The organism is Enterobacter cloacae complex sp. P43RS, assembly GCF_014930585.1.
GTDB classification, from domain to species: domain Bacteria; phylum Pseudomonadota; class Gammaproteobacteria; order Enterobacterales; family Enterobacteriaceae; genus Enterobacter; species Enterobacter bugandensis.
Window position 1 is genome coordinate 742,308 of sequence record NZ_JADBRJ010000001.1, and the last position, 57,671, is coordinate 799,978.

The window sequence follows — 57,671 nt, forward strand, 5'->3', positions numbered from 1 at the left end:
AACCACTTTGCTTCTGAGTATATCTACAACGCCTATAAAGATGAGAAAACCTGTGGCGTTCTGTCTGAAGACGACACCTTCGGGACGATCACCATCGCCGAACCTATCGGCATCATTTGCGGTATTGTTCCAACGACTAACCCTACTTCAACAGCTATCTTCAAATCGCTGATCAGCCTGAAGACCCGTAACGCAATCATCTTCTCTCCACATCCACGTGCGAAGGACGCAACAAATAAAGCAGCAGACATCGTTCTGCAGGCAGCAATTGCTGCAGGCGCACCAAAAGATCTGATTGGCTGGATCGACCAACCTTCTGTTGAACTGTCTAACGCGCTGATGCATCACCCGGACATTAACCTGATTCTGGCGACCGGTGGTCCTGGTATGGTTAAAGCAGCATACAGCTCCGGTAAACCAGCAATCGGTGTAGGCGCAGGTAACACCCCCGTTGTTATCGATGAAACCGCTGACATCAAACGTGCTGTTGCGTCTGTGCTGATGTCTAAAACCTTCGATAACGGCGTTATCTGTGCATCTGAACAGTCTGTAGTTGTTGTTGATTCCGTGTACGACGCAGTACGCGAGCGTTTCGCCAGCCACGGCGGCTACCTGCTGCAGGGCAAAGAGCTGAAAGCGGTTCAGGACATTATCCTGAAAAATGGCGCGCTGAACGCTGCTATCGTAGGTCAGCCAGCCTATAAAATCGCTGAACTCGCAGGCTTTACCGTTCCGGCGACCACCAAGATCCTGATCGGTGAAGTTAAAGTTGTCGACGAAAGCGAGCCGTTTGCTCACGAAAAACTGTCTCCTACGCTTGCTATGTACCGTGCGAAAGATTTCGAAGACGCGGTAGAAAAAGCCGAGAAGCTGGTTGCTATGGGCGGTATCGGTCATACCTCATGTCTGTACACCGACCAGGATAACCAGCCAGAGCGTGTTGCCCACTTTGGTCAGATGATGAAAACTGCCCGTATCCTGATTAACACCCCTGCTTCTCAGGGTGGTATCGGTGACCTGTATAACTTCAAACTCGCACCTTCCCTGACTCTGGGTTGTGGTTCCTGGGGTGGTAACTCCATCTCTGAAAACGTTGGTCCAAAACACCTGATCAACAAGAAAACCGTTGCTAAGCGAGCTGAAAACATGTTGTGGCACAAACTTCCGAAATCTATCTACTTCCGCCGTGGCTCTCTGCCAATCGCGCTGGATGAAGTGATTACTGATGGCCACAAACGTGCGCTCATCGTGACTGACCGTTTCCTGTTCAACAACGGCTACGCTGACCAGATCACCTCTGTGCTGAAAGCGGCTGGCGTCGAAACTGAAGTGTTCTTCGAAGTTGAAGCTGACCCAACCCTGAGCGTTGTACGCAAAGGTGCTGAACTGGCGAACTCCTTCAAACCAGATGTGATTATCGCACTGGGTGGTGGTTCCCCAATGGACGCCGCGAAAATCATGTGGGTTATGTACGAACATCCGGAAACCCACTTCGAAGAACTGGCGCTGCGCTTTATGGACATCCGTAAACGTATCTACAAGTTCCCGAAAATGGGCGTGAAAGCGAAAATGATCGCCGTCACCACCACTTCCGGTACCGGCTCAGAAGTGACGCCATTCGCGGTAGTAACAGATGACGCAACAGGTCAGAAATATCCGCTGGCTGACTACGCGCTGACGCCAGATATGGCTATCGTTGATGCCAACCTGGTAATGGAAATGCCGAAGTCTCTGTGTGCGTTCGGTGGTCTGGATGCCGTGACTCACGCGCTGGAAGCCTACGTTTCTGTACTGGCGTCTGAGTTCTCTGACGGTCAGGCTCTGCAGGCTCTGAAACTGCTGAAAGAAAACCTGCCAGCGTCCTACAACGAAGGTTCTAAAAACCCTGTAGCACGTGAACGTGTCCACAGTGCAGCAACCATCGCCGGTATCGCGTTTGCGAACGCCTTCCTGGGTGTTTGCCACTCTATGGCGCACAAGCTGGGTTCACAGTTCCACATTCCTCACGGTCTGGCGAACGCCCTGTTGATCAGCAACGTTATCCGCTATAACGCCAACGACAACCCAACCAAGCAGACTGCGTTCAGCCAGTATGACCGTCCGCAAGCGCGCCGTCGTTATGCTGAAATCGCTGACCACCTTGGTCTGAGCGCACCGGGCGACCGTACTGCTGCGAAGATTGAGAAACTGCTGGCATGGCTGGAAAGCCTGAAAGCTGAACTGGGTATTCCTAAATCTATCCGTGAAGCAGGCGTTCAGGAAGCTGACTTCCTCGCTCACGTAGACAAGCTGTCTGAAGATGCCTTCGATGACCAGTGTACTGGTGCTAACCCGCGCTACCCACTGATCTCCGAGCTGAAACAGATTCTGCTGGATACCTACTACGGTCGTGAGTTCAAAGAAGGTGACGTTGCAGCTGTGAAAACAGAAGCTCCGGTTATTAAAGCTGACAAGAAAGCGAAGAAAAGCGCTTAACTGACAGCCTGAGGAAAAAACCCGCCTGTATGGCGGGTTTTTTTATGTCTGAATAGCGGCGGATATTATTTTCTGTTGTCGTGCTGGATCGCCGTCAGCGAGCCTACGGACAACGCTTCCTTATAATGCTTACGACAGACCGACACATAGCGTTCATTGCCACCAATCACCACCTGCTCACCGTCCGCATAAGGTTTTCCAGCCTGGTCGAGACGAAGCACCATACTGGCCTTGCGTCCGCAGAAACAGATAGTTTTTAGTTCAACCAGCTTATCTGACCAGGCAAGCAAATACTGGCTTCCGGCAAACAGCTCCCCGCGGAAGTCCGTACGCAGACCGTAGCACAGAACGGGGATATCGAGCTCATCAACCACTTCAGAGAGCGCGTGCACCTGTTCACGCGTCAGGAACTGGCTCTCATCAACCAGCACGCAGTGAATGGGCTCTGACGCATGCGCAGCGCGGATATCCTCCAGCAGGTCAGTTTGCGGGTTAAACAGCCTGGCTGGTGAAGAGAGGCCTATTCTGGAACTCACCTTCCCTGCACCGAAGCGATCGTCGATTTCAGCGGTATAAACAACGGTACGCATTCCTCGCTCCTGGTAATTGTATGAGGATTGCAGCAGTGCGGTGGATTTCCCGGCATTCATTGCCGAATAGTAGAAATAAAGTTGTGCCATTGGCCGTAAAACCCTAATCAATGTGTAATATTCCCGATGATTCATTGTACCATATTTTGTCTGGTCATCAGCGACACGCCGCACAAACGATGCCGTGCTGAAAGGTGTAAAACGCCCTCTTTTCGCAAAAATAATCCGCTAAAACAGAGAGTAATGACGGTCATGCTGGTGAATAGGTTATATGGTTAACCAAACATAACACTTCTTTTTATAGTGGAATCTGCGTTCATTAAAATTCACTATTTATTAACTATTCCTGCCTTAACACCGTCGCCTGGAACTAATACAAAAGGCTGATATTTATCCGCCGCAACTATAATTCCTGCGGCAAATGTCACAAAAAAAAGATGCAAGCGGCGGGGTTAAGCAGGTTATCGTGATAACAAGCGAGACTGCCAAAGAGGAAATTTAAGTTAGCGTAATTAATAATAGCGGCTTTATTTAGTATTTTTTGAATTCCTTACATTCCTGGCTATTGCACATCTGAATTTATGGCTCTATTATTAGGTCAACAAACCACCCCCCATTATAAGTTTGAGATTACTACAATGAGCGAAGCACTTAAAATTCTGAACAACATCCGTACTCTTCGTGCGCAGGCAAGAGAATGTACCCTTGAAACGCTCGAAGAAATGCTGGAAAAATTAGAAGTTGTAGTTAATGAACGTCGCGAAGAAGAAAGCGCTGCTGCAGCTGAAATCGAAGAGCGTACGCGTAAACTGCAGCAATATCGTGAAATGCTGATTGCTGATGGTATCGATCCAAATGAATTGCTGAACAGCATTGCTGCTGCAAAAACCGGTACCAAAGCAAAACGCGCTGCCCGTCCTGCTAAATATAGCTATGTAGATGAGAACGGCGAAACTAAAACCTGGACCGGCCAGGGCCGTACTCCTGCTGTAATCAAGAAAGCTATGGATGAGCAAGGTAAACAGCTGGATGACTTCCTGATCAAGGATTAATCAAGCCGAATTCAGAAAAATCCCGCCTCTGGTGGGATTTTTTTTGCCCGCAATTTATCACTAACATCCTCTTACACTCCGTCATAAAGCGTTATTCGGCTATTTAGTTTCGCTTACAAACAGGCTGATCATGGCGTTTTATGGGCATAAAAAAACCGGTGGGCAGCGCCACACCGGTTTCATAGATTTACGCCTGGATTATTTCTTAATACCCATACTCTCTTTGAGCCAGCCTTTAAATTCTTCACCCAGCGTATTATGGCGAATGCCGTATTCAACGAACGCCTGCATATAACCGAGCTTATTACCGCAGTCATGGCTCTTACCTTTCATGTGGTAAGCCTCAACGGTCTCTTTCTCGATCAGCATATCAATGGCATCCGTCAGTTGGATTTCATCCCCTGCTCCTGGAGGCGTTTTCGCCAGCAGAGGCCAGATTTCAGCACTCAGGACATAGCGACCCACCACTGCAAGATTAGACGGCGCTACGTCGGCTTTAGGCTTCTCTACGACACCAACCATTGGCACGCTTTCGCCTGGCTCAAGGTTCACGCCCTTGCAGTCAACCACACCGTAAGCGGTCACGTCTTCAACTGGCTCAACCATAATCTGGCTGCAGCCCGTTTCGTCAAAGCGGTGGATCATCTCAGCCAGGTTGTCCTGGGAAAGATCGGATTCGTATTCATCCAGAATCACGTCAGGCAGAATAACCGCGACGGGCTCATCACCCACAACCGGGTGTGCACACATAACCGCGTGGCCCAGACCTTTAGCCAGCCCCTGACGAACCTGCATAATGGTGACGTGCGGAGGGCAAATAGACTGAACTTCTTCTAACAGCTGACGCTTAACGCGTTTTTCCAGCATGGCTTCGAGTTCAAAACTTGTATCGAAGTGGTTTTCGATAGAGTTTTTAGATGAATGCGTAACCAGCACAATTTCAGTAATGCCGGCCGCGATACACTCATTAACGACATACTGGATTAATGGCTTATCAACCAGAGGCAGCATCTCTTTAGGAATCGCCTTAGTTGCTGGTAACATCCTGGTCCCCAATCCCGCTACCGGGATGACGGCCTTTCTGACTTTCGAATTTAGGGCAGCCATTCAAATTCTCCTGAGCTGTTCAAGTTTTGAACTTTTATGCAATAAATAACGCGTTGAGTATATCAGCCTCGCCCCGCAGTCCGGGTCTGAAAAGAACGCGTTGCCGATGAATTAGGACAAATACGCATGAATCTGGGCAGCGATAGTAGCACTCCCGAGAAAACACAGGTAAAGCAATCTTAAAATTAAGATCCAATTGCTTATTCCGTGGACAACATTAAGCGAAGCCTTCCCCCGGCACCCCAAATTTGGCACTGCCAGGAAGAACAGCGATGGCTAATTTGATTTAGATACGCCGTTCCCAGTGTTCCAAGCGGCACCCCGTTACTCACCTGAATATGGTGTTCCCCGGTATTCAGTGACGCGTTGAGACCTGCAGAAACGAGGATAAGATTCTTTAAACCGCTATGGTAATAACCAACCAGCAGCGGGAACTGTCCGGGTAAATTGGCCTGACGAAAAAGCTGGTTTACCTGTTTGAGTAAACTGCCTAACTCAGGGAGCCGTTGTCCCTGATGTGATAACTGTTCCTGCAATAATCCATTAAAGAGCGCGCGAAGTAACAATGCAGCTAATACGCCATTATCCCCTGCACGGGTTACGTCCAGAGAATAAAATGCGAGGTCGGAATCAGACAGAGGTGCAATATCCAGCACCAGCCCAGGCTGATCGGCCGCCACCAGCTGGCGATAGTTTACGCGGCAGTGGGAAATAGTTTGCTGAACGGGAGGCTGAAGTTCTTGCAACAATTTCGCCGCCGCTGGCGGATTACTCACCAGCGCGTCCCAGTCCTGAAAAAGGCGTTCCTCTTCCTCAACGCGGGAATTAAACATATTTGGATAAAGGCACGCTAATACCGTTTCACGTAACCGGTTCAGATCTTTGACGGGTTTCAGCAAAATATCCTGAACGCCAAGACGTAATGCTTTGGCAATATCCGCCATATTTTCTGTCGCGGAGATCACCAGAATGGGCATCTGGTCCCCCTCGTTGCGCAGATGTTCAACCAGTTTCAGCCCATTCATTCGCGGCATCGCGATGTCGCAAATCATCAGATCGGGCGTAATACCGGTCATTTTTTCCAGCGCGTCGACACCATCTTCAGCCAGTAAAGTGTTTGCTCCCAGCGAGGATAACCACGAATCCAGTAGCGATCGGAAAACGGGCTCGTCTTCAACAATCAAAATGTGTTTTCCGGCCAATGGCTGCGTCATGGTTCCTCCCCTGGCTGACAGTTACTAAATAGTGGCATGCTATCGGCACTATCGCCTGTCAGATTTTGCTGAAGTAGTCAAAAAAAGGTGCTTAACGTGCTGTTCGCACAAACGGCAGCAACTCGTCTATTTTCTTTTCGACGGCTAGCGAGCCCGCTGCGATGGCGGCCTCAGCCCGATGGAAATCAAGGGTAGAGATTTGCGGACAGTAAGGCTGAATAAGAATATCCGGAGGATCGCCAGCCATACGGTTACGTTTAAGGCGATTCTCAAGAACCTGAATTGAGGTGGTCATGATCTCCATGGCCGTCGGTGCGGCAACCGAGCGTCGTGCGGCCAGGCGACCAATTCTTCCGCGCAGGCGTTCATGCCAGGCAAGCTTTTCGACGTCGGCATCTTCGCTCTGCAGATTGACCGGCATAAGATCTTGCTGCATCAGATGAGCGTCGTGCTGCAAATCAACGGCGATGACGATGTCCGCCCCCATGGCGCGCGTCAGAGAGATGGGAACCGGGTTCACGACACCACCATCGACAAGCCAGTAACCGTTATGGGGCACGGGCGCCATAAGCCCAGGAATACTGCATGAAGCACGCACCGCAAGGTGAATATCCCCTTCGGTCAGCCAGAGTTCACGGCCTGTGCTGAGATTAGTTGCGACGGCACCGAAAGGCATCCGGCAGTCAGTAAAGTCTTCGAGAGGCATCACCCGGCGGAACTGGTTAAAGACGCGTTCACCGCGCAACAGCCCACCGCGCTGCCAGGAGAGATCCATCAGACGCAGCACGTCCCAATAGCTGAAGGAGCGCACCCAGGTTTCGAGATCCGGAAGCTTGCCGCACGCGTAGGCGGAGCCGACAAGCGATCCGATTGAACATCCTGCTACGATATCAACGTCAACGCCCATCTTGTTTAAGGCATTAATCACGCCGATATGAGACCATCCCCGGGCTGCACCTGATCCCAGCGCCAGTCCAATTTTAACCTTTCTCATTAGCCCTGTTTTACTTCCCCTGGATTCCTGACATAGCGTCAACGCAACTGCTCAGTTAACATAGTGCTACCCGAGGCGTTTTACGCCCTTATTTTTTGTTCCAGGAAGAGAATCGTGTCTCAACTCTGCCCCTGTGGTAGCGCTCTGGAGTATAGCCTATGTTGCCAGCGATATCTTTCTGGCAATCAGGTTGCACCGGATCCGTCACACCTCATGCGTTCACGGTATACTGCTTTTGTGATCAAAGACGCAGACTACCTGATAAAAACCTGGCACCCGTCCTGCCACGCCGCCGATTTCCGACAGGAGATCGAAGCCGGGTTCGCCAACACCCACTGGCTTGGGCTTACCGTGTTTGAATCTTCACCCGGTAGCCACCACGACGAAGGCTTTGTCAGCTTTGTTGCCCGTTTTACCGAGAACGCCAGGCCTGGCGCCATTATCGAGCGTTCCCGGTTCTTAAAGGAAAGCGGGCAGTGGTATTATATTGACGGTACGCGCCCACAGTTTGGTCGTAACGATACCTGCCCTTGTGGTTCAGGAAAAAAATTCAAAAAGTGTTGCGGGCAGTAACGCCTGACAACCCAGACTTCGCAAATACAAACAGGATTTCCCGGCGATGCAATCATTACAACGTAAAGTTCTGCGCACTATCTGTCCCGATCAAAAAGGGCTGATCGCACGAATCACCAATATTTGCTACAAGCATGAACTGAATATCGTGCAGAACAACGAGTTCGTTGACCACCGTACCGGTCGCTTCTTCATGCGTACCGAACTGGAAGGCATTTTCAACGACACCACCCTGCTGGCCGATCTGGACAGCGCGCTGCCGGACGGTTCCGTGCGTGAGCTGAATCCTGCGGGCCGTCGTCGCATTGTGATTCTGGTGACGAAAGAAGCTCACTGCCTGGGCGATCTGTTGATGAAGGCCAATTACGGCGGCCTGGACGTAGAAATTGCCGCTGTTATTGGCAACCACGAAACCCTGCGCACGCTGGTTGAACGTTTTGATATTCCGTTTGAGCTGGTAAGCCATGAAGGCCATACCCGTGAAGAGCACGACAACCTGATGGCTGCTGCCATTGAAGCGCATAACCCGGACTACGTGGTGCTGGCGAAATATATGCGCGTGCTGACGCCTTCCTTCGTCGCCCGCTTCCCGAACAAGATTATCAACATTCACCACTCGTTCCTGCCGGCCTTTATTGGCGCGCGGCCTTATCACCAGGCGTACGAGCGCGGCGTGAAGATCATCGGCGCAACCGCGCACTACGTGAATGACAATCTGGACGAAGGTCCCATCATCATGCAGGACGTGATTCACGTGGATCACACCTACACCGCAGAAGATATGATGCGCGCCGGACGTGACGTTGAGAAGAACGTGTTGAGTCGTGCCCTGTATCAGGTGCTGGCGCAGCGTGTCTTTGTCTACGGTAACAGAACCATCATTCTTTAATCTTTCGGAAAATGAATTGATTAGCTTTGCGCCTTTACGGATAAAAAGCAGGCAAACAGCTTCTTTTCCCTAAAGGAATGCTTTACAGGGGCGTATCATTTGATATGATGCGCCCCGCTTCCAGCAGGAAGCAGGCCAGTAAAAAAGCATTACCCCGTGGTGGGGTTCCCGAGCGGCCAAAGGGAGCAGACTGTAAATCTGCCGTCATCGACTTCGAAGGTTCGAATCCTTCCCCCACCACCATCACTTCCAGCAAAATCCCAAGTCATATTAAAACCAAACACTCAACCGAATCCGCCTCTGTAGGCCTGGTAAGGCGCATCCGCCACCCGGCGACAGACGACTACATTGGCGGCAAACGACGCTTCACCGGCGAACTTTTCACAATCGACGTATTACATTGTGCATGCTCCGCCAGCCCGTCCAGCAGCGCATCCAGTTGTTCTATCGATCGCACCACCAGCCTAATCACAAAGCAGTCTTCCCCGGTCACCTTGTCGCTCTCAATACACTCCGGCATCGCCTGAATGTACTTATCCACCTTATGCAACAGCCCCGGCAAAGGCCGCACGCGTACCAGCGCCTGCAGCGTATACCCCAGCGCCGCGAGATTCACACGTGCGCCATACCCCTGAATCACACCGCGCTCCTCCAGCCGCTTCAGACGCTCTGCCGTGCTGGGTGAGGTCAGGCCAATGCGGCCGCTCAGCACCTTCAACGACATGCGCGCATCCTCAACCAGGCAGGCTAAAATTTGCCGATCGATATCATCAATAAGGTATTCCACTCGTTTCACCTAATTTAAAAAAGCTGTTAATACCTTCAACCTTATCTCACCCCTGTAAAACCCAACAGCGATTTTCGACAATAGCGTTATTAATCAGGAGGTGAATGATGCGTGATTTACATAAAGGCGTCTGGCAGATGAGTCTGGCGATGTTAATTTCCGGCTCTATCGGCGCGTTTGTTTTGCTCAGCGGTCTGCCGGTGACGGAAGTGGTGTTCTGGCGCTGCCTTATTGGGGCAATAGCGCTTTTCATTTTTATCCGGGTAAGTCAAAAGCCCTTTAGCCCCCTCACCCGCACCACGCTGCTGCTGGCGATTCTCGGCGGTGTGGCATTAGTGGTGAACTGGCTGCTGCTCTTCGCAGCCTATGAGCGGATCTCTATTGGTCTTTCGACCGTGGTCTATAACACCCAGCCGTTTATGCTGGTCCTGATGGGGATGTTTTTAGGCGAGCGCGTCAGCGTGGTGAAATGGGGCTGGCTGTTCCTCGCCTTCGGCGGCGTGGTGATACTGCTCTCCAGCGAGCTGACCGGCACCCACGACACTGAATGGCTGGCGGGTATTGGTCTGGCAATGGCCGCGGCCTTCTTCTACGCGCTGACGGCAATCATTGCGCGCAAACTGAAAACAATCGCACCGCAGCATATTGCCTTTATTCAGGTGCTGACGGGCGTCGTGATGCTTCTGCCGTTTGCCAGCCGGCCGTCATTTTCCGGTGATTTTCCCTGGCCGATCCTGCTGACGCTCGGCATCGTCCATACCGGCATTATGTACCAGCTGCTCTACAGCGCGATTCAGAAGCTACCTACCCCCATTACCGGCTCCCTGTCGTTTATCTATCCGGTGGTGGCGATCGTTGTCGATAACCTGGTATTCGGACACTCGCTGAACCTGACGCAGCTGGCGGGCGGCGCGCTGATCCTGTTTGCTGCAGCGGGCAACAACCTGGGCTGGGGCGAAAAAAAACCCCGCGAATGCGGGGTTGGTATCAAGACGCTGAATTAGCGACGGGCACGCACAATCTGGTATTTGCGCGTCAGGTACTCAACCGGCGCGCTCCAGATGTGCACCAGACGGGAGAACGGGAACAGCACAAACAGCGTCATCCCCAGCACAAGGTGAACGCGGAAGATAAACGCCACGCCGTCCAGGTGCTCAGACGCTCCGCCGTGGAAGGTCACGACGGACTGCGCCCACCCCACCAGCTTCATCATTTCACTGCCGTCCATATGCTGCGCAGAGAATGGAATAGTCAGCAGACCCAGCGCGCACTGCACCATCAGCAGGGAGAGGATCAGGATGTCCGCTGTAGTGGTGGTTGCACGCACGCGCGGGCTGAACAGACGACGTTTCAGCAGCAGCAGGCCACCCACCAGGGTCATCACGCCGCAAGCACCGCCGGCGATCATCGCCATCTTCTGCTTCACTTCAATCGGCAGCCACGCTTCGTACATCCAGTGCGGCGTCAGCATCCCAAGGAAGTGACCGGCAAAAATCCCCAAAATACCGATGTGGAACAGGTTAGACGCGACGTGCATCCCTTTGCGATCCAGCATCTGGCTGGAGGCAGCACGCCAGGTGTACTGGCCGTAGTCATAGCGCAGCCAGCTTCCCACCAGGAACACGGTGCCCGCGATATACGGGTAAATGTCAAAGAAGAACATATTCAGGAAGTGCATTAGTGCCGTCCTCCGTTAGAGATATTCAAATATTGCGGGGCAACCGCGCCGGCAAAACGACGCTGGTGAGCGGAGATTTCAGACTCGCCGCAGTTCTGGTCAGCAAAGAATTTCACCTGCTCTTCTTCCCAGACCGCATCCAGCGCTTGCGGGGTATCGTCCCGGGCTTCATCCGCGATTTTCTCCGCCACTTTTTCACTGTCTACAGAGGCGTTCGCCAGCTTCACCAGCAGATCGAACAGCACCGCATAGCGGCTCTCGCGCTGCTGTAGACGCGCGCCGAGCAGCGCAAGAATCGGGGCGATATCCTGCAGACCGCCCAGCGCATCTTCTTTCGGCAGCTGCGCCAGATACTCCAGGTACAGCGGCAGATGATCCGGCAGCTCGCGGCTGTCGAGCTGCAGGCCGTGCTGCTCGTACTGGGCCATCAGGTCCACCATCGCCTGACCTCGGTCGCGGGATTCACCGTGAACGTGCTCAAACAGCAGCAGAGACGTCGCACGACCACGGTCAAACAGCTGGCTGTAGTCCGCCTGCGCGTCGAGCAGATCGCGCGCCAGCAGATCGCGGAGGAAAACGCCCAGCTTTTGGGCATCCTCTTTATCCAGGTTTTCAGATGACGCGAGTGCATCAAAGAGTTCCTGTTGATGCTGCGCAAGCGCAGCATCCGGGTACTCGAGCAGACGCGAAACAATGATGAGTTCAATCATTGGTGCGGCTCCGTTTTGCTGGTCACATCCATGGCGTCGATGCGGCGGCTGTTGAACAGGTTGAATTTACTGTCTGACCCGTGGCAACCGTCGCCAAAGGTAAAGCCACACCCGCTTTTCTCCGGGAAGGCCTCGCGGGCCAGCTCGCGGTGGCTGCTTGGCACCACGAAACGATCTTCGTAGTTAGCGATTGCCAGATAGCGGTACATCTCCTGCGCCTGCGCTTCGGTCAGGCCGACCTCTTCCAGCGCGCGGGTATCGTTCACGCCGTCAACGGTTTCCGCACGTTTGAAGTGGCGCATCGCCAGCATACGTTTCAGCGCCAGCAGTACCGGCTGGGTGTCCCCTGCGGTCAGCAGGTTTGCCAGGTACTGAACCGGGATACGCAGGCTTTCCACGTCCGGCAGAATGCCGTTGCTGCCCAGCTCGCCCGCGTCCGCCGCAGACTGAATCGGAGACAGCGGCGGCACGTACCAGACCATCGGCAGGGTGCGGTATTCCGGGTGCAGCGGCAGAGCCAGCTTCCAGTCCATCGCCATTTTGTACACCGGCGACTGCTGCGCGGCGTCAATCACGCTCTGTGGAATGCCGTCTTTCAGCGCCTGCTCAATCACCTTCGGATCGTTCGGATCGAGGAAGACGTCCAGTTGACGCTGATAGAGATCTTTCTCATTCTCGGTGCTTGCGGCATTCTCAATCGCGTCCGCGTCGTACAGCAGCACGCCGAGGTAACGAATACGACCTACGCAGCTCTCGGAGCAGACGGTCGGCATACCGGCTTCGATACGCGGGTAGCAGAAGATGCACTTCTCAGACTTACCGCTCTTCCAGTTGAAGTAGATTTTTTTGTACGGACAGCCGGTGATGCACATGCGCCAGCCGCGGCACTTGTCCTGGTCGATCAGCACGATGCCGTCTTCTTCACGCTTGTAGATAGCGCCGCTCGGGCAGGTCGCGACGCACGCCGGGTTCAGGCAGTGTTCGCACAGGCGCGGCAGATACATCATGAAGGTGTTTTCGAACTGGCCGTACATCGCCTTCTGCATGTTCTCGAAGTTCTGGTCTTTGGCGCGCTTTTCGAACTCGCCGCCCAGAATTTCTTCCCAGTTTGGACCGCTGGTAATTTTGTCCATGCGCTGACCAGTGATCAGCGAGCGAGGGCGGGCGATCGGCTGGTGTTTGCTTTCCGGCGCGTTGTGCAGGTTCTGGTAGTCGTAATCAAACGGCTCGTAATAATCCTCAATCCCCGGCAGGTGCGGGTTAGCGAAGATTTTACCCAGCAGCATTGCGCGGTTACCCATGCGCGGCTGCAGCTTGCCGTTGATTTTGCGGATCCAGCCGCCCTTCCACTTCTCCTGGTTTTCCCAGTCGGTCGGGAAGCCGGTGCCCGGCTTACTTTCCACGTTGTTGAACCAGGCGTACTCCATACCTTCGCGGCTGGTCCAGACGTTTTTACAGGTCACTGAACAGGTGTGGCAGCCGATGCACTTATCCAGATTCAGCACCATGCCGACTTGTGAACGAATTTTCATTTTACGCTCTCCTGTACCTGGTCATTACCTTCGCCGTCTAACCAGTTAATATTCTTCATCTTACGTACCACCACGAACTCATCGCGGTTCGATCCTACGGTGCCGTAGTAGTTAAAGCCGTAGGCCAGCTGCGCATAGCCACCGATCATGTGGGTCGGCTTCGGCGTAATACGGGTCACGGAGTTGTGAATACCGCCGCGCTGCTCGGTGATCTCTGAACCCGGCAGGTTCACGATACGTTCCTGCGCGTGGTACATCATGGTCATCCCGGCCGGCACGCGCTGGCTCACCACCGCACGCGCCGTCAGGGCGCCGTTGCTGTTGAACACTTCAATCCAGTCGTTATCTTCGATACCCAGATCTTTGGCGTCCGCTTCGCTCATCCAGACAATCGGACCACCGCGCGACAGGGTCAGCATCAGCAGGTTGTCGCTGTAGGTGGAGTGGATACCCCACTTCTGGTGCGGCGTCAGGAAGTTCAGCGCCTTCTCAGGGTTACCGTTCGATTTCGCGCCCATCACCGCTTTCACGGAGCGGGTGTCGATTGGCGGACGGTACACCAGCAGGCTTTCACCGAAGTCGCGCATCCACTGGTGGTCCTGATACAGTGACTGACGACCAGAAAGCGTGCGCCATGGGATCAGCTCGTGAACGTTGGTATAACCAGCGTTATAGGACACGTGCTCATCTTCAAGTCCTGACCAGGTCGGGCTGGAGATAATCTTGCGCGGCTGGGCCTGGATATCGCGGAAGCGGATTTTCTCTTCCTCTTTATTCTTCGCCAGATGCGTGTGGTCGCGACCGGTAAATTCACTCAGGGCCGCCCACGCTTTCACCGCCACGTGGCCGTTGGTTTCCGGTGCCAGGGTCAGGATCATCTCCGCCGCATCAATTGCCGTGTTGAGCATTGGCTGGCCTTTGGCCGGGCCGTCTGCTTTGGTGTAATTGAGCTTGCGCAGCAGGTCCATTTCGCTCTGGGTGTTCCAGGCGATGCCTTTGCCGCCGTTACCGATTTTCTCCATCAGCGGGCCGATGGAGGTAAAGCGCTCGTAGGTTGCCGGGTAATCACGTTCAACCGGAATGATGTGAGGCGCGGTCACGCCCGGGATCAGGTCGCATTCGCCTTTTTTCCAGTCCTTCACGTCAAGCGGCTGCGCCAGTTCGGCAGCGGAGTCGTGCTGGATTGGCAGCGTCACCACGTCGGTCTCTTTGCCCAGGTGACCTACGCAGACTTCGGAGAATTTCTTCGCGATGTCTTTGTAAATATCCCAGTCGCTTTTCGATTCCCACGCTGGGTCAACGGCGGCAGACAGAGGATGAATAAACGGATGCATATCCGAGGTATTCATGTCGTCTTTTTCGTACCAGGTGGCGGTTGGCAGCACGATATCGGAGTACAGGCAGGTGCTGGACAGACGGAAGTCCAGCGTCACCACCAGATCCAGCTTGCCGTCCAGACCATTGTCTTTCCATTCCACTTCTTCTGGCTTCACGCCGCCCTGCTTGCCGAGGTCTTTACCCTGAATACCGTTCTCGGTGCCCAGCAGGTATTTCAGCATGTACTCGTGGCCTTTACCGGACGAGCCCAGCAGGTTGGAGCGCCAGATGAACAGGTTGCGCGGATGGTTTTTGCCGTTCTCAGGCTGTTCTGCCGCGAAGCGGATGGAGCCTTCCTTGAGCGATTTCACGGTGTAATCCACCGGCGACATTCCCGCTTGCTTCGCCTCTTGTGCAATGCGCAGCGGGTTAGTGCCCAACTGCGGCGCAGACGGCAGCCAGCCCATGCGTTCAGCGCGCACGTTGAAATCAATCAGGTGGCCGCTGTAGCGGGATTTATCCGCCATCGGCGACAGCAGTTCCTGCGCGGTAACCGTCTCGTAGCGCCACTGGCTGGAGTGGTTATAGAAGTAGGAGGTGCTGTTCATGTGACGTGCCGGACGCTGCCAGTCAAGGGCAAACGCCAGCGGCTGCCAGCCGGTCTGCGGACGCAGTTTTTCCTGGCCCACGTAGTGCGCCCAGCCGCCGCCGCTCTGCCCGACGCAGCCGCAGAAGATCAGCATGTTGATCAGGCCGCGATAGTTCATATCGAGGTGATACCAGTGGTTCAGACCGGCACCCACGATGATCATCGAGCGACCGTGGGTCTTGTCGGCGTTTTCCGCAAACTCGCGGGCGATACGAACGATCTGCGCGCGCGGTACGCCGGTGATCTGCTCCGCCCAGGCCGGGGTGTAGGCCTTCACGTCGTCATAGCTGGTTGCGCAGTTTTCGTCGTTCAGACCGCGCTCCAGGCCGTAGTTCGCCATGGTCAGGTCATAGACGGTGGTAACCAGCGCGGTAGAACCGTCGGCCAGCTGCAGGCGCTTAACCGGCAGCTTGTGCATCAGCACGTTTTTCAGTTCAACCTTGTTGAAGTGCTCGGAACCTTCACCGCCAAAGTACGGGAAGCCAACCTCGGCGATCTCGTCCTGGCTGCCCAGCATGCTGAGGCGCAGCTCCGTCTCTTCACCGGTGGTGCTGTTGCGCTGCTCAAGGTTCCACTTGCCCTTCTCGCCCCAGCGGAAGCCGATAGAGCCGTTTGGCGCCACCAGCTCACCGTTGCTGTTATAGGCAACGGTTTTCCACTCAGGGTTGTTTTCCTGGCCCAGAGCGTCCACCAGATCGGCGGCGCGCAGCGTGCGGCCCGCGGCATAGTAGCCCTCACGCTCTTCCAGCATCACCAGCATCGGCATGTCGGTGTAGCGACGCACGTAGTCGGTGAAGTACTGGCTCGGTTTGTCGAGGTGGAATTCGCGCAGCATGACGTGGCCCATCGCCATCGCCATCGCGGCATCGGTACCCTGTTTCGGTGCCAGCCACAGGTCGCACAGCTTGGCGATTTCCGCGTAGTCCGGGGTGACCGCAACGGTTTTTGTCCCTTTGTAGCGGACTTCGGTAAAGAAGTGCGCGTCCGGGGTACGGGTCTGCGGCACGTTAGAGCCCCAGGCGATAATGTAGCTGGAGTTGTACCAGTCGGCGGATTCCGGCACGTCGGTCTGCTCACCCCAGGTCTGCGGTGACGCTGGCGGCAGGTCACAGTACCAGTCGTAGAAGCTCAGGCAGGTCCCGCCGATAAGCGACAGGTAGCGCGCGCCGGAAGCGTAAGAGACCATCGACATCGCCGGGATTGGCGAGAAGCCCGCCACGCGGTCAGGACCGTAGGTTTTTACGGTATAGACGTTGGAGGCGGCAATCAGCTCGTTCACCTCTTTCCAGGAAGAACGAACGAAACCACCGCGACCGCGCGCCTGCTTGAAGCTTTTCGCTTTGTCGGCATCTTCAATGATAGAGGCCCACGCATCAACCGGGTCGCTGTGCTGCACTTTCGCTTCACGCCACATTTTCATCAGGCGTTTGCGCATCAGCGGGTATTTCAGACGGTTGGCGCTATAGAGATACCAGGAGTAGCTGGCCCCGCGCGGGCAGCCGCGCGGTTCATGGTTCGGCATATCCGGACGGGTGCGCGGATAGTCGGTCTGCTGCATTTCCCAGGTCACCAGACCGTTTTTAACGAAAATCTTCCAGCTACATGAGCCAGTGCAGTTTACGCCGTGGGTAGAACGGACGACTTTGTCATGCTGCCAGCGCTGGCGGTAACCGTCTTCCCAGTCCCGGTTGGTATCCAGAACCTGGCCGTGCCCATCGGCAAAAGTTTCACCCTTCTGTTTGAAGTAGCGAAACCGGTCCAAAAATTTGCTCATCGGGTATCTCCTGTATGGAGCCTGTGGCTCTCTAAATCGACATTGCTGATTTGCAGCGAAGGTAACGCCCTGAAAGAGGGGGAGAATTGATAACGATCAAGACGAAGAGGGACTGTAAAAGGAGGGGTTAGACCAAATACCACCAAAGCGGTATATTTTTAAAACGAATAAATAAATGATTTATAAAGATATTTATTATTCATCGTACAATAACCCCGGCAAAATTTAACATCTCAGGTATTAAGGGGTAGACATCCCTGCAAGGCGATGGCGATCACAGTGTTACCCGCAGATGACTGCGGTAAAAGCTTTTAGTATGTTGTAACTATTATTCAGTCGAAAAAAAACGCGGCCCGAAGGCCGCGTTAACGGATAATCACACTTACTTATTTTTCTTGGTATTACGGCCATATACCAGCCACGTAATCACGACGCAGGCGATATAGAAGACGAGGAAGACTTTCATGGCGCCAGCCGGAGAGCCGGTCAGGTCAAGCGAGATGCCGAATGCTTTCGGAATAAAGAAGCCGCCAATTGCGCCAATAGCCGAGATAAAGCCCAGGGCCGCAGCCGTATCCGTCGCCGCTTCACGCATGGCCTGCTCTTCGCTTCCGCCCTGCGCTTTCACGCGATCCATCGTCAGCTTGCGGAAGATCACGGAGATCATCTGGAAGGTGGAAGCACTCCCCAACCCGGCCGTCAGGAACAGCACCATAAACACGCCGAAGAAGGCAAAGAAGTTACCGCCCTGCCCGTCAGAAGGCAGCGTCAGGAACAGCAGCGCGCAGAAGACTGCCATCACAATAAAGTTCACCAGCGTAACGCGAGTCCCGCCCAGACGGTCGGAGATCATGCCGCCCAGTGAACGCGCCAGTGCGCCAATGAACGGACCGAAGAAGGCGAATTGCAGGATCTGCACGTCCGGGAACTGGGTTTTCGACAGCATGGCAAAGCCCGCTGAGAAGCCGATAAACGAACCGAAGGTAGCCAGATACAGCAGCGCCATCACCCACAGGTGTCCACGTTTCAGCACCGGAAGCTGCTCGCTCAGGGATGCTTTCGACGCGCTCAGATCGTTCATAAAGAACCACGCAGCGAGGGTGAACACCACCAGGAACGGAACCCAAATCCAGGCCGCGTTCTGCAGGTAGAGGGAAGAACCATCCGCCTGCTCAACGCCGCCGCCACCGAAGGCGGCAAAAATAGAAACAGAGATCGCCAGCGGCGCAATCAACTGCATCACGCTTACGCCCATGTTGCCCAAACCGCCGTTAATACCCAGCGCGCCGCCCTGCTTCGCTTTCGGGAAGAAGAAGCTGATGTTCGCCATGCTGGAGGCGAAGTTAGCGCCGGCGAAACCGCACAGCAGGGAGATAATCACGAACACGCTGAACGGCGTGGAGGTATCCTGCACCGCGAAACCTAGCCACACGCAAGGGACGATCATGATGCCCGTACTGAACGCCGTCCAGCGACGTCCACCGAATACCGGGACCATAAACGCGTAAGGGACACGCAGCAGCGCGCCAGACAGCGACGGCAATGCGGTAAGCATAAACAGCTGATCGGTCGTGAACGTAAACCCTACTTTCGGCAGGTTTACCGCGACCGCGCTAAACAACATCCATACGCAAAACGCTAAAAGCAGACACGGAACGGAAATCCACAGATTCCGGCTTGCTATACGATGGCCGCACTGTTGCCAGAACGCCGGATCCTCTGGACGCCAGTCTGTAATAACGGCACCATTTTCCCTTTCGGGAGCGGATGAGTGACTCATAGACACCTCTGATTCTCGAATGATGCTGCAAACATTAGGGTTTTAGGGCGGCGGTAAGTTGATATAAATCAAAGGAAAAGTGCGGGGATTTGCGGCGCAAAAAAAGGGGTTATCCTTAGTGAGTAGGATAATTCGGTAAAAAAGACGTGGTTTTTCACTGCACTGAAGGTTCCTTGCTACCACCGCTTCTTCACCTATACTCCGTTGGCAATTTAGGGGTAATCCTTTATTGGTATGGGTATACTCCAGGGTATGCACCAGAATAGCGCCATTCCTGCAAGCAGGCCACGTCAGGAGCCCGGCAACTCTATGTTAAAAAGATGTTTATCACCGCTGACTCTCGTCAATCAGCTAGCCCTGATTGTTTTGCTGTCTACCGCCCTTGGCGTGGCCGGCATGGCGATTTCCGGCTGGCTGGTACAAGGGGTACAGGGTAATGCACATGCCATCAACGAGGCAGGTTCTCTACGCATGCAGAGTTATCGTCTGCTGGCGTCGGTCCCCCTGACGCAGGACGATCGGCCCTTAATTGATGAAATGGAGCGCACGGCCTTCAGCCCCGAACTGGAAAACGCCGCCATCCGCGCCGGCCAGCAGTCCCAGCTGAAAGCCCTGCAGGGCTACTGGCACACCCAGCTGGAACCCGGTCTGAAACAGGCACGCAGCACCGAAACCGTTGCGCAGGACGTAGCGGGTTTCGTCTCCCGCATTGACGCGCTGGTCTCCTCTTTCGACCAAACCACCGAATTACGCATCGACCGGGTGGTAATGGTACACCGTGCCATGGCGCTGTTTATGGGCCTGCTGCTGATCTTCACCATTATCTGGCTCCGGGCGCGGCTGCTGAATCCCTGGAAACAGCTGCTGGCGATGGCGCGCGCCGTAACGAACAGAGATTTTACCCAGCGCACGCACATCAGCGGCCGCAACGAGATGGCCATGCTCGGCCAGGCGCTGAACACCATGTCGGCGGAGCTCTCCGAAAGCTACGCGGTGCTGGAACAACGCGTGCAGGAAAAAACCGCCGGGCTGGAGCAGAAAAATGAGATCCTCTCCTTCCTGTGGCAAGCCAACCGTCGGCTGCACATGCAGGTGCCGCTATGTGAACGCCTTTCGCCGGTGCTGAACGGCCTGCAAAATCTGACCCTGCTGCATGACCTGGAGCTGCGGGTTTACGATGTGGAAGATGAAGATAATCATCAGGAGTTTACCTGTCAGTCCGACATGTCCTGCGATGATAAAGGCTGTCACCTGTGCCCGCGCGGCCTGCCGCTGCAGGCTTCTGGCGGCACTACCCTGAAGTGGCGGCTGACGGACAGCCACACCCAGTACGGTATTCTGCTGGCCACCCTGCCAGCCGGACGTCATCTGAGCCACGACCAGCAGCAGCTGGTGGACACCCTGGTTGAACAGCTAACGGCCACGCTGGCGCTCGACAGGCACCAGGAAAAACAGCAGCAGCTGATCGTCATGGAAGAGCGCGCGACCATCGCCCGCGAGCTCCACGACTCTATCGCCCAGTCGCTCTCCTGTATGAAAATGCAGGTGAGCTGCCTGCAGATGCAGGACGCGGAAATGCCGGAAAGCAACAAACAGCTGCTGAGCCAGATCCGCAACGAGCTGAACACCTCCTGGGTACAGCTGCGCGAGCTGCTGACCACCTTCCGCCTGCAGCTGACCGAGCCGGGGCTGCGCCCGGCGCTGGAATCCAGCTGCCAGGAATTTAGCGCCCGGCTTGGCTTCCCGGTGAAGCTGGATTACCAGCTGCCGCCGCGGTTTGTCCCTTCCCATCAGGCGATTCATCTGCTGCAGATCGCCCGCGAAGCGCTGAGCAACGTGCTCAAACACGCTGAAGCAACGGCGGTTACGGTTACCGTCAGCCAGCACGCTAATCAGGTCAGGCTGACGGTTCACGACAACGGTCGCGGCGTGCCGGAAAATGCCGAACGCACTAACCACTATGGTTTAATCATTATGCGAGACCGCGCCCAAAGCCTGCGCGGTGATTGCCAGGTTCGACGGAGAGAGACGGGTGGCACGGAAGTTGTGGTCACCTTTATTCCCGAAAAACCGCTTACAACTGCTCAAGGAGAAACCCATGACTAATCAGGAACCGGCATCCATCCTGTTGATCGACGACCATCCGATGCTGCGTACTGGCGTAAAACAGCTGGTCAGCATGGCACCCGACATTACCGTGGTTGGCGAAGCCAGCAACGGTGAACAGGGTATTGAGCTGGCCGAATCCCTCGATCCGGATCTGATCCTGCTCGATCTCAACATGCCCGGCATGAACGGTCTGGAAACCCTCGACAAGTTACGCGAGAAATCCCTTTCCGGTCGCGTGGTGGTCTTTAGCGTCTCCAACCACGAAGAGGATGTGGTCACGGCGCTGAAGCGCGGCGCGGATGGCTATCTGCTGAAGGATATGGAGCCGGAAGACCTGCTCAAGGCGCTGCAGCAGGCCGCCGCAGGCGAGATGGTGCTGAGCGAGGCCCTGACGCCGGTGCTGGCCGCCAGCCTGCGGGCGAACCGCGCCACCTCTGACCGCGACGTCAGCCAGTTAACGCCGCGCGAACGCGATATTCTGAAGCTGATTGCCCAGGGCCTGCCGAACAAAATGATCGCCCGCCGCCTGGATATCACCGAAAGCACGGTTAAAGTGCACGTGAAGCATATGCTCAAGAAAATGAAGCTAAAATCCCGCGTTGAAGCCGCGGTGTGGGTCCATCAGGAACGTATTTTTTAAGCATTACTCATCCGGCAGCAGCTTCCAGCGCGGGTCGTCGTCAGGTAATGCGACCAGCGGCTGCACCACAGCGAGCGTGATCTCATTGGATGAGACGCGCTGGCCCTTCGCATCTTCCACCACCGCCGAGAGATGCCAGCGGTTTGTCGCCCCTTCAGCGTCATTCCAGGCAGGCATGATCACGCTCCAGCCGTCGGTGCTGTCACTTTTCCCCGGGGACGTCAGGCTCAATGCCTGGGTATCACCCTGCCAGTGGATCTGACGAATACCGTGAGTGCTGCGAACCTGCAGCTTCAGCATGACGGTTTCGCCCCCTTTGAGATCCCACGGCGGGGTTGCCAGCCAGACGGAGAGCGTTTTACGCTGGCGGAACTCCATCACCGGCAGGCTGTTACGCTCCGGCGAGTCATAGCGGCTTCCGCGCAGGGATCGCGTGGCCGCAACCTCTCCGGCGGAGAGCTGCTTAACCAGCGGCACACCGAAGCGATAGTTGAGCTTCAGCCCGAGGTTATTCTGGCTCTCTCCGCTTTCGCCCTGCTTATGCCCGGCGGTCAGCGTCACCAGCGGCACGGGGGTATAGTTAAGCCCGAGATTGACCGCCACCGGGTTGTGATACCCGGTTCCGCTGTTGAAGAGGTCAACGTTGTCGCCAAAATATTGCTCAAAGCTGACGCTGGTGTTCAGGTGATGAAACCACGGCAGCCAGGCTTTGGCGGTCACGTCATATCCCCGCGCCATGCGCTGCTCCTGGACGTCAGAGCTGTCGCGCCAGCCGGCAAAAGGCTGATAATAGTTAGCCGACAGGCGCAGATTTTCTCCCCACACCTCCGCACCCAGCCCGGCACGCTGCAGGTTCTCATCCAGCAGGTTGTCGTAAAAGGTGTTGTAGCCCAGCAGCCATTTTCCGGCCACCCAGCGCTGGCCGATTCCGGCGTTACTGACCAGGCCATCCGTCTGCTGCGTCAGGCCGAGCTGGCTCCAGCTCAGGTAACGGTTGTTATCGTTCCAGGGGATAAACCAGCTCCCGCTGCTGCCGTTGAATTTCCCGTCGTTATCCACCAGCAAATTGACGCTGGCGTTCCCCCAGGGCGACAGCCAGGATTCAATCTGCTGGTTCACCTCGCCGCTCACCGCGTCGCGCACCTGACCAAAGGCAAACTGCCGCGCCTGCTCGCCCGTAGTCAGGCCGTTGTCGGTCATACTGGCTTCACCAAAGGCTTTCGCCATTTCGGCGAGATGCTTTTCCCCCTCCCCGGTGGGGGCTGCCATACCGAGATCGGGGAGATTATCCCCGTTATTATCAAAGGGATTTTGTGCCTGCTGGATAAAGGAATTCGGCGCACCGTGAACGGCTCCGGCAGTAACAAGGGAGAGTAAAACCAGCGTTCGGAAAGGGGGAGAAACAGTCATCAATGTCGTAAGAATTACCCGGTGCTTACGTAAGAACACCAGGTACCTTAACGTGATTTCTCCCTCTTTGCAGCTTTACGGGGAATTTTCCGGAATTTCCTGAAACATTGTTTTGAGCTCAGGCACGCACGAACCGCAGTTCGTGCCGCACCGTAGCGTCGCCCCCAGCGCGGTAACGGAACCGCAGCCTCCGGCAATCGCCTCCCGTATCGCGTTTTCTCCAACGCTGAAACAGCTGCAGATGATGCGCCCCGGATCTGTAACCTTCCCCACGCCCTGCCCGTTCAGCAGCGCATGGCGTTCTGCGGGAGTCGAGGGTGGTGACTGAAAAGCGGCTTCTATCACCGGGTGCGCCAGATCGGGCAAGGCGGTGCCTTCCCAGAAACCCAGCATCAGATGGCCGTTATGCCAGGCCAGCACGCTGCTGCGTTCCCCGGTTTGCGCAACCTGCAGCTGCCAGCCCCGGCCGCTGGCATAGTCCATGACCCACGACAGCAGCGGCTTTTCACCCGCTATCGTCATTCGCGAGGCTTTACGCCACCAGTGAACCGAAGAGGGGATTTCCGGCCATTCCCGGGCATAGAGCTCCCCCTGCCAGGCGGGCTGCCAGGGCATGATTCTGACGGCGGTTTGCTTACTCTCCGGCTGCCCGGAAGCCGGATCGATGCGCCCTTCCACCAGCGCGTTAACCTTTCCCTGGCGGGCAAACTCAGCGTTCCAGTGCATCGGGGCAAACGCTTCGCCTTCCCGTATTCCGTCGCTGATTCGTACTCTGGCCACCATCACGCCGCGCGGCGAGCCGATCCGCGCCAGCTGGCCGTCGCATAGTGAAAACCGAATGGCGTCTGCGGCGCAGACCTCAACAAACGGCTCCGCGATATGCTGCATCAGCCGGGGCACGTATCCCGTACGGGTCATGGTGTGCCACTGGTCGCGGATACGGCCAGTGTTGAGGATCGCCGGGTATAGCGCGGTAGCCGTCGCGCCGTGCGGCAGCGGATCGACAGGCACTACGTTTCGGCGCGATAAATTCCCCGTCGGCCACTGGTACGGCTCAAGCGTCTCCCACGCTTCACGGGTTAACCCCGCCAGTTCCTGAAGGTTCAACGCCCGCGCGCCGTCATTTTCAAACGCCGTCAGCGCCGCATGTTCGCAAAAAATCTCCTGCGGATGTTGCCAGGCAAAGGCCTCGCCGTAGCCCAGCCGTTTTGCAATCTGAGCCACGATCCACCAGTCCGGCTTCGCCTCACCCGGCGCGGGCAGAAACGCGCGCTGGCGCGAAATGCGCCGCTCGGAATTGGTCACCGTGCCGTCCTTCTCCCCCCAGCCCAGCGCCGGAAAACGGATATGGGCGAACCGGCTGGTGTCGGTATCTTTCATCACCTCAGAGACAATCACCAGCGGACAGGCCGCCAGCGCCTGACACACCGCGTGGCTGTCCGGCAGCGACACGGCAGGATTGGTGCCCATGATCCACACCGCCTTCACCTCGCCGCGGGCGATGGCGTCAAACAGTTCCACCGCCATCAGCCCCGGCGTCTGCGCCAGCCGTTCCGTTCCCCAGAAACGCGCCACCCGCGAAAGATCGTCCGGCTCGAAGCTCATATGCGCCGCCAGCTGGTTCGCCAGCCCGCCTACTTCCCGGCCGCCCATGGCGTTTGGCTGTCCGGTCAGCGAAAACGGGCCGCAGCCCGGACGGTTGAACTTCCCGCTGGCAAGATGCACGTTAATGATGGCGCTGCACTTGTCGCTGCCGCTGGAGGACTGGTTGATCCCCATGGTGTAGAGCGTAATGGCGCGAGGCACGGTAACAAACCAGTCGTAAAAGGTACCAATATCCTCTGCCGGAAGGTCGCAAAACGCCGCCACGCGGGCAATCGGCCACTCATCGGTGCCCTGGATCAGATTGAGCAACCCCACAAACAGCCCGGCGTCGCTGCCGGGTTTAAGCGCCAGATGCAGGTCGGCAATATCGCAGGTAGCGGTTTTACGCGGGTCAATCACCACCACCTTCATCTGCGGATTGATGTGCTTTGCCTGCACCAGGCGCTGATAGAGCACCGGATGCGTCCAGGCCGCGTTCGAGCCTGCCAGCACCACCAGATCGCTATTTTCCACATCCTCGTAGCTGCACGGCACCACGTCTTCGCCAAAGGCGCGCCTGTAGCCCACCACCGCCGAGGACATGCAGAGCCGGGAGTTGGTATCGATGTTCGCCGCGCCGATAAACCCTTTCATCAGCTTGTTGGCGGCATAGTAGTCCTCGGTTAACAGCTGGCCGGAGGCATAAAACGCCACCGCCCGTGGCCCCCATGTGTCGATGATCTCCCGCAGTCGCTCGCCCGCCGCGTTCAGCGCCTGGGACCAGTCCACCTCAAGTCCATCGACAACGGGGTACAGCAATCGCCCCTGCAAGCCCGTCGTCTCCCCCAGGGCCGATCCTTTCACGCACAGGCGGCCAAAGTTTGCAGGGTGGGTGTCGTCCCCCCGAACGCTGACCGCTCCATCCTCCACGCTGGCGATCACGCCGCAGCCGACCCCGCAGTAGGGGCACGTTGTCCTGGTTTCCGTCATGAGGCCTCCGCGCGCATCACCAGCTCTTCGTTGCCGACCCACACCTTGCCATTTTCAATTTTGACCGGCCAGGCGCGCACCGCGGGTTCGCCACTCTCCACCTGACAGCCGTCGCGCAGGCGAATGCGCTGCTTGTAGAGCGGAGAAATAACCACCGGTTCGCCCGCCGCATCGCCGAGGATGCCGCGTGACAGCACATTCGCACTGCTGCCCGGCTCCAGGTCGTCCAGGGCATAAACAGTTTGACCAAAGCGGAACAGCGCGATCGGTTTACGGCCAAGACGCGCGCCAATGCCCGCCTGCTCCGGGATATCGTCAATGCCGCAGATTTCCTGCCAGCGCTTGCTTTCGTCCGACGGCGCGACGTTCACCGCGGTGCGGAACAGCGCCAGGCGGTCAGGATCGTTGAGCGTGGTTTGCCATTCGCACTGGTACGTCTCGACTACCCGGGCCATCTCCTGCTCCAGCTCGTGGGCGATGCCGAGACTGTCGTTGAGGATCACCTCACGCAGATAGTCGAGGCCGCCCTCCAGGTTGTCCATCCAGGTACTGGTGCGCTGCAGGCGATCCGCCGTGCGGATGTAGAACATCAGGAAACGGTCGACGGTGCGGATCAGCGTTTCGTCATCCAGATCGCTGGCGAAGAGATCCGCATGGCGAGGCTTCATCCCGCCGTTGCCGCACAGATAGAGGTTCCAGCCTTTGTCCGTGGCAATCACCCCCACGTCCTTGCTCTGCGCCTCCGCGCACTCGCGGGTGCAGCCGGAAACGGCCATTTTGATTTTGTGCGGGGCGCGCAGGCCCTTGTAGCGGTGCTCCAGCCTGACTGCGAGACCAGTGGAATCCTGCACGCCGTAGCGGCACCAGGTCGACCCGACGCAGGATTTCACCGTGCGCAGGGATTTCCCGTAAGCGTGCCCGGTTTCAAACCCGGCCTCCACCAGCGCCTGCCAGATCTCCGGCAGCTGTTCCAGGGTGGCGCCAAACAGGTCGATACGCTGCCCACCGGTGATTTTGCTGTACAGGCCGTAGCGTTTCGCAATCTGGCCGATGGCGATCAGCCCGTCGGCGGTCACTTCTCCTGCGGGCATGCGCGGCACGATGGAATACGTCCCGTCCTTCTGGATATTGGCGAAGTATCGGTCGTTGGTATCCTGCAACGACAGGTGCGCCGGTTTGAGCAGATACTCATTCCAGCAGGAGGCCAGCACGGACCCCACCAGCGGCTTACAGATCTCGCACCCGTGGCCCTGACCGTAACGGCTGATAAGCTGGTCGAAGGTGCGGATATGGTTGACGCGAACCAGGTGGTAAATCTCCTGGCGCGAGTACGGAAAGTGTTCGCAGATGTCCTTTTTCACCTCCACGCCCTGCTCGGCAAGCTGGAACTCCATCACCTGCTTCACCAGCGCGCTGCAGCCCCCGCAGCCGGTCGCCGCTTTGGTGCACTGCTTAACGGCGCCGATATCCGCTGCGCCCGCGCTCACCGCCCGGCAGATATCGCCTTTGCTGACGTTATGACACGAACAGATCTGTGCGCTTTCCGGCAGCGCCGCCACGCCCAGCGCTTTTGGCGCGCTGCCTGACAACGTGGGTAGTATCAGCGTTTCCGGCTCTTTCGGCAGGCTGATGCCGTTAAGCATCATCTGCACCAGCGTGGCGTATTCGCTGGCATCGCCCACCAGCACGCCGCCGAGCAGCGTTTTTCCGTCGTGGCTGACCACGATTTTCTTGTAGATTTGCTGCGGGCCGTGCGTCCACTGGTAGCTTAGCGCCCCCGGCGTGCGCCCTTGAGCATCGCCAAACGACGCCACGTCCACGCCGAGCAGCTTGAGCTTAGTGCTCATATCTGCCCCGGTGAAGGTTTTATCTTCGCCCGCGAGCGCGGCGGCGGCCACGCGCGCCATCTGGTAGCCCGGCGCCACCAGCCCAAAGATTTTCCCCTCCCACAGGGCGCATTCACCGATGGCAAGCACGTTCGAATCGGAGGTCCGGCAGGCGTCATCAATGCAGATCCCGCCGCGCTCGCCGACAGCCAGCCCGCTGCTGCGCGCCAGCGCGTCCTGAGGACGAATACCGGCAGAGAAGACCACCATGTCCGTTTCCAGCTGTTCACCGTCGGCGAAGCGCAGCACCAGCCCGTCGTCCGTCGCAGCAATTTCCGTGGTGGCCTTACTGGTGTGAACGCCAACGCCCAGCGCCTCGATTTTCCTGCGCAGCATCGCCGCGCCGTCATTATCAAGCTGCACCGCCATCAGATTGGGCGCAAACTCCACCACGTGCGTTTCCAGCCCGAGTTGCTTGAGGGCATTCGCCGCCTCCAGCCCAAGCAGGCCGCCGCCAATCACCACGCCACGACGCGAGCCCGCCGCGTGGGCCGCTATGTTGTCCAGGTCGTCAAGGGTGCGGTAGACAAAGCAGCCCGGCAGATCGTTGCCCGGCACCGGCGGTACGAACGGATATGAGCCGGTCGCCAGCACCAGCTTGTCCCAGTGGGTCTCATGCCCGCTGGCGGTACGCACCACGCGCGCGTCGCGATCGATAGCGACGATCTGCTGCGAGAGGCGCAGCTCAATGCCGTTATCGGCAAAGAACTCCCCCTCCACCAGCGAGAGCGACGCCGCGCTTCGGCCGCCAAAGTATTCCGACAGATGCACGCGGTCATAGGCGGCATAGCGCTCCTCACCAAAGACAACGATCTGATACTGCTGATGCAGATTGCGGTTAACGCAGTCTTCGAGAAAATGATGGCCGACCATACCGTGCCCAACCACCACCAGAGTAGGTTTTGTCATAGCGTTCTGTCCTGCAACCTGCGGTTGCGTAGTGAAACGATCGAACAGCCAGTCCGCGCGTGCGGGCGCAGCCGTTGCCAGTAAATCGGTAAATGTTGCCGCGCTGCGGCAGTCGCCCATCAGCAGCACGCCAGCCAGCGCACCCTGATGGATCAGTAACCGACGATAGTGACGGGTTAGCGGATCCCAGGAACTCCAGACCACGTCGTCCTCCTGCACCGTCGCGCGCCCGAGGCTGAACAGCTCCACGCCCGTCACCTTGAGGCGCACGCCGTTGTCGGTGAGGGCAAACGGCGCGGCTGTGTCACCCGCCAGCCGCGCGGCGAGAATATCCGCCTGCGTCATACAGGGCGCGACCAGGCCAAAGGTCTGGCCGTCAATTTCGCAGCACTCGCCAATGGCGTAGACGTCCGGTGCGGAGGTCCGCATCTGGCTATCCACCACGATGCCGCGCGCGCAGCGAACACCGCTGGCCTGCGCCAGTGCGACGTTGGGCTGCACGCCTGTCGCCAGCACCACGCGCGCGGCGGCGACGCGGCGTCCGTTGAACAGCGTCACGCTATTCCCGTTAATCGCCGCGATGCCGGAGGCGAGTTCAGAGCGCACGCCCCGCGCCGCCAGCGCCTCTTCAAGCAGTACGCCCGCCTGCTGGTCCAGCTGCTGCTCCATCAGCCACGGGCCGCGATGAACGAGCGTGACGTTGTCACCTGAACGAGCCAGCGCTGCCGCCGTCTCTACGCCGAGCACGCCGCCCCCCAGCACCACCGCCGGACCGGCGATCGCCTGAATGGCGCGGGTATCCTCCAGGGTACGGAACGTGAAGACGTGCGGCGCATCGCCCCCAGGAATCGGCGGCACAAACGGCGTTGACCCGGTGGCAAATACCAGCGCATCCCAGCCCAGCGTGCGGGCGGTGGTTTGCACTTCCCGCGCGTCCACGTTCACGGCGAGTGCCTTTTCGCCCCGCAGCACCGTCACGCCGCGCTCCTGGTACCAGTGGTCATCCTGAAGGCAGATGCCCGCAGCCGTTTTTTCCCCTCCCAGCACCGGCGAAAGCTGGATGCGGTTATAGGCATGCTCCGGCTCGTCACCGATGACGGTGATAGCGAACCGACCGGAAGCTCGCCCGGTGAGCGAAGCAATCAGCCGGGTTGCCGCCATGCCATTCCCGATAATGACCAGTCGCATCAGCGCCCCCTCGTTACGCCGCTTTCGGCTGTTTTTCGTAGAGGAAATGGAGGATCTGCTGGCGCATGTGGTGATAGCGGCTGTCGTCCGCCAGCTGCACCCGGTTGCGCGGGCGCGGCAGGTCAACGCGGAGGATCTCCCCGACGGTGGCCGCCGGGCCGTTGGTCATCATCAGCACGCGATCGGAGAGCAGCACCGCCTCGTCCACGTCGTGGGTAATGAGCACGATGGTGGTGTTCAGCGCCTGCTGGATCTGCATCACCGAGTCCTGCAGATGGGCGCGCGTCAGCGCATCCAGCGCGCCGAACGGCTCATCCATCAGCAGCACTTTCGGCTTCATCGCCAGCGCGCGGGCAATCCCGACGCGCTGCTTCATGCCGCCGGAGATCTCCCCCGGACGCTTGTGCAGCGCGTGGCCCATCTGCACGCGGTCGAGGTTGTGCTCGATCCACTCTTTGCGCTCGGCCTTGCTCATGGTGTGACGGAACACCTGATCCACCGCCAGCGCCACGTTGTCGAAGCAGGTCAGCCACGGCAGCAGCGAATGGTTCTGGAATACCACCGCGCGCTCGGGCCCCGGCCCGGCGATTTCGCGGTTGTCGCAAATCAGCCCGCCTTCCGTCGGCAGCGCGATCCCGGCGATGAGGTTAAGCAGCGTCGACTTGCCGCAGCCGGAGTGGCCGATAAGACTCACGGTTTCGCCCTCGTGGATATCAAAAGAGACATTCTGCAGCGCCAGAAACTCGCCGCTGGCGGTGGAAAAACGCTGGCTCACGGCCTGGACCTGAATTAATGGTTTCATGTTCGCTCCTTATTTTTCCTGCCAGCTAAAGCGACGGGCGATCAGCATCAGCCCCTGCTCCAGCAGCAACCCGACCACGCCGATGATGACGATGGCGATCAGAATGTTTTCGACGTTGAGGTTGTTCCACTCGTTCCAGATCCAGAAGCCGATACCCAGCCCCCCGGTGAGCATCTCAGCGGCGACAATCACCAGCCAGGCGATGCCGATGGAGAGGCGCACCCCGGTTAGCACAGCAGGTAGCACAGCCGGGAAGAGTATGCGGCGCATGATCGTCCACTCGGAAAGCTGCAATACGCGGGCGACGTTGAGGTAGTCCTGCGGAATGCGGCGCACGCCTTCGGCGGTGTTGATCACCATCGGCCAGATAGAGCAGATGAAAATGGTCCAGCTCGACGCGGGCTCCGCTTTCTGGAACAGCAGCAGGCCGATGGGCAGCCAGGCCAGCGGGCTGACCGGCCGCAGAAGCGCAATCAGCGGGTTGAACATGCGCGAGAAAAAGGTGAAGCGGCCAATCAAAAAGCCCAGCGGAATACCCGCCAGCGCTGCCAGGCCAAAGCCGATGGCGACGCGCTGCAGTGAAGCAAGCACGTTCCAGCCAATGCCCATATCGTTAGGCCCGTCGCGATAAAACGGGTCGGCAAACAGGGTAATGGCGGAATCAAGCGTGCTGAGCGGCGTCGGGAAGCCTTTGCTGTTTATCGCCGCCAGTTGCCAGAGCACCACCAGCAGCCCGAGGCCGAGCAGCGCCGGGATAACGCGCTGGAAAAAGTCGTTCATCCGGCGCGCTAACGCGGGCGGGCGGCGGCGAACCTGTACCGGAGGCAGGACAATCACTTCCCCGCTCTCTGGCGTCTCTTGTGGTTTCGTGTTTTGCAGATGCGGCATAATCAGGCCCCTTTACGGTGAATGGCGAAACGGCTGGCGTACCCTTCCGGATCGGTGCCGTTCCAGACGGTGCCGTCCATCAGCGTGCTGCTGCGGTACGGTGATGACGGCGTGGACATGCCGCCGACGGCGGTGGCGGCATCCTGCCAGACCGCGGTCTGGTTGATGCGCTGCGCAATGCCCGCGTAGTCCGGCGCGGCTTTGAGCAAGCCCCACCGGCGGAACTGGGTTAAGAACCACATGCCGTCGGAGAGATACGGGTAGCTCACAGCCCCCTCGTTGAAGAAGCGGATCGGGTGCGCGTCCTGCCAGCGCTGGCCCAGGCCGTTGTCGTACTCGCCGAGCATGCGCCCGGTGAGATACTGTTCTTTGCAGTTGAGCCACGCCCGGCGGGAGAGGATCTGCGCGGTTTCGCGTTTGTTTTCCGGGGACGCCTCGATCCAGCGCGCGGCCTCCAGCACCGCGCTCACCAGCGCCCGGGCGGCGTGCGGTTTTTTCTCCACCCAGTCGCGACGCGTGCCGAGGATCTTTTCCGGATGATCGGCCCAGATGGACTGCGACGTGGCGGCGGTAAAGCCGATACGGTCGTTAATCGCCCGCGCGTTCCACGGCTCGCCGACGCAGAAGCCCACCATGTTGCCGATGCGCATGTTCATCACCATCTGCGGGGGCGGCACCACCACCGTGCGCACGTCGTCAAAGGGGTTAATGCCCGCGCTGGCCAGCCAGTAGTAAAGCCACATGGCATGCGTCCCGGTCGGGAAGGTGTGCGCGAAGGTGTAGGTTCCCGGCGCCTGCTGCCCGATCAGCGTTTTCAGCCCGTCGAGATCGCGAACGCCCTTCTCCGCCAGATCGCTTGAAAGCGTGATGGCCTGGCCGTTCTGATTGAGCGTCATCAGGTTCGCCATCTGCTGCGGCTTGCCGGCGATGCCCAGCTCCAGCCCGTACAGCAGACCGTAAAGAATGTGTGCGGCGTCCAGTTCTCCCGCCACCAGCTTGTCGCGCACCGCCGCCCAGCTCGCCTCTTTGGTGGGAACGATGGTGATACCGTATTTTTTATCAAAGCCTTTTAACGCTGCGATAACCACCGGCGCGCAGTCGGTCAGCGGGATAAACCCGACGCGCACCGTCTCCTGTTCCGGTTTATCTGAGCCAGCCGCCCAGGCAGCCTGCATAATACCCGGTAACAGCGCTGCGCCACTCGCCAGCATGCTGGCCTGCAAAAATCGCCGTCTCGACAAATCCGCCATAACCGCTCCCGAAAAAAAGCCAAAAAAAAGCGCCCGCCGTGCCGAAGCACCGCTGGACGCCTTTATCCCGAAGACAAATGCACCGCCGTTGGCGCACCGTCAAAAATGGTTAATTAAATAATGCAAAGCCAGTGCCAGGTTTAAAGACCCTCTTTCAGGGCCGAAAACCGGGTTTTGCCCGCGTTCACGCACCTCAATCAGGCATAAAATGCCCGCTGATTGTGCAGCTACTCCTTTGGTGTTACCTGCCAGACGCTCTTCACCGTAAGCAGCGCGCGGGCGATATCGACCATGCGCTGGTTCTTGTCCATCGCCATTTTGCGCAGCGTTGTCCAGGCCTGTTCTTCACTCATGTTCTGGTGGGTCATCAGCACGCTTTTGGCTTTATCAATGGTTTTGCGCTCCTCAAGCGTATCGCGCAGCGACGCGAGCTGGCGGGAAAGCTGCTCTATCTCTCGTGCCTGCTGGCGAACCAGGGTCAGCAGCGGTTTATCCGGGTAGTGCGCCAGCGGATCGTCCTGTTCATCCCCGGGAAGCGGGTACGCCTCGTCGCGCTGAATACGCTCATCCACCGCGACCATCAGATCGGCGATGATCGTCTCCTCCAGCGCGCGCAGATGCTCCAGCCGCGCCGTTTGCAGCGCAAACCAGGCGAGTGCGGTATGGCCATTGTCTGCGGCAGGCTGGCGGGTACAGGCCACGCGCCGGAGCTGCTCCGTCTCACGATCGGGCTGACAATTAAGCGAGAACGAAGTCTGCACGTCGGCCTGGCTGTGGGAGAGAAAGATCTCAAAGCAGGCCTGCTGCCCGTCAATGCGGTCAACCAGCCGCTGGCGGGTCACATCATCGAAAAAGCCCTGCGTGAAGCCAATTGCCCCCAGGGCCCGCTCTTGTCCCGCCAGCTCTTTCCCCTGCATCAGGCTATATAGCGCGACGAAACGGCCCGCGATTTGCGGGTCGTCAATGCTGTCATTAAGCTGCGGTACGATACTGAGCAGGTGGCGCAGCATGCGGGTGTAGTGCTCCATTGCCTGCGGAGCCGTCAGCGTTTGCCGATTTACACCGTCGCGCAGTGCGGGAAGCGTCTCCAGCGTGAGCAGCGCATTGCCGATACGTTCGCAAACGGCGCTTCCCGGAAAGGCGGACTGTTTTCCAAGAATGTCGTTCAGTTCAGCAAGGTTTTCGTCCACCAGTGCCCGGCTGGCTTTGCATTCAGGCGCATAGAGCTTACCCTGTGAGCAGAGCCAGACGTTAGATGCGCCGCGCTCGCACTGGAGCATATGCACCAGCTGGCTAATTCCGCGCACCAGCACGTTCAGCTGCGCCAGCCTGCTGAGCTGCTCCCGGCGCATCCGCCTTGCGCGCTGGAGCCATTCGGTTGCACCTGGCGAAATGCCGGCCATTAATGTCATGCTTACTCTCCCGGACAGCGAAACTCCGGGGAAATTAAGCAATATTCGTGCCTTTATAAAAACAGGAGTCAACATGCAGAAGATTGTGATCGTCGCCAACGGTGCGGCCTACGGCAGCGAATCCCTTTTCAACAGCCTGCGCCTGGCGATCGCGCTACGCGAAAAAGAGAGCGACCTGGTACTGCGGATATTTTTAATGTCCGATGCCGTGACCGCCGGGCTGAAGGGTCAAAAACCGGCGGAAGGCTACAACATTCAGCAGATGCTGGAGATCCTGACCGCGCAGGACGTGCCGGTAAAACTCTGTAAGACCTGCACCGACGGGCGCGGCATTACCGGGCTGCCGCTGATCGAGGGCGTAGAAATCGGTACGCTGGTTGAACTGGCCGAATGGACGCTGACCGCAGATAAAGTATTAACTTTTTAATAATAACCCCGTAAAAATATTATTTTCTTATGGACGCGGTTTCAGCATCAAGTTTACCTGCGTGGTTGCCGATAGGCATGGAAACAACACAGCAGGTATTTCACTTATGTTCAGATCCATTCGCGCACGCATTATCGCCGCGACGACAGGCTGCCTCGTCGTCGCCCTTCTTCTCAATACCGTAATTAACTTCCAGGTCACGCGCCAGGATAACCAGCAGTCCCAGCGCGATATTCTGACCAGCACCAGCGCCAGCCACAACATGGCGATTGCCGACTGGGTCAAAAGCAAAATGACGGTGATTACCTCCGCGCAGAGCATCGCGCTGGCTGACGATCCGGTTCCGGTGTTTAAGCAGCTTGCCCAGGCGGGCGGTTTCACCAACGTTTACGTGGGCTACGCCAGCAAGACGGCGAAATTCTCCGACCCGACAGGCGTCCCGGCGGATTATGACCCCACCGTTCGTCCCTGGTATCAACAGGTGGTGAGCGCGGACGGCCCGGTGGTAACGGCACCCTACGTTGATGCCGGGACCGGGAAGCTGGTGGTCACGTTTGCCGTGCCGGTGAAAGAGAATGGCGCTCTGAAAGCGGTGGTGGCGGGCGATGTCGCCATGGATAGCGTGGTGGCGAACGTGCGCGGGATCCACCCCACGCCGGCCAGCAGCGGGTTGCTTCTGAACAGCGACGGCACGGTGATTGCCGCCAACGAGCCGGCCCTGACGCTGAAGCCGTTTGCCGAGACGATCAAAGGCATCGACCTTGCGGCGCTGAAGAGCGGTAATCCGGTCGACGGAACGCTGAATGACGAGGAAAAAACCTTTATCGCCTCAGCCGTGCCGGGCACGAACTGGCTCCTGGTCGTCGCCCTCGACAGCAGCGATGCCACCTCCGGCATGCGTTCCCTGCTGAAAGCGTCGGCGATTTCGCTGGTGATCCTCGCACTCCTGAGCGGCGCCATTGTTCACGTCCTGATTGCCCGCCTGCTGAAGCGCCTGTCCGACATTCGTGACGCGATGCACAACATTGCCAACGGCACTAACGATCTGTCCCAGCGCCTGCCGGACAGCGGCGATGACGAAGTGGCGCAAATTGCGCAGGCGTTTAACGCCTTCAGCGATAAGCTCTCGGTGGTGATGGTTCAGCTCCGCGACGCCAGCGCCTCGGTGAAAAACGCCGCGCAGGAGATTGCGGCAGGTAACCAGGATCTTTCAGGCCGTACCGAGCAGGCGGCATCCAGCCTTCGCGAAACCGCCAGCGCCGTGGAAGAGATCACCGCCTCTGTCACCCAGTCGAATGAATCGGCAGCAGAAGCCAACGACCAGGCCAGCAAGGCCTCTGCGGCCGCAGCGCGCGGCGGTGAAGTGGTTTCGCAAGCCATCAGCACCATGCAGTCCATCGAAGTGGCGTCCGCTAAGATTGGCGATATCACCAGCGTGATCGACGGCATCGCCTTCCAGACCAACATTCTGGCGCTGAACGCCTCCGTCGAGGCGGCGCGTGCCGGTGAGCAGGGCCGCGGGTTCGCCGTGGTTGCCGGTGAAGTGCGGAACCTCGCCAGCCGCAGCGCCCAGGCGGCGAAAGAGATCAAATCGCTTATCGACTCCACCACCGACAGCGTAGCCACCGGCTCGCGCTACGTGCATCTGGCCGGGGAAAGCATGGATGAGATCCGCTCCAGCATCGGCAGCGTCTCCGGCATCATGCGCGAGATCTCGATTGCCACCAGCGAGCAGATGAAAGGCATTCACGAGATCAACCATGCGGTGACCCATCTCGACAGAATGGTGCAGCAGAATGCCGAGCTGGTGGTGCAGTCCGCCGCGGCCGCCAGCGCATTGCAAAGCCAGGCGGGCGACCTTGCTGAAACCGCCGGCCATTTCCGCATTTAATTTTCTTCAGGCGCGCGTTAAACAGGGTAAACGCGCGTCCGCTGAAAGGTTTCAGGAATTTTGTCATTTTTGTTTAATCGTTATGCCATTTTTTGATCAAAATCAGCATCCCTCGCTCCCCGCTTTGGTGTTATGCAATGAGTATTTTGTGAACAACATCACGCTCGGGATGGGCAAAATCGACGGGGTAGAAAATGGCACTGGTGAAAACAAGTTTGAAACTATTTGGCGGGGATACGGTGGTGGTGCGTTGCTCAGAGCGCTGTCGTATTCATCTGATGAGTGCGAAAGCACAGAAGCAATCCCAGGCGGATATTCTGACCGTGCAGGATGACAAGGCCTGGCTTACCGTGCCGTATACCGGCACGTGGGATGTGCTGATCGACAGCCACAGCCAGTCGCTGGAGCATTCGGTCAGCTACGTGGCAGCGTAATTTAAACGCCCGGCTCGCCGGGCGTATTCTCAGGCAAAACCCGGTCGCAGCGTGCTGTTGAGCGGGTTCCCTTCCAGCAGCGCCTTCACTTTCACCACCAGCTCATTCAGACAATCGTCCTGCATGCCGAGGCGGGTCAGCTCCTGATCGAGGGAGAAGAGATATTGCGCGTTGGTGCCCAGCGGCCCGCTGGCGGCGGCAATTAACGGGGCAATCACCTGCGTGCGGGTGTCCGCTTCATACAGCGGGTGGCGCGGATCCATAATAAATACCAGCGCGTTAACGGTGCGCCCGTCGTCGAGCTCCAGCTTGCACCAGCTCGGCATATAGCAGCCGGTGATCATCTCGCGCTTCCAGAGCAGCGTCAGCTCCTCTTCGAGCGTGGCATCCGGAAGGCGATACGCGACGCCCGTGGTGCGTCCGCCCTCTTTTAGTGCAAGCATGCGCCCTGGCTGACAGGCGCTGCCGCGTCCGGCCGTCAGGCGCAGGCAAAATGCGCGATGCCAGCCGGGCAGCGTGCCGGTTGCCGATTCAACAAATTCGAGAGCCGGGTTCCACATCAGTGAACCGTAGCCAAAAATCCATACCGGGCCATCATCCGGGCGGCAGGCAAGCGTAGCAGCGAGCGACGCCGCACGTTGTTCAGCTGACCAGAGAAGCGATTCCTCAATAGCACCAAATGCCGTCTTACAATCTGCCTTCATTAAGAAATCACGCGTTAACACTTTCCACCTCCGCCACTGCATGCTTCCTTGCGACATCTGTAATTCGCCTTCCCGGCATTCTGTGCTGGTCATTTTGCCAGCAGTCAAATTACGATAAGCAATTAGCGGACCAGTTGCAATACAACGGCAGTTCAACCGCCTGAAAAGTCAAAATGAAGGCAGCGAATAATTTCACGGCTATTTCTTTTTATGCCATTTATCATCGTCTCCTTTCTCATAGTCATGTTTTACTGCGGCCCACGCGACCTTGTGCGCCGTCTCTTCCCGGCTGGCATCATCCCGCCGATCGTCTTTATCTTTGTACTGATCCCATGCGCTGTTAAACGCTTCTTTGTAGATATCCTGCGCGTGTTCGGGCAGGACGTTTTTCACGTTATCGGGTAATTCGCGTTTCGTTTTATATGGCATCACTAACCTCTCTTTTGCCTAAAGAGTTAAGTGTGGACGACGATACGCCGGTGTGCCAGCCGGTCATAAACAATGAGCGGATGAATTTCATAATTCATTGTTATTAAATATATATTTAAAAGAAATATCTTATTATAGGCATTAAACAAGAAAACCATAACAAAGGGTAAAATTAAGTAAAAAATAAAGGTTATTTAACAGATTTCTGTTAATTTATTGCCCTTAAAATCTATCTATAATTACAAGCACCTGCATTGATGGAGAAGCACATGACAGCAACACACGAGGCGGTAAAGACCCGCCACAAGGAGACGTCTCTCATTTTCCCGGTTCTGGCACTGGCTGTGCTGCTCTTCTGGGGAAGCAGTCAGTCACTGCCAGTGGTGGTTGGTATCAATATTCTTGCCCTGGTCGGTATCTTAACCAGCGCATTTAGCGTCGTTCGCCATGCGGACGTATTAGCCCACCGCCTGGGCGAGCCTTATGGCTCTTTAATTCTCAGCCTTTCCGTCGTTATTCTCGAAGTCAGCCTGATTTCCGCGCTGATGGCAACCGGCGATGCCGCCCCGACCCTGATGCGCGATACGCTTTACTCCATCATTATGATTGTGACGGGCGGCCTGGTAGGCTTCTCTCTGCTGCTGGGCGGGCGCAAATTTGCGACTCAGTACATGAATCTTTTCGGCATTAAACAGTATCTGATTGCCCTCTTCCCGCTGGCCATCATTGTGCTTGTCTTCCCGATGGCGCTGCCGGGTGCAAACTTCTCCACCGGCCAGGCGCTGCTGGTCGCGCTGATTTCCGCCGCCATGTACGGCGTGTTCCTGCTCATTCAGACCAAAACGCACCAGAGCCTGTTTGTGTATGAGCATGAAGACGACAGCGACGACGATGACCCGCACCACGGCAAGCCGTCGGCCCACAGCAGCGCGTGGCACACGGTTTGGCTGATCGTGCATCTGATTGCGGTGATTGCCGTCACCAAGATGAACGCCAACCCGCTGGAGACGCTGTTAACCGAGCTGAACGCGCCGGTGGCCTTTACCGGTTTCCTGGTGGCGCTGCTGATCCTGTCCCCTGAGGGTTTAGGTGCGCTGAAGGCGGTGCTGAACAATCAGGTGCAGCGTGCGATGAATCTGTTCTTCGGCTCCGTGCTGGCGACCATTTCACTCACCGTGCCGGTGGTGACGCTGATTGCCTTTATGACCGGTAACGAGCTGCAGTTTGCGCTGGGCGCACCGGAGATGATTGTGATGGTGGCCTCGCTGCTGCTGTGCCAGATTTCATTCTCCACTGGCCGCACCAATGTCCTGAACGGCGCGGCGCATATGGCGCTGTTTGTAGCATATTTGATGACAATTTTTGCGTAGTCTTTTTGCCCAGCGGCGCTGCGCTTACCCGGCAATATGTCCCATAAAAAAACCCGCCGAAGCGGGTTTTTTTATTAGTTGCTGGTATCCAGCTCGTCGAAGCTTTTCACCAGATCGTCAATCGCTTTGATCTGCTTCAGGAACGGCTCCAGCTTATCCAGCGGCAGCGCGGATGGGCCATCGCATTTCGCGTTAGCCGGATCCGGGTGCGCTTCAATGAACAGACCTGCCAGGCCGGTCGCCATACCGGCGCGCGCCAGCTCGGTCACCTGAGCACGACGGCCGCCAGAGGCTGCACCAAACGGGTCGCGGCACTGCAGCGCGTGGGTCACGTCGAAGATCACCGGCGACTGGTTTGAGACGTTCTTCATGACGCTGAAGCCCAGCATGTCTACAACCAGGTTGTCGTAACCAAAGTTAGCGCCACGGTCGCACAGAATAATCTTGTCGTTACCGCCTTCGATAAACTTATCAACGATGTTACCCATCTGGCCAGGGCTCACGAACTGCGGTTTTTTCACGTTGATCACGGCACCGGTTTTCGCCATCGCGGCAACCAGGTCGGTCTGACGCGCCAGGAACGCCGGAAGCTGGATTACGTCTACCACGTCTGCCACAGGCTGCGCCTGCCAGGACTCATGCACGTCGGTGATCACTTTCACGCCAAACGTCTGCTTGAGCTCCTGGAAAATTTTCATCCCCTCTTCCAGGCCCGGGCCACGGTAAGAGTTGATGGAGGAGCGGTTGGCTTTGTCAAAAGAGGCTTTAAACACGTACGGAATGCCCAGCTTCTGGGTCACGGTCACGTAGTGCTCGCAGATACGCATGGCGAGATCGCGGGACTCCAGCACGTTCATACCGCCAAACAGCACGAACGGCAGGTCGTTTGCTACCTTGATATCACCAATGCTAACCACTTTTTGTTTCATAGGATCGCCTTATTCAGGTGTGAATCGGAATTAAGATTAATGCAGTGTAATTTGTTTGTGCGAGATCGCGTTGATCTGCGCGCGAATCATTTCGCTAATCGGATCTTCCGGACACTGCTCGACGAAATAGCTCAGATCGTTCAGCGCCACGTGCTCGCAGTCGAGCTGGGCATAGATAAGCCCGCGGTCGCGAATTTCGTACGGATCTTCCGGATTAAACTGCAGCAGCACTTCACTGGCACGCAAGGCCAGCTCCATCTGACGCTCTTCCATCAGCGCTGACTTCAGCGTATCCAGCAGCTTGCGAATGACTTCGGCGTTGTCGGCTTCGTCGAGATCTTCGTTAAAGAGCTCGGCCACCGGGCTGATGTTGCCCTTCAGCCAGACGTCCAGCGTATGCTCATCCAGCGTATCGCCGTTAAACGGATTAATGAGCCACATCTCACCGTCCAGCCACTCCGCACGCAGGATCATCTGCGTCGGAAAAATAACCGGCACCAGCGGAATATCCAGGCGGTGCGCAACCCACAGCAAAATAGAGCCCAGCGCAACGGCGCTGCCCTGACGATTTTTTAAGACCTGGTCCAGCCATAATGCGTCAGACAGGCGATACACGCCACGCGTGTCGCAGAAACCCCATTCGCCGTAGAAAAGCTCCAGAAGCTTCTCTAATTGCCAGTCCTGCGGGCGCGCCTGATTGATCTCTTCACGCGCCAGGCTGACCAGATTCTCCAGCTCATCGTAGACGTACTGCGACGTAAAATCGTCGCGTATCATCTCCGAAATCAGGATCATGCCATCGCAAAGCGGCACTTTATTAAATTCGAAATCGGCTAAGGACCTCATGACTTACCCCAGTAACGACTGAGCGAACAATGACGCTCAGGCGCGATAAAACTCAAAACGATGTAGATGATAACGCCAAACTGCCTTTCAGTCAGCCTTACGCCTTTATCAGTAAATGGCAGATACCCGGATCTCAAGACCACTGCCCCAGCGTCAGGCGTTCGTTGCCGCCGTAGTCGCGGCAGGTTTCGACAGCGGCGTAGCCTGCCTGGGTAAACAGTGCCCGCACGGATTCTCCCTGCGTCCAGCCATGCTCCACGAGCAGCCAGCCGCCGGGAAGCAAATGCTCTCGTGACGTTGTCACAATGTGATCAAGATCGGCTAATCCCGCGTTGGCGGCCACGAGCGCCGTCAGCGGTTCGAAGCGAACATCTCCCTGCGCAAGGTGCGGATCATGTTCGTCAATGTAAGGAGGATTGCTGACAATCATCGCAAATGAGCGGTTCTCCAGCGCGGCAAACCAGCTGCTTTGCAGCACCGTTACGTTGCTGAGCCCGAGACGTTCCACGTTACGCAGCGCCAGCGCCACCGCGTCGGGCATCACATCCACTGCCGTCACATCGCAGTCAGGCCGCTCGCTGGCCAGCGCCAGCGCGATAGCACCTGTTCCCGTCCCGAGATCGAGAATGCGGCAGGCCGCTGCGGGTAAACGTGCCAGCGCCTGCTCAACCAGACACTCGGTATCCGGACGCGGGATCAGCGTCGCCGCCGAGACGTAAAGCGGTAGCGACCAGAACTCGCGCTCACCGACAAGGTGCGCCACCGGCTCGCCGTTTTTACGGCGGGCAAGCAGCGCGGCGAGCCGTGCTTCCTGCTCTGCGGTCAACTCAGTTTCGCCGAACGCCAGCAGGTACGTACGGGCTTTACCCGTCACATGCTCAAGCAAAATTTCGGCGTCGCGCTTCGGGCTTTCGCTTTTGCAAAGCTCACCGGCCGCCTCGCGTAACCAGCGCTGAAAATCCATTATTCCTGCTCGGACAGCGCCGCCAGCTGGTCGGCCTGGTATTCCTGCACGATAGGCTCAATCAGCATATCCAGCTTCCCTTCCATCACCTCGTCCAGACGGTACAGGGTCAGGTTGATGCGGTGGTCGGTCACGCGCCCCTGAGGGAAGTTGTAGGTGCGGTTACGGTCGCTGCGATCGCCGCTGCCCAGCAGGTTACGACGCGTAGAGGCTTCCGCCTGCTGACGCTTCGCCATTTCCGCCGCGTGGATGCGCGCGCCCAGCACGGACAACGCTTTGGCTTTGTTTTTGTGCTGCGAACGTTCGTCCTGACACTCCACCACGATGCCGGTCGGCAGGTGGGTAATGCGGATGGCGGAGTCGGTGGTGTTAACGTGCTGACCGCCCGCCCCGGAGGAGCGGAAGGTGTCGATGCGCAGGTCCGCCGGGTTGATGTCCGGCAGTTCCGCTTCCGGCAGCTCCGGCATCACCGCCACCGTACAGGCGGAGGTATGTATGCGGCCCTGAGATTCGGTGGCCGGAACGCGCTGCACGCGGTGACCGCCGGATTCAAACTTCAGACGTCCGTACACGCCGTCGCCGCTGATCTTGGCGATAACCTCTTTGTAGCCGCCATGTTCGCCTTCGTTGGCGCTCATGATCTCCACGCGCCAGCGGCGCGATTCGGCGTAGCGGCTGTACATGCGGAACAGATCCCCGGCAAACAGCGCCGCTTCGTCACCGCCAGTACCGGCGCGCACTTCGACAAACGCGTTACGTTCATCGTCCGGATCTTTCGGCAGGAGCAGCACCTGAAGCTGCTGCTCCATCTCTTCGGAACGCGCTTTTGCATCCTGCAGCTCTTCCTGCGCCATCTCGCGCATCTCAGGATCGTCGAGCATCATCTGCGCGGTTTCAATATCTTCCTGAACCTGTCGCCAGTCGGTAAAGCATTTTGATACATCACTCAACTGCGCATATTCACGCGAAAGCGCGCGAAAACGTTCCTGGTCTGCGATAGTCCCGGCATCGCCGAGCAGCGCCTGTACTTCTTCATGGCGCTCGTGCAGAGCTTCCAGTTTAGCGACGATAGAAGGCTTCATAGGCGTAAGTGCACCTTGTCTTAGAAAATGGGTATAGGGCGCTATTCCAGCCCGAGGCTGTTGCGCAGAATAGTCAGGCGTTCATCATCCCCGTCACGGGCAGCCTGTTGAAGAGATTTGGTTGGCGCATGGATCAGGCGGTTGGTCAGCTTCCACGCCAGATCCTGCATAATCGCCTGCGCGTCGCCGCCCTGTTCCAGGGCCGCTAACGCTTTGGCAGTCAGGTCATCACGCACCTGCTCCGCCTGCCCGCGGTACTCGCGGATGGTCTCGCTGACGCTTTGCGCGCGCAGCCAGGCCATAAATTCGCTGGTTTCCTGCTCAACAATGGTTTCCGCCTGCACCGCCGCCGCTTTACGCTGGGCGAGGTTGTGCGAAATAATGCTTTGCAGGTCATCCACGCTGTAAAGATAGGCGTTAGCCAGCTTGCCAACCTCTGGCTCAACATCGCGCGGAACGGCGATATCCACCAGCAGCATTGGCTGATTACGGCGAGATTTCAGCGCACGCTCCACCATCCCTTTACCGATGATCGGCAGCGGGCTGGCGGTAGAGCTGATAATAATGTCCGCCTCTTTCAGACGTTCATCAATATCGCTCAACGCAACCACCTCGGCACCCACTTCGTCCGCCAGCACCTGCGCGCGTTCGCGGGTGCGGTTCGCGATAATCATCTTTTTCACTTTATGCTCGCGCAGATGGCGCGCCACAAGCTCGATGGTTTCGCCCGCGCCTACCAGCATCACGGTGACGGTCGACAGGGATTCAAAGATTTGCCGTGCAAGGGTACAGGCCGCGAAAGCAACAGAAACCGCACTGGCACCAATGTCGGTTTCGGTTCGCACACGCTTCGCCACGGAGAAGGACTTCTGGAACATACGCTCCAGCTCGCTGGCCTTGAGATGCCCTTTCTGGGAATCTGCGAAGGCTTTTTTTACCTGGCCGAGGATCTGCGGCTCGCCCAGCACGAGCGAATCCAGACCGCTGGCGACGCGCATCAGATGGCTGACCGCATCGTTATCCTGATGCCAGTACAGGCTGTTGCGCAGCTCGTCTTCGTTGAGATTGTGGTAGTCACATAGCCAGCGGATCAGCGCGTCGTGCAGGTTATCCTGCTCTTCTACGCTCAAATACAGCTCGGTACGGTTGCACGTCGAAAGCACCACGCCACCCTGCACCATCGGCTGTGCAAGCAGGCTGTCCAGCGCCAGGTCAAGCGTATCCGGCGAAAACGTAACGCGTTCTCGCAGCGAAACCGGGGCCGTTTTGTGGTTGATGCCGAGTGCTAATAGGGTCATGTTGAGCGGGAGTAGTACCAGCGTTAATAAGGTTAGCAGGACGCATCATACAGGATGCGCGAGATCAATAAAAGAGACCGCATCCTTTCGGAGTAATAGGTTACTCAACGCTTTGAGATAATTTGAACGTAGACGGTTGCACTGCGGGGCGCTAGCATTAACAGTTATAACTGCAACGTATCTCAAGGATTTGTCCTCATTATGACCCGACTGATTCGCCTGCTGCCGCTGGCAGCACTGGTTCTGACCGCCTGTACTGTCACCCAACCAAAAGGCCCGGGCAAAAGCCCTGATTCACCGCAGTGGCGTCAGCACCAGCAGGACGTCCTTAATTTGAAGCAGTACCAGACGCGCGGCGCCTTCGCGTATCTCTCTGACGAACAAAAGGTTTATGCCCGCTTCTTCTGGCAGCAAACGGGGCAGGACAACTATCGCCTGCTGCTGCTGAACCCGCTTGGCAGCACCGAGCTGGAGCTTATCGCCAAACCGGGCGAAGCCCAGATCACCGATAACAAAGGCCAGCACTACACGGCGACCGATGCCGAAGAGATGATTGGCAAGCTGACCGGGATGCCAATTCCGCTGAACAGCCTGCGCCAGTGGATCCTCGGCCTGCCGGGCGAAGCGACCGACTATACGCTTGACGATCAATACCGTCTGAGCCAGGTCAACTACACCCAGAACGGCAAAACCTGGAAAGTGGTGTACAGCGCCTATGACAGCAAGAGTAAACCGTCGCTGCCATCAAACATGGAGCTGACCCAGGGCAGCCAGCGCATCAAGCTGAAAATGGACAACTGGATCGTTAAATGATGACCCACTGGCCTTCTCCGGCAAAACTGAACCTGTTTTTATACATCACCGGCCAGCGTGCTGACGGCTATCACACTCTGCAGACGCTGTTTCAGTTTATTGACTATGGCGACACGATTGCCATCGAGCCGCGTCAGGATGGGCAGATTTGCCTGCTGACGCCGGTCGACGGCGTGGCACATGAGGACAACCTGATCGTCCGCGCCGCGCGCCTGCTGATGAAAGCCGCCGCGGAGTCGGGCCGTCTGCCGGCGGGAAGCGGTGCGGATATCCGCATTGAGAAGCGTCTGCCGATGGGTGGCGGTCTCGGCGGGGGCTCATCCAACGCCGCCACTGTGCTGGTTGCGCTGAACCACCTCTGGGGCTGCGGGCTGTCGACGGATGAACTGGCTGGTTTGGGCTTAACGCTGGGCGCAGATGTCCCTGTGTTTGTTCGCGGCCACGCGGCCTTTGCTGAGGGCGTGGGCGAGATCCTCTCCCCGGTCAACCCGCCGGAGAAATGGTATCTGGTTGCCCACCCCGGCGTGAGCATTCCGACCCCGGTCATCTTTAAAGATCCTGACCTGAAAAGAAATACCCCGGTACGGTCAATAGAAACGTTATTAAATTGTGAATTCAGCAACGATTGCGAGGATATCGCAAGAAAACGTTTTCGCGAGGTTGATGCGGTGCTTTCCTGGCTGTTAGAATACGCGCCGTCGCGCCTGACCGGTACAGGGGCCTGTGTCTTTGCTGAATTTGACACCGAATCCGCTGCCCGTCAGGTGCTTGAGCAAGCGCCGGATTGGCTGCATGGTTTTGTAGCGCGCGGGATGAACACCTCCCCCCTACAGCAGGCCATTCTGGCGCAGACTGAGTTTCGGTGACAACGTCACCCTGTTCCAGACGTTGCATCGCGCTCTTTAATACACCGCCTGGATAGCCTTCGCTTAGGCCCCGCAGTTTGCGGCGAACGCTATCCACCACTGGACGCATGCCTGAGGTTCTTCTCGTGCCTGATATGAAGCTTTTTGCTGGTAACGCCACCCCGGAACTAGCACAACGTATTGCCAACCGCCTGTACACTTCCCTCGGCGACGCCGCCGTAGGTCGCTTTAGCGACGGCGAAGTCAGCGTACAAATCAACGAAAATGTACGCGGTGGTGATATTTTCATCATCCAGTCCACCTGTGCTCCAACAAACGACAACCTGATGGAACTGGTTGTTATGGTCGACGCTCTGCGTCGCGCTTCCGCAGGCCGTATCACTGCTGTTATCCCTTACTTTGGTTATGCCCGCCAGGACCGTCGCGTCCGTTCCGCGCGTGTGCCAATCACCGCAAAAGTTGTCGCTGACTTCCTGTCCAGCGTCGGCGTTGACCGCGTACTGACCGTTGACCTGCACGCAGAGCAGATCCAGGGCTTCTTCGATGTCCCGGTTGATAACGTATTCGGCAGCCCAATCCTGCTGGAAGACATGCTGCAGCTGAACCTGGACAACCCAATCGTGGTTTCTCCGGACATCGGCGGCGTGGTACGTGCCCGTGCTATCGCTAAGCTGCTGAACGATACCGACATGGCGATCATCGACAAGCGTCGTCCGCGCGCTAACGTTTCTCAGGTGATGCACATCATCGGTGACGTGGCTGGCCGCGACTGCGTGCTGGTTGACGACATGATCGATACCGGCGGTACGCTGTGTAAAGCCGCTGAAGCGCTGAAAGAGCGCGGTGCCAAGCGCGTGTTCGCTTACGCGACCCACCCGATCTTCTCCGGTAATGCCGTGAACAACCTGCGCAACTCCGTCATTGACGAAGTTGTGGTATGCGATACCATCCCACTGAGCGACGAGATCAAGGCACTGCCAAACGTGCGTACCCTGACCCTGTCCGGGATGCTGGCCGAAGCGATTCGTCGTATCAGCAACGAAGAATCCATCTCTGCAATGTTCGAACACTAATCGAACACGGCCAAAAAACCCGCTGCGGCGGGTTTTTTTGTCTCTGGGTTTTATTTGTATGATTAATGCCTCCTTCACCTGCCATTCATATGACAGATGATGCGCACACGGATGATAGATAATTGTGAAAAACGTAGCCTCCTCACATGTTCTGCCCTTTCGCGCCCTCATCGACGCCTGCTGGAAAGAGAAGTACACCTCGTCACGCTTTATCCGTGACCTGATTGCCGGGATCACCGTCGGAATTATTGCCATCCCGCTGGCGATGGCGCTGGCGATTGGCAGCGGCGTTGCGCCACAGTACGGTCTGTATACCTCGGCCGTTGCCGGGATTGTTATTGCCCTGACGGGCGGCTCGCGCTTCAGCGTCTCCGGCCCGACCGCCGCCTTTGTGGTGATCCTCTACCCGGTTTCACAACAGTTTGGTCTGGCAGGCCTGCTGGTTGCCACCCTGATGTCCGGCGTCTTTTTGATTCTGTTCGGTCTGGCCCGTTTTGGTCGCCTGATTGAATACATTCCCCTTTCCGTGACGCTGGGGTTCACCTCGGGGATTGGGATCACCATCGGAACCATGCAGATTAAGGATTTCCTCGGTCTGCAAATGACCCATGTTCCGGAGCACTATTTACAGAAAGTGGGGGCGCTGTTTATGGCGCTGCCGACGGCCAACCTGGGCGACGCCGCCATCGGAATAGTCACCCTGGGGACGCTTATCGTCTGGCCTCGCCTCGGTATTCGCCTGCCGGGCCATCTGCCCGCCCTGCTGCTGGGCTGCGCGGTGATGGCTATCGTTAATATGTTCGGCGGTCATGTCGCGACTATCGGCTCGCAGTTCCACTATGTTCTGGCGGACGGTTCGCAGGGTAACGGCATTCCGCAGCTGCTGCCGCAGCTGGTGCTGCCGTGGGACATGCCTGGTTCGAGCTTCACCCTAAGCTGGGATTCCCTTCGCGCCCTGCTGCCCGCCGCGTTCTCTATGGCGATGCTGGGAGCGATTGAATCCCTGCTGTGCGCCGTGGTGCTCGACGGCATGACCGGCACCAAGCACAAAGCCAATAGCGAACTGGTCGGTCAGGGCTTAGGCAACCTCATCGCACCATTCTTTGGCGGGATTACCGCTACGGCAGCCATCGCCCGTTCTGCGGCAAACGTGCGCGCAGGTGCGACCTCCCCCGTTTCAGCGGTTATCCACTCCGTGCTGGTGATTCTGGCGCTGCTGATCCTTGCCCCGCTGCTCTCCTGGCTGCCGCTTTCCGCCATGGCCGCCCTGCTGCTGATGGTGGCCTGGAACATGAGCGAGGCGCATAAGGTGGTGAATCTGCTGCGCCGTGCGCCGAAAGACGACATCATCGTGATGCTGATCTGCATGTCGCTGACCGTGCTGTTCGATATGGTTATCGCCATCAGCGTCGGGATCGTGCTCGCGTCCCTGCTATTTATGCGCCGCATCGCGCAGATGACGCGCCTCTCGCCGGTTAACGTGGAGGTGCCTGAGGATGTGCTGGTGCTGCGCGTGATTGGCCCGCTATTCTTTGCCGCGGCGGAAGGGTTGTTCAGCGATCTGGAGTCCCGCATCGCGGGGAAACGGGTTGTGGTGCTGAAGTGGGATGCCGTCCCGGTGCTGGATGCTGGCGGTCTGGATGCCTTCCAGCGCTTTGTGAAACGTCTGCCAGAAGGCTGCGAGCTGCGGGTCAGCAACCTGGAATTCCAGCCCCTGCGCACGATGGCGCGTGCGGGCGTGCAGCCGATCCCTGGCTGCCTTGCCTTTTATCCTAACCGTGAAGCCGCGTTAGCGGATCTGTGAGTTATCTGATGCAGAGAAACGTCTCTGCATCATCACCCCGATCGCCTGCTGGAGCCATGCAAGCACGGCAGGCGTCATCCAGGTTCCTTTCATCAGATGCGGCTCCTGCTGCATAGCCGTACGAAACTTTTGCTGGGTCTCGGGGTTGGTGCCTGCGTAGGACTGGAACAATGCCAGCCAGTTTTCAGCCAGCTTTTGCGCCTCCTTCGAGTCAGGAGCGATATTGTCCCGCTGCGCCTGATGCAGTTTCGCCACCAGCGGCGGCCACTCCATCATGCGGTCAAAATAATGTGCCCGGGTAAAGGCCATCTCTTCGGCAGTGAGATACTTCTCCCATATCCTGAGCTTAGATTCCGCAAACGCCCGCGTGATGTAATCTGTCATGTCCGGGGTGATGCCGGTCTGCGCCTGCATCTGTGGCTCTACGCTGTGCATCTCGTTCAGCCGGGTGAGAAACTCCGGCTTGCCCGCCGTGTCCTGTTCAAGACGTTCCATCCAGCGGGTCGCCAGATCCATCGCCCGCGTGTCAGTAACGGGTATATCCTGTTCCAGCAGCGCGTTAGCCTCTGCCACGAGCCCTGACCAGATAGCCGCCAGCGCATCCTTTTGTACCGCAAACGGCAACTGCTGTAATTCTTCTTTGCTAAACCAGCGATCGTACATATTCATTAACTCCAGAGTCTGTAGCCAGGACTCCAGATCCGGCGTCGCATCGTCGGTAAGCCCGGTACGCAGCTCCACCAGCCGGTCGCGCAGCGTGTGTATGCTGCGCAGCTGTTTATCCAGCAGCGTGATTTGCGCATCGAGTAGCTCGGTCAACGACAGCGACTCCTTTTCCAGAAAATCCCTGATTTCGGCAAGTTCCAGCCCCGCTTTTGCCAGCGCCTGGATCATGTGCAGACGCTGGACATCCGCCAGGTTGTAAAGCCGGTAACCTGCCGCGCTTCTGGCAGAAGGCAGCAACAGCCCTGTTTGCTCGTAGTGATGCAATGTCCGCACGGTGATGCCGGCTCGTTTCGCCAGCTCACCCACCTGAATCAACATAACTGCTCCTTTTTACTTTGCCAGTGCCACCACTCTGGAGCCTTACGTTACGTGAGGGTCAATATGCTATGCAAAAAAAAACGACTCCGGATGGAGTCGTTTCGATGTTCTTAATCAGGCACTAGCTGTGCTTATGCTGGTCACGGCGACAGCGTTTGTCGTAGTGGCGCACCCACCAGTATTTATCGCAGACTTCCTCATGTCCGCTTACGCGCGCCCCGGCGAGCCACAATACTGCACCGAGGAAGATGCTCAATACCGCGCCATGCGCGAAGTATTGTGGGAGATCAAGCTGCGGCAGTTGGTTTAAAATGGAATAACCTACGCCGACTACCATCACGAACAGTCCCAACCCCATTAGCACGTTACCGAGCATCGAAGCGTTTTTGCGTTTCATATGTCACCTCCGGAACTTTGGGTTGTCAGGGGAAAAGCCCCTAATCCTTGTGTGTAAAGTATAGACAACGCCCCTTTTATGAGTTGCGTGAATGATCACAATTACGGATAACGCACAAACAAAAGTTTACAAATAAGGCGTTGAACAGCTTGAAATTCTAATTGTTCAGATGAGTAATTATTCGAATTTCGCCGGGATAACCGCAGAATTTTGTCAAGCGGCGCGCCAGACAGTAAACTACGCGCCAGATCTGGAACCCATTAGGAATTGAATCGTGACGATTAAACTGATTGTCGGCCTCGCCAACCCGGGCGCGGAGTATGCGGCCACCCGCCACAACGCCGGAGCCTGGTACGTCGATCTGCTGGCCGAACGGTTACGTGCTCCCCTGCGTGAAGAACCTAAATTCTTCGGCTACACCTCACGTATCAACCTTGCAGGCGCGGATGTTCGCCTGCTGGTGCCGACCACCTTTATGAACCTGAGCGGTAAAGCGGTGGCGGCGATGGCAACGTTTTATCGCATCAACCCGGATGAAATTCTGGTGGCTCACGATGAGCTGGATCTCCCGCCTGGCGTAGCAAAATTCAAGCTGGGCGGCGGACACGGCGGTCACAACGGTCTAAAAGACATCATCAGCAAGTTGGGCAATAACCCGAATTTCCACCGTTTGCGCGTGGGAATCGGCCATCCGGGCGATAAAAACAAAGTTGTCGGTTTCGTGCTCGGTAAGCCCCCGGTTTCCGAACAAAAACTGATTGACGAGGCGGTAGACGAAGCGGCGCGCTGCACTGAAATCTGGCTGCAAGACGGCTTAACCAAAGCGACAAATCGCTTACACGCTTTCAAAGCGCAATAATCCGCCCGATACGGCTTTTTTACCGCGCGTCATGCGGGTTACGTGTATAATAGGCGTAGTTATTTACTTTTCATCAATCGGTTATCGTTAACGGATTGATTATCAAGATATTAAGGTGATTTAGAAATGGGATTCAAATGCGGTATCGTCGGTCTGCCAAACGTGGGCAAATCCACCCTGTTTAACGCGCTTACCAAAGCGGGTATCGAAGCGGCGAACTTCCCGTTCTGTACCATCGAACCGAACACCGGCGTGGTGCCAATGCCGGACCCGCGTCTGGACCAGCTTGCGGAAATCGTGAAGCCGCAGCGCATTCTGCCAACCACCATGGAGTTCGTGGACATCGCGGGCCTGGTGAAGGGTGCCTCCAAAGGCGAAGGTCTGGGTAACCAGTTCCTGACCAACATCCGTGAAACCGAAGCGATCGGCCACGTTGTGCGCTGCTTCGAGAACGACAACATCATCCACGTAAACAACAAAGTGGATCCGGCTGACGATATCGACGTTATCAACACCGAGCTGGCGCTCTCTGACCTCGACACCTGCGAACGCGCCATTCACCGCGTGCAGAAGAAAGCGAAAGGCGGCGATAAGGATGCGAAAGCGGAACTGGCTGCGCTGGAAAAATGCCTGCCACAGCTGGAAAACGCGGGCATGCTGCGCGCGCTGAAAAACCTGACTGACGAAGACAAAGCGGCGATCAAATACCTGAGCTTCCTGACCCTGAAGCCAACCATGTACATCGCCAACGTTAACGAAGACGGTTTCGAGAACAACCCGTACCTGGACAAAGTGCGTGAAATTGCCGCGGCGGAAGGTTCTGTGGTTGTAGCGGTTTGCGCTGCCGTTGAATCCGATATCGCAGAGCTGGACGACGCCGACCGTGAAGAGTTCATGGCCGAGCTGGGTCTGGAAGAGCCGGGCCTGAACCGCGTGATCCGCGCGGGCTATGAGCTGCTGAACCTGCAGACCTACTTTACCGCTGGCGTGAAGGAAGTGCGTGCGTGGACCATCCCTGTGGGTGCGACTGCGCCTCAGGCAGCCGGTAAGATCCACACCGACTTCGAGAAGGGCTTCATTCGTGCGCAGACTATCGCGTTTGAAGACTTCATTACCTACAAGGGTGAGCAAGGCGCGAAAGAAGCTGGCAAGATGCGTGCGGAAGGGAAAGATTACATCGTTAAAGATGGCGACGTGATGAACTTCCTGTTTAACGTTTGATTTGTTTTGAATGAAAAAAATCCACGCTTTGGCGTGGATTTTTTTATTGCGGAGTCAAATCACATTGTCTAAGAGCTCTGTTCCAAGCAGGGTTCAAAAGTAATGATGCAGTCGCAAGCTTTAAAGCCTGAAAAGGATCCTCGCATAAATGCTCTTTAAGAGAGGCAAGACTCTCACTCTTAGCGAATATGTCCCTATCGTTTCTTAGGAACCGGCTTTCGGACGCTAGGAAAATCCCCTCTGAATCCCCCTTTTTTAACCACTCAACATGAGCAGGTATCGCTGCGTCAATCTCTTCGAGTGGTTTTATATAGGGCCAAAATAACTTCGTAAACTGTGCTCATCCTTTGCCTCTCAGTTAGACTTATCGCAAGTAATAATTAAGTCCTCCGTTTGTTCTACAGAGACGAATCCACTTATAGTATAAGATTACATTATAATTCTTAGCGGAGCTTTAAGTCTTAAAAAGGGATCGCTATGATATATTACTATATGCTTCAATATAATAACGCCATAACATACAATAAAACTGACAAGATCTTACTTCTTAAACTTTTTTCTTTCACTTAATCCCTAAAAATAAAGTTATCCTCTGCCAGATTATTTTTTTTCTTGTATTCTTTTTCCCACTCAAAGTATCCGTCAGGTTCATCTGGTGAAACTCCCTTTGTCCAATATTGATCACCATAAGCAATTAGCATTGCCCAATGATATTCACTTTCATGACTGCGCAAAGCCACAGACATGTAATCATTTTCCGTAATACGAACAAGTGGAGAGGCTAATACTATACGCTCAGCCTCTCCCTCTGTTTTATTCGCATATTTAACAATAATCGCTTTAATCAACTCAACCCAACTATAGTAATTAAAAATAACACTTTCATTAGAATCATTGAATTGGATACCATCGATAATATTCATTGCCCTTTACACCTTTTTTTTACTTTATAACGATCAAACACGGTTGCTGCTTTATTTGAGAAAATAGCAAACTGTGAACCTATGGGCTTAGCCTTTCCTCCTTTTTTTACAGCACCTGGGTTTGCTAACATTGGTCCACTTACAGCATCATAACTATGTGCAAGTGTGTTGGCTCTACCCTGAGTTACAAATTTAGCCCATTCATTATCAGCAGACTCAAATACTTTTATATTTAGTTTATCGAGTTCTGAATTCGGTATATCAAATTGCGTTATAGTAGGATGCCCTCTCAACTCTGCCCATTTAATAGCCTGTGATTTATCAGTAGTTACGTAAAAACCACCTTGATTAGAAGGATTAAAATCTAATCCATGCCTCCCCATAGAAGGATTAATCTCGCCCCGAATATCACCAGCATGATAGAAAGTGGTTGATGATAAGCCAAGAGGGTCAATATATTTCAGCGCATTCGGCGCATACTGGTAAAGGTTTATCCCTCCCGCCAGCCCTATCGGATCCTGCTGCGTAAACCGTCCGCAATCCGGGTCGTAATACCGGAACAGATTGTAGTGCAGCCCTGTCTCGCGGTCCAGGTATTGACCCTGCATGCGCAGGTTCTGAGAATATCCTGATACCTGCGTTTCGCTTTCCCGCAGCAGCTTGCCCCAGGCGCTGTTCACTCCTTCCCAGCGCACCTGCCCTTCGATATCCGTCATCCGCTCCGGCGTGCCGTTGGGCTGGCAGTGGAACCAGAAGATCTCCGGCGCTTCCACACCATCAATACGCGCCAATGGATCGTAGCTGTTCTGATCGCTGTAGACGTAGGTGAGCGGCACATCCCCGTGAACTTCCTGCAGCAGGCGGAACCCTTCCCAGACAAACCGGGTGGTGACCGGCTTGCCGGTTGGCTGTCCACCCAGCATCTGGCGTCGCGTTTTGCTGATGCGTCGCCCGAGCGGGTCATAGCGGAAGCTGACCTGCGTCTGCGGCCTGTTGCGATCCCGCGGCTGGCTGATCACCTCCGTCAGGCGGTGCTCACCGTCGTAGCGGTAGTGCCAGCGGGTCTGGCCGTTATCTTTCTCCACGGTGCGGCCGTGGATGTCATAGCGCCAGCGAATGCCGTTCAGCTGCGTCAGGCGGTTGTGCGTGACCTTCTCAGCAGTTCCTTCGAGCGGGTTACCCGCCGCATCCCAGCGCCACTGCTCCTGACCGGGCAGCGTGCCGTCCTGAACCAGCAGCCGGCCTGCGCTGTCGTACTGCCAGCGGTACCAGCTGAACGGGTTATCGTCCCGCTCTTCGCGAACCAGGTTATTACGGTAATCGTAATCCCAGCGGCGGGACCAGCGGCGCGGCGACGGGCGCTGGGCGTTGCCGGTAAAGACGTCCCGGCGATGCAGTCGGCCCAGGCGGTCGTATTCGCTGCGGGTGGTCAGCAGCCCCTGCGTACGGCTGGTTTCACGGTGAAGCTCGTCGCGGGTAAAGTCGGAGACCGAGAGCTTATCGAGGGCAATGCTGAGCAGATGCCCGCTGCCGTAGTAGAACTGTTTCAGCTCGCGGCCATCGGGCAGCGTGACGGAGGTGCGATTGCCCAGCGCATCATACTCCCACGCCAGCTCCCCGTGCTCGCCCGCTTCGCGCGTCACGCGGCCGAGCGCGTCATACTCAAAGGCGAGCTCCTGCTCCGCCTCGGTGCTCCAGGCATCGGCTGAAAGCGCCGGATGCAGCCCAATCCGGCTTAACAGCCCGGACGGCGTGTAGTGGTAGCGGGTCTGCCCTTCCGGCGTGGTGCGGGCGACCAGCTGGCCGCTCGCGCTCCAGGCGAAGGCGTGGGTGATGGCCTCCGGATGGCCGGCGGCAAACGTTCGCTCTATCGTGCGTCCGCAGGCATCATAGCGATACTGCGAGGCCACGCCATCAAGCCCTACCTCTTCCAGCAGCAGCGAGTCAGCGCCCCAGCGGAACTGGTACGCTTCGCCGTTCTCGTTTTCCAGGGCAATCAGACGCCCGCGGCTGTCCCAGCGGCGACGGACCTCTTCGCCCTGCGTATTACGGGTGGCGGTTAAGCGCCCCGCCTCATCGTATCTGAACTCGCTCTCTTTCCCGTCGGCGCCCGCGTGCCTCACCGGCAGGCCACGTTCGTTCCATTTAAGCGACTCCGTCCAGCCTTCCGGACGGTCGAGCTGCACCGGGCGCCCTGCGGCGTCGTAGCGGTAGCGCGTCTCTTCCCCGTCGGCGCCAGTCTCAGCCACCAGCCAGCCCAGCGGGTGATAGCGATAGCGGGTAATACGCCCGGAACAGTCCGTCGAACGGACAATCTGCCCGGCCTCGTTGTACTCCTGATAGCGGCTGTTGCCGGCGGCATCGACCTCTTCAACGACCTGGCCGAACTCGTCCCGGCGCAGCTGCGTCGTCTGCCCCATCGGATCCAGCACACGCTTCAGTCCGTGGTGTTCGTCGTACCAGAAGCGGGTGGCGCTGCCGTCGGCTTCGATAATGGCCGAGGGAAGCGCGCGGTGCTCCAGCCAGGTGGTGGTGCGGGTATTGCCGTCGGCGTCGGTCTCCTGAACCCGGTTGCCCATTTCGTCGTAGACGAAGGTGACGGCATTGCCGAGCGGATCGATGCGACGCGTCAGAAGCTCGTTATCGTCCCACTCGTAGCGCCAGTTTTCACCGCGCTCGTCGAGGTAGCGCACAATCAGATTCTGCGCGTTCCAGTAGTGGCGTCGCGTCTGGCCGTCGTAGTGCTCGACGGTCGTCAGCCCCGCGTCTAAATCGTAGCTAAAGCGGCAGCCGTCGCCGGTGCTGGTGCGGTTTTCCACCACGCGCCAGTGGTCGAATTTTTGCCAGCGGTATTCGCTCTCCAGCCCCCCCGGCAAGCGGTGCCAGACCATCAGGCCGTGGTCGTTATAGCGGTATTCACGCGTCACCACACCGGAGGCGTCCGTCGCGCTCGCCAGCTGGCCGCGCGCGTCGTAGCCCCACTGCATCAGCGGCCAGGTTTGGCTGCCGTCGAAATGGCTGGCTGCGGTAACCCGCTGCGGGAAACGCTCATCTTCATAGCGCAGGGTGACGTCTATCGCCCGCGGCTCGTCGTGAAGACCAACCAGCCTGCCGTACTCGTCCCACGCCGTCAGCAGCGCGTTGCCGTATTCATCGCTGAGGGAGGCCAGACGCAGGATGGATGGATTCGCCCGGGTCGGTTTGTACAGACGCCACACCGCGCCGTCATCGTCGGCAATCGCCACGTCGCCGCTCTCATTGCAGCGGATAATGATGCCTTCGCTGATGCTGTAAAACGCCTGGTCGACAGGCGGCAGTTCAAAGCTCAGCTCGCGCCCGGTTTCATCGAACCAGGTCGCATTGTTATCTTCCAGCGTCAGATAGCTGTCAAAGGTTGTAGCCCAGCCCAGACCGAACAGCCCTTCGCGGGTGGTCAGGCTGTTATAGCTGCGCTGCCAGCGCAGCGGAAAGCGCCCCGGCAGCGAGAAATCGAGCTCGTCGTCGTCATTCAGCACCTTCACGCCGGTGGCGGCGTGAACCGGGTGCGAGGAGCCAAACACGGCATTCACCGCCATATCCGCCAGCATCCCACCGCCTGCCGCCGCCAGCGCACAGGGCATGTTTTTCAGGATCTTGCCCGGACGCCCGCGCAGCAGGGAGAGCGCAATCATCCCCAGCGCCAGACCCGGCGTTTTACCGCTTTTGATATCGCGGACCGTGAGCGTGTCCCCGCCGATGATCACGTTAGGAGAGACATCGTCGGAAACGGTGCCTTCGCAGGTGGTGCGATCTTTCGCGCGCACCGCAGGCTGGCCATTGATGAAGACGCTTTTGGAGCCTTCCGCCAGATACTGCGGCCCGGAGTGTTTTTCACACGCCACCTTGTCTTCTTCCAGCGGCGAGGTTCCCGCAGCGGCGGAGGCCACACTCGGCTGCCACATTTCGCTGCCAAACTGTCCGGCGGCGGAAAGCAGCATGCCCGCGTAATCGGCAAAGCTGCCCGGCGACTGCGGCTCAGGGGGCGGGGTATCGGCGGGCGTGAGCGTGCCTGCCGCGCGCGCGGCAGGGATTGCATTGGTCAGAACGTTGTTCGAACCGGTGGTGATTT

45 protein-coding genes, 1 tRNA gene and 2 pseudogenes (2 of these 48 cut by a window edge) are annotated in these 57,671 nt (G+C 57.2%); 18 read left to right on the top strand and 30 right to left on the bottom strand.

Features of this window, described 5'->3' with window-relative positions; translation table 11 throughout:
* Positions 1 to 2,475: the 3' portion of a bifunctional acetaldehyde-CoA/alcohol dehydrogenase gene (gene adhE, locus IM294_RS03570; protein ID WP_028013432.1), read on the top strand. 204 nt of this gene lie to the left of the window's left edge; the window shows 2,475 of its 2,679 coding nt (coding positions 205-2,679); its start codon lies off the left edge, out of view; its stop codon occupies positions 2,473 to 2,475.
* A gap of 65 nt (positions 2,476 to 2,540) precedes the next feature.
* On the opposite strand, the gene tdk is transcribed toward adhE, so the two are convergent.
* Positions 2,541 to 3,155: a thymidine kinase gene (gene tdk / locus IM294_RS03575; protein WP_028013433.1), complete on the bottom strand. Its 615-nt coding sequence runs from the start codon at positions 3,153 to 3,155 to the stop codon at positions 2,541 to 2,543.
* A 548-nt stretch (positions 3,156 to 3,703) separates the two neighbouring features.
* Between tdk and hns the strand changes: the two genes are divergently transcribed.
* Positions 3,704 to 4,117, top strand: coding sequence for a histone-like nucleoid-structuring protein H-NS (hns, locus tag IM294_RS03580; protein WP_028013434.1), 414 nt, complete (start codon positions 3,704 to 3,706; stop codon positions 4,115 to 4,117).
* 198 nt (positions 4,118 to 4,315) lie between these two features.
* On the opposite strand, the gene galU is transcribed toward hns, so the two are convergent.
* From galU to rssA, 3 genes are all read right to left on the bottom strand, one after another.
* A complete protein-coding gene (gene galU / locus IM294_RS03585) occupies positions 4,316 to 5,224 on the bottom strand; it encodes a UTP--glucose-1-phosphate uridylyltransferase GalU (RefSeq protein WP_028013435.1) in 909 nt (302 codons plus the stop codon).
* Positions 5,225 to 5,424: 200 nt separating this feature from the next.
* Positions 5,425 to 6,438 (bottom strand): two-component system response regulator RssB, encoded by a 1,014-nt coding sequence (gene rssB / locus IM294_RS03590; protein ID WP_028013436.1) that lies wholly within the window; start codon positions 6,436 to 6,438, stop codon positions 5,425 to 5,427.
* 91 nt (positions 6,439 to 6,529) lie between these two features.
* Positions 6,530 to 7,432: a patatin-like phospholipase RssA gene (rssA, locus tag IM294_RS03595; protein ID WP_028013437.1), complete on the bottom strand. Its 903-nt coding sequence runs from the start codon at positions 7,430 to 7,432 to the stop codon at positions 6,530 to 6,532.
* A 114-nt stretch (positions 7,433 to 7,546) separates the two neighbouring features.
* Between rssA and IM294_RS03600 the strand changes: the two genes are divergently transcribed.
* From IM294_RS03600 to IM294_RS03610, 3 genes are all read left to right on the top strand, one after another.
* A complete protein-coding gene (locus IM294_RS03600) occupies positions 7,547 to 8,005 on the top strand; it encodes a YchJ family protein (RefSeq protein WP_041909602.1) in 459 nt (152 codons plus the stop codon).
* A 46-nt stretch (positions 8,006 to 8,051) separates the two neighbouring features.
* Positions 8,052 to 8,894, top strand: coding sequence for a formyltetrahydrofolate deformylase (gene purU / locus IM294_RS03605; protein WP_028013439.1), 843 nt, complete (start codon positions 8,052 to 8,054; stop codon positions 8,892 to 8,894).
* Positions 8,895 to 9,052: 158 nt separating this feature from the next.
* Positions 9,053 to 9,137: transfer RNA gene (locus IM294_RS03610), tRNA-Tyr, on the top strand.
* 100 nt (positions 9,138 to 9,237) lie between these two features.
* Here IM294_RS03610 and IM294_RS03615 read toward each other — a convergent pair.
* Positions 9,238 to 9,681: an Lrp/AsnC family transcriptional regulator gene (locus tag IM294_RS03615; protein ID WP_041909598.1), complete on the bottom strand. Its 444-nt coding sequence runs from the start codon at positions 9,679 to 9,681 to the stop codon at positions 9,238 to 9,240.
* A 107-nt stretch (positions 9,682 to 9,788) separates the two neighbouring features.
* Between IM294_RS03615 and IM294_RS03620 the strand changes: the two genes are divergently transcribed.
* Positions 9,789 to 10,685 (top strand): DMT family transporter, encoded by an 897-nt coding sequence (locus IM294_RS03620; protein WP_063942346.1) that lies wholly within the window; start codon positions 9,789 to 9,791, stop codon positions 10,683 to 10,685.
* On the opposite strand, the gene narI is transcribed toward IM294_RS03620, so the two are convergent.
* The 5 genes from narI to IM294_RS03645 all read right to left on the bottom strand — a co-directional run bounded on the left by narI (position 10,682) and on the right by IM294_RS03645 (position 19,121).
* Positions 10,682 to 11,359: a respiratory nitrate reductase subunit gamma gene (gene narI / locus IM294_RS03625; protein WP_126818559.1), complete on the bottom strand. Its 678-nt coding sequence runs from the start codon at positions 11,357 to 11,359 to the stop codon at positions 10,682 to 10,684. The two genes, IM294_RS03620 and narI, sit on opposite strands and share 4 nt — an antisense overlap.
* A complete protein-coding gene (narJ, locus tag IM294_RS03630) occupies positions 11,359 to 12,069 on the bottom strand; it encodes a nitrate reductase molybdenum cofactor assembly chaperone (protein ID WP_126818560.1) in 711 nt (236 codons plus the stop codon). The genes narI and narJ overlap by 1 nt, the downstream gene beginning before the upstream one ends.
* The gene (narH, locus tag IM294_RS03635; protein WP_028013444.1) at positions 12,066 to 13,601 is read right to left on the bottom strand and encodes a nitrate reductase subunit beta; all 1,536 of its coding nucleotides are present in this window, start codon (positions 13,599 to 13,601) and stop codon (positions 12,066 to 12,068) included. Before narH ends, narJ begins: the two co-directional genes overlap by 4 nt.
* Positions 13,598 to 17,341: a nitrate reductase subunit alpha gene (locus tag IM294_RS03640; protein WP_126345830.1), complete on the bottom strand. Its 3,744-nt coding sequence runs from the start codon at positions 17,339 to 17,341 to the stop codon at positions 13,598 to 13,600. The genes narH and IM294_RS03640 overlap by 4 nt, the downstream gene beginning before the upstream one ends.
* 382 nt (positions 17,342 to 17,723) lie before the next feature.
* Positions 17,724 to 19,121, bottom strand: coding sequence for a NarK family nitrate/nitrite MFS transporter (locus IM294_RS03645; protein WP_126818561.1), 1,398 nt, complete (start codon positions 19,119 to 19,121; stop codon positions 17,724 to 17,726).
* A gap of 309 nt (positions 19,122 to 19,430) precedes the next feature.
* Between IM294_RS03645 and narX the strand changes: the two genes are divergently transcribed.
* Positions 19,431 to 21,227 (top strand): nitrate/nitrite two-component system sensor histidine kinase NarX, encoded by a 1,797-nt coding sequence (gene narX / locus IM294_RS03650; RefSeq protein WP_032644884.1) that lies wholly within the window; start codon positions 19,431 to 19,433, stop codon positions 21,225 to 21,227.
* The gene (gene narL / locus IM294_RS03655; protein ID WP_003856701.1) at positions 21,220 to 21,870 is read left to right on the top strand and encodes a two-component system response regulator NarL; all 651 of its coding nucleotides are present in this window, start codon (positions 21,220 to 21,222) and stop codon (positions 21,868 to 21,870) included. Before narX ends, narL begins: the two co-directional genes overlap by 8 nt.
* A gap of 3 nt (positions 21,871 to 21,873) precedes the next feature.
* On the opposite strand, the gene IM294_RS03660 is transcribed toward narL, so the two are convergent.
* From IM294_RS03660 to nasR, 7 genes are all read right to left on the bottom strand, one after another.
* On the bottom strand, positions 21,874 to 23,280 hold the full coding sequence (locus IM294_RS03660) for a YchO/YchP family invasin (RefSeq protein ID WP_059354254.1): 1,407 nt from the start codon (positions 23,278 to 23,280) through the stop codon (positions 21,874 to 21,876).
* 75 nt (positions 23,281 to 23,355) lie between these two features.
* A complete protein-coding gene (locus IM294_RS03665) occupies positions 23,356 to 25,854 on the bottom strand; it encodes a nitrate reductase (protein WP_126818562.1) in 2,499 nt (832 codons plus the stop codon).
* A complete protein-coding gene (nirB, locus tag IM294_RS03670) occupies positions 25,851 to 29,837 on the bottom strand; it encodes a nitrite reductase large subunit NirB (RefSeq protein WP_126818563.1) in 3,987 nt (1,328 codons plus the stop codon). The genes IM294_RS03665 and nirB overlap by 4 nt, the downstream gene beginning before the upstream one ends.
* A gap of 13 nt (positions 29,838 to 29,850) precedes the next feature.
* Complete coding sequence (locus IM294_RS03675) at positions 29,851 to 30,639, bottom strand: ABC transporter ATP-binding protein (RefSeq protein ID WP_045630583.1); 789 nt, start codon at positions 30,637 to 30,639, stop codon at positions 29,851 to 29,853.
* A 9-nt stretch (positions 30,640 to 30,648) separates the two neighbouring features.
* A complete protein-coding gene (gene ntrB / locus IM294_RS03680) occupies positions 30,649 to 31,527 on the bottom strand; it encodes a nitrate ABC transporter permease (RefSeq protein ID WP_028013452.1) in 879 nt (292 codons plus the stop codon).
* Positions 31,528 to 31,529: 2 nt separating this feature from the next.
* On the bottom strand, positions 31,530 to 32,777 hold the full coding sequence (locus tag IM294_RS03685; protein WP_126818564.1) for a CmpA/NrtA family ABC transporter substrate-binding protein: 1,248 nt from the start codon (positions 32,775 to 32,777) through the stop codon (positions 31,530 to 31,532).
* A gap of 227 nt (positions 32,778 to 33,004) precedes the next feature.
* Positions 33,005 to 34,189 (bottom strand): nitrate regulatory protein NasR, encoded by a 1,185-nt coding sequence (gene nasR / locus IM294_RS03690; RefSeq protein ID WP_126818565.1) that lies wholly within the window; start codon positions 34,187 to 34,189, stop codon positions 33,005 to 33,007.
* A gap of 73 nt (positions 34,190 to 34,262) precedes the next feature.
* On the opposite strand from nasR, the gene IM294_RS03695 reads away from it, so the two are divergent.
* The 3 genes from IM294_RS03695 (at position 34,263) to IM294_RS03705 (ending at position 36,941) form a co-directional block, all read left to right on the top strand.
* Positions 34,263 to 34,616 (top strand): DsrE/DsrF/TusD sulfur relay family protein, encoded by a 354-nt coding sequence (locus tag IM294_RS03695; RefSeq protein WP_028013455.1) that lies wholly within the window; start codon positions 34,263 to 34,265, stop codon positions 34,614 to 34,616.
* A gap of 106 nt (positions 34,617 to 34,722) precedes the next feature.
* Entirely contained in the window at positions 34,723 to 36,507 is a 1,785-nt protein-coding gene (locus tag IM294_RS03700) for a methyl-accepting chemotaxis protein (RefSeq protein WP_126818566.1), read from the top strand.
* A gap of 194 nt (positions 36,508 to 36,701) precedes the next feature.
* Positions 36,702 to 36,941: a DUF1883 domain-containing protein gene (locus IM294_RS03705; RefSeq protein WP_013096243.1), complete on the top strand. Its 240-nt coding sequence runs from the start codon at positions 36,702 to 36,704 to the stop codon at positions 36,939 to 36,941.
* 29 nt (positions 36,942 to 36,970) lie between these two features.
* Here IM294_RS03705 and IM294_RS03710 read toward each other — a convergent pair whose 3' ends face one another.
* Together IM294_RS03710 and chaB are read right to left on the bottom strand one after the other, a co-directional pair.
* Positions 36,971 to 37,666 carry a gamma-glutamylcyclotransferase gene (locus tag IM294_RS03710; RefSeq protein ID WP_028013457.1) on the bottom strand — a complete coding sequence of 232 codons (696 nt, stop codon included), beginning with the start codon at positions 37,664 to 37,666 and terminating at the stop codon, positions 36,971 to 36,973.
* A gap of 177 nt (positions 37,667 to 37,843) precedes the next feature.
* Complete coding sequence (chaB, locus tag IM294_RS03715) at positions 37,844 to 38,074, bottom strand: putative cation transport regulator ChaB (RefSeq protein ID WP_014884191.1); 231 nt, start codon at positions 38,072 to 38,074, stop codon at positions 37,844 to 37,846.
* Between the two features lie 269 nt (positions 38,075 to 38,343).
* Between chaB and chaA the strand changes: the two genes are divergently transcribed.
* Entirely contained in the window at positions 38,344 to 39,444 is a 1,101-nt protein-coding gene (gene chaA / locus IM294_RS03720; RefSeq protein WP_008499517.1) for a sodium-potassium/proton antiporter ChaA, read from the top strand.
* A 74-nt stretch (positions 39,445 to 39,518) separates the two neighbouring features.
* On the opposite strand, the gene kdsA is transcribed toward chaA, so the two are convergent.
* The 6 genes and pseudogenes from kdsA to hemA all read right to left on the bottom strand — a co-directional run bounded on the left by kdsA (position 39,519) and on the right by hemA (position 44,563).
* Positions 39,519 to 40,373 (bottom strand): 3-deoxy-8-phosphooctulonate synthase, encoded by an 855-nt coding sequence (kdsA, locus tag IM294_RS03725; protein ID WP_028013459.1) that lies wholly within the window; start codon positions 40,371 to 40,373, stop codon positions 39,519 to 39,521.
* A 36-nt stretch (positions 40,374 to 40,409) separates the two neighbouring features.
* A complete protein-coding gene (gene sirB1, locus IM294_RS03730; protein WP_028013460.1) occupies positions 40,410 to 41,219 on the bottom strand; it encodes an invasion regulator SirB1 in 810 nt (269 codons plus the stop codon).
* A gap of 41 nt (positions 41,220 to 41,260) precedes the next feature.
* Positions 41,261 to 41,344: pseudogene (locus IM294_RS22050) on the bottom strand (siroheme synthase); the annotation flags it as partial.
* Positions 41,345 to 41,352: 8 nt separating this feature from the next.
* A complete protein-coding gene (gene prmC / locus IM294_RS03735) occupies positions 41,353 to 42,183 on the bottom strand; it encodes a peptide chain release factor N(5)-glutamine methyltransferase (protein WP_063942338.1) in 831 nt (276 codons plus the stop codon).
* Positions 42,183 to 43,265: a peptide chain release factor 1 gene (prfA, locus tag IM294_RS03740; protein ID WP_021240360.1), complete on the bottom strand. Its 1,083-nt coding sequence runs from the start codon at positions 43,263 to 43,265 to the stop codon at positions 42,183 to 42,185. Before prfA ends, prmC begins: the two co-directional genes overlap by 1 nt.
* Before the next feature lie 41 nt (positions 43,266 to 43,306).
* The gene (hemA, locus tag IM294_RS03745) at positions 43,307 to 44,563 is read right to left on the bottom strand and encodes a glutamyl-tRNA reductase (RefSeq protein ID WP_021240361.1); all 1,257 of its coding nucleotides are present in this window, start codon (positions 44,561 to 44,563) and stop codon (positions 43,307 to 43,309) included.
* Between the two features lie 201 nt (positions 44,564 to 44,764).
* Here hemA and lolB point away from each other — a divergent pair, with 201 nt between their 5' ends.
* The 4 genes from lolB (at position 44,765) to dauA (ending at position 49,119) form a co-directional block, all read left to right on the top strand.
* The gene (gene lolB / locus IM294_RS03750; RefSeq protein ID WP_028013462.1) at positions 44,765 to 45,376 is read left to right on the top strand and encodes a lipoprotein insertase outer membrane protein LolB; all 612 of its coding nucleotides are present in this window, start codon (positions 44,765 to 44,767) and stop codon (positions 45,374 to 45,376) included.
* Positions 45,373 to 46,242 (top strand): 4-(cytidine 5'-diphospho)-2-C-methyl-D-erythritol kinase, encoded by an 870-nt coding sequence (gene ispE / locus IM294_RS03755; protein ID WP_028013463.1) that lies wholly within the window; start codon positions 45,373 to 45,375, stop codon positions 46,240 to 46,242. The genes lolB and ispE overlap by 4 nt, the downstream gene beginning before the upstream one ends.
* 125 nt (positions 46,243 to 46,367) lie before the next feature.
* Positions 46,368 to 47,315, top strand: a complete 948-nt coding sequence (prs, locus tag IM294_RS03760) for a ribose-phosphate diphosphokinase (RefSeq protein ID WP_003856663.1) — start codon at positions 46,368 to 46,370, stop codon at positions 47,313 to 47,315.
* A 124-nt stretch (positions 47,316 to 47,439) separates the two neighbouring features.
* Complete coding sequence (dauA, locus tag IM294_RS03765) at positions 47,440 to 49,119, top strand: C4-dicarboxylic acid transporter DauA (RefSeq protein WP_126818567.1); 1,680 nt, start codon at positions 47,440 to 47,442, stop codon at positions 49,117 to 49,119.
* On the opposite strand, the gene IM294_RS03770 is transcribed toward dauA, so the two are convergent.
* Both IM294_RS03770 and ychH read right to left on the bottom strand, forming a co-directional pair.
* Positions 49,105 to 50,163, bottom strand: coding sequence for a MerR family transcriptional regulator (locus IM294_RS03770; protein ID WP_126818568.1), 1,059 nt, complete (start codon positions 50,161 to 50,163; stop codon positions 49,105 to 49,107). The genes dauA and IM294_RS03770 overlap by 15 nt on opposite strands.
* A 121-nt stretch (positions 50,164 to 50,284) precedes the next feature.
* Positions 50,285 to 50,560, bottom strand: a complete 276-nt coding sequence (gene ychH, locus IM294_RS03775; protein WP_028013466.1) for a stress-induced protein YchH — start codon at positions 50,558 to 50,560, stop codon at positions 50,285 to 50,287.
* A gap of 274 nt (positions 50,561 to 50,834) precedes the next feature.
* Between ychH and pth the strand changes: the two genes are divergently transcribed.
* Positions 50,835 to 51,419: an aminoacyl-tRNA hydrolase gene (gene pth / locus IM294_RS03780; RefSeq protein WP_008499504.1), complete on the top strand. Its 585-nt coding sequence runs from the start codon at positions 50,835 to 50,837 to the stop codon at positions 51,417 to 51,419.
* 126 nt (positions 51,420 to 51,545) lie between these two features.
* Positions 51,546 to 52,640, top strand: a complete 1,095-nt coding sequence (gene ychF, locus IM294_RS03785) for a redox-regulated ATPase YchF (protein ID WP_003856650.1) — start codon at positions 51,546 to 51,548, stop codon at positions 52,638 to 52,640.
* Positions 52,641 to 52,694: 54 nt separating this feature from the next.
* Here ychF and IM294_RS22220 read toward each other — a convergent pair.
* From IM294_RS22220 to IM294_RS03795, 3 genes and pseudogenes are all read right to left on the bottom strand, one after another.
* A pseudogene (locus IM294_RS22220) lies at positions 52,695 to 52,984 on the bottom strand (YciI family protein).
* A 222-nt stretch (positions 52,985 to 53,206) separates the two neighbouring features.
* The gene (locus tag IM294_RS03790; protein ID WP_063154403.1) at positions 53,207 to 53,563 is read right to left on the bottom strand and encodes a hypothetical protein; all 357 of its coding nucleotides are present in this window, start codon (positions 53,561 to 53,563) and stop codon (positions 53,207 to 53,209) included.
* Positions 53,560 to 57,671, bottom strand: the 3' portion of a protein-coding gene (locus IM294_RS03795; protein WP_126818569.1) for an RHS repeat-associated core domain-containing protein. 313 nt of this gene lie beyond the right edge of the window; only the last 4,112 of its 4,425 coding nucleotides appear in the window; the start codon falls outside the window, past its right edge — the gene reads right to left on this strand; it ends in the stop codon at positions 53,560 to 53,562. The genes IM294_RS03790 and IM294_RS03795 overlap by 4 nt, the downstream gene beginning before the upstream one ends.

What these genes read in the sequence shown, in the direction of transcription:
- hns (WP_028013434.1), top strand. Translation starts at nt 3,704, where the DNA reads ATGAGCGAAGCACTTAAAATTCTGAACAACATCCGTACTCTTCGTGCG.
- ispE (WP_028013463.1), top strand. Translation starts at nt 45,373, where the DNA reads ATGATGACCCACTGGCCTTCTCCGGCAAAACTGAACCTGTTTTTATAC.
- rssA (WP_028013437.1), bottom strand. Translation starts at nt 7,432, where the DNA reads ATGAGAAAGGTTAAAATTGGACTGGCGCTGGGATCAGGTGCAGCCCGG.
- rssB (WP_028013436.1), bottom strand. Translation starts at nt 6,438, where the DNA reads ATGACGCAGCCATTGGCCGGAAAACACATTTTGATTGTTGAAGACGAG.
- narX (WP_032644884.1), top strand. Translation starts at nt 19,431, where the DNA reads ATGTTAAAAAGATGTTTATCACCGCTGACTCTCGTCAATCAGCTAGCC.
- IM294_RS03665 (WP_126818562.1), bottom strand. Translation starts at nt 25,854, where the DNA reads ATGACGGAAACCAGGACAACGTGCCCCTACTGCGGGGTCGGCTGCGGC.
- prmC (WP_063942338.1), bottom strand. Translation starts at nt 42,183, where the DNA reads ATGGATTTTCAGCGCTGGTTACGCGAGGCGGCCGGTGAGCTTTGCAAA.
- IM294_RS03640 (WP_126345830.1), bottom strand. Translation starts at nt 17,341, where the DNA reads ATGAGCAAATTTTTGGACCGGTTTCGCTACTTCAAACAGAAGGGTGAA.
- nasR (WP_126818565.1), bottom strand. Translation starts at nt 34,189, where the DNA reads ATGACATTAATGGCCGGCATTTCGCCAGGTGCAACCGAATGGCTCCAG.
- narJ (WP_126818560.1), bottom strand. Translation starts at nt 12,069, where the DNA reads ATGATTGAACTCATCATTGTTTCGCGTCTGCTCGAGTACCCGGATGCT.
- sirB1 (WP_028013460.1), bottom strand. Translation starts at nt 41,219, where the DNA reads ATGAGGTCCTTAGCCGATTTCGAATTTAATAAAGTGCCGCTTTGCGAT.
- narL (WP_003856701.1), top strand. Translation starts at nt 21,220, where the DNA reads ATGACTAATCAGGAACCGGCATCCATCCTGTTGATCGACGACCATCCG.
- IM294_RS03700 (WP_126818566.1), top strand. Translation starts at nt 34,723, where the DNA reads ATGTTCAGATCCATTCGCGCACGCATTATCGCCGCGACGACAGGCTGC.
- IM294_RS03675 (WP_045630583.1), bottom strand. Translation starts at nt 30,639, where the DNA reads ATGAAACCATTAATTCAGGTCCAGGCCGTGAGCCAGCGTTTTTCCACC.
- chaB (WP_014884191.1), bottom strand. Translation starts at nt 38,074, where the DNA reads ATGCCATATAAAACGAAACGCGAATTACCCGATAACGTGAAAAACGTC.
- narH (WP_028013444.1), bottom strand. Translation starts at nt 13,601, where the DNA reads ATGAAAATTCGTTCACAAGTCGGCATGGTGCTGAATCTGGATAAGTGC.
- IM294_RS03620 (WP_063942346.1), top strand. Translation starts at nt 9,789, where the DNA reads ATGCGTGATTTACATAAAGGCGTCTGGCAGATGAGTCTGGCGATGTTA.
- IM294_RS03685 (WP_126818564.1), bottom strand. Translation starts at nt 32,777, where the DNA reads ATGGCGGATTTGTCGAGACGGCGATTTTTGCAGGCCAGCATGCTGGCG.
- IM294_RS03695 (WP_028013455.1), top strand. Translation starts at nt 34,263, where the DNA reads ATGCAGAAGATTGTGATCGTCGCCAACGGTGCGGCCTACGGCAGCGAA.
- IM294_RS03660 (WP_059354254.1), bottom strand. Translation starts at nt 23,280, where the DNA reads ATGACTGTTTCTCCCCCTTTCCGAACGCTGGTTTTACTCTCCCTTGTT.
- nirB (WP_126818563.1), bottom strand. Translation starts at nt 29,837, where the DNA reads ATGCGACTGGTCATTATCGGGAATGGCATGGCGGCAACCCGGCTGATT.
- hemA (WP_021240361.1), bottom strand. Translation starts at nt 44,563, where the DNA reads ATGACCCTATTAGCACTCGGCATCAACCACAAAACGGCCCCGGTTTCG.
- narI (WP_126818559.1), bottom strand. Translation starts at nt 11,359, where the DNA reads ATGCACTTCCTGAATATGTTCTTCTTTGACATTTACCCGTATATCGCG.
- kdsA (WP_028013459.1), bottom strand. Translation starts at nt 40,373, where the DNA reads ATGAAACAAAAAGTGGTTAGCATTGGTGATATCAAGGTAGCAAACGAC.
- purU (WP_028013439.1), top strand. Translation starts at nt 8,052, where the DNA reads ATGCAATCATTACAACGTAAAGTTCTGCGCACTATCTGTCCCGATCAA.
- IM294_RS03770 (WP_126818568.1), bottom strand. Translation starts at nt 50,163, where the DNA reads ATGTTGATTCAGGTGGGTGAGCTGGCGAAACGAGCCGGCATCACCGTG.
- prfA (WP_021240360.1), bottom strand. Translation starts at nt 43,265, where the DNA reads ATGAAGCCTTCTATCGTCGCTAAACTGGAAGCTCTGCACGAGCGCCAT.
- lolB (WP_028013462.1), top strand. Translation starts at nt 44,765, where the DNA reads ATGACCCGACTGATTCGCCTGCTGCCGCTGGCAGCACTGGTTCTGACC.
- IM294_RS03790 (WP_063154403.1), bottom strand. Translation starts at nt 53,563, where the DNA reads ATGAATATTATCGATGGTATCCAATTCAATGATTCTAATGAAAGTGTT.
- IM294_RS03705 (WP_013096243.1), top strand. Translation starts at nt 36,702, where the DNA reads ATGGCACTGGTGAAAACAAGTTTGAAACTATTTGGCGGGGATACGGTG.
- IM294_RS03645 (WP_126818561.1), bottom strand. Translation starts at nt 19,121, where the DNA reads ATGAGTCACTCATCCGCTCCCGAAAGGGAAAATGGTGCCGTTATTACA.
- ychF (WP_003856650.1), top strand. Translation starts at nt 51,546, where the DNA reads ATGGGATTCAAATGCGGTATCGTCGGTCTGCCAAACGTGGGCAAATCC.
- ychH (WP_028013466.1), bottom strand. Translation starts at nt 50,560, where the DNA reads ATGAAACGCAAAAACGCTTCGATGCTCGGTAACGTGCTAATGGGGTTG.
- chaA (WP_008499517.1), top strand. Translation starts at nt 38,344, where the DNA reads ATGACAGCAACACACGAGGCGGTAAAGACCCGCCACAAGGAGACGTCT.
- tdk (WP_028013433.1), bottom strand. Translation starts at nt 3,155, where the DNA reads ATGGCACAACTTTATTTCTACTATTCGGCAATGAATGCCGGGAAATCC.
- ntrB (WP_028013452.1), bottom strand. Translation starts at nt 31,527, where the DNA reads ATGCCGCATCTGCAAAACACGAAACCACAAGAGACGCCAGAGAGCGGG.
- galU (WP_028013435.1), bottom strand. Translation starts at nt 5,224, where the DNA reads ATGGCTGCCCTAAATTCGAAAGTCAGAAAGGCCGTCATCCCGGTAGCG.